At 64.1% G+C, this 48,021-nt stretch carries 42 protein-coding genes, 1 tRNA gene and 1 pseudogene (1 of these 44 only partly in view); 17 read left to right on the top strand and 27 right to left on the bottom strand.

All coding sequences use genetic code 11. From position 1 onward, the window contains the following. The 5 genes from C7I55_RS15295 to C7I55_RS15315 form a co-directional block, all read right to left on the bottom strand. On the bottom strand, positions 1 to 190 hold the 5' end (the start) of the coding sequence (locus C7I55_RS15295; protein WP_199192835.1) for a DUF6975 family protein. It extends 482 nt beyond the left edge of the window; only the first 190 of its 672 coding nucleotides appear in the window; it begins with the start codon at positions 188 to 190; its stop codon lies beyond the left edge, outside the window. A 243-nt stretch (positions 191 to 433) separates the two neighbouring features. Further along, positions 434 to 2,470 (bottom strand): RNA polymerase sigma factor RpoD, encoded by a 2,037-nt coding sequence (gene rpoD / locus C7I55_RS15300; protein WP_106513811.1) that lies wholly within the window; start codon positions 2,468 to 2,470, stop codon positions 434 to 436. 20 nt (positions 2,471 to 2,490) lie between these two features. Next, a complete protein-coding gene (dnaG, locus tag C7I55_RS15305) occupies positions 2,491 to 4,386 on the bottom strand; it encodes a DNA primase (protein ID WP_106513813.1) in 1,896 nt (631 codons plus the stop codon). After that, positions 4,383 to 4,799: an endonuclease domain-containing protein gene (locus C7I55_RS15310; RefSeq protein ID WP_106513927.1), complete on the bottom strand. Its 417-nt coding sequence runs from the start codon at positions 4,797 to 4,799 to the stop codon at positions 4,383 to 4,385. The genes dnaG and C7I55_RS15310 overlap by 4 nt, the downstream gene beginning before the upstream one ends. A 50-nt stretch (positions 4,800 to 4,849) precedes the next feature. Further along, entirely contained in the window at positions 4,850 to 5,308 is a 459-nt protein-coding gene (locus C7I55_RS15315) for a GatB/YqeY domain-containing protein (RefSeq protein ID WP_106513814.1), read from the bottom strand. Between the two features lie 143 nt (positions 5,309 to 5,451). Here C7I55_RS15315 and carA point away from each other — a divergent pair, with 143 nt between their 5' ends. The 4 genes from carA (at position 5,452) to C7I55_RS15335 (ending at position 11,232) form a co-directional block, all read left to right on the top strand. Continuing rightward, positions 5,452 to 6,618, top strand: a complete 1,167-nt coding sequence (gene carA / locus C7I55_RS15320) for a glutamine-hydrolyzing carbamoyl-phosphate synthase small subunit (RefSeq protein WP_106513816.1) — start codon at positions 5,452 to 5,454, stop codon at positions 6,616 to 6,618. Between the two features lie 77 nt (positions 6,619 to 6,695). Next, a complete protein-coding gene (gene carB / locus C7I55_RS15325) occupies positions 6,696 to 10,034 on the top strand; it encodes a carbamoyl-phosphate synthase large subunit (protein ID WP_106513817.1) in 3,339 nt (1,112 codons plus the stop codon). Between the two features lie 79 nt (positions 10,035 to 10,113). After that, entirely contained in the window at positions 10,114 to 10,593 is a 480-nt protein-coding gene (gene greA / locus C7I55_RS15330) for a transcription elongation factor GreA (RefSeq protein ID WP_106513819.1), read from the top strand. Positions 10,594 to 10,596: 3 nt separating this feature from the next. Next, on the top strand, positions 10,597 to 11,232 hold the full coding sequence (locus tag C7I55_RS15335) for a rhomboid family intramembrane serine protease (RefSeq protein ID WP_106513820.1): 636 nt from the start codon (positions 10,597 to 10,599) through the stop codon (positions 11,230 to 11,232). Between the two features lie 164 nt (positions 11,233 to 11,396). On the opposite strand, the gene C7I55_RS15340 is transcribed toward C7I55_RS15335, so the two are convergent. The 5 genes from C7I55_RS15340 to C7I55_RS29250 are packed head-to-tail and all read right to left on the bottom strand — an operon-like array spanning position 11,397 to position 13,652. Further along, complete coding sequence (locus C7I55_RS15340; protein WP_106513822.1) at positions 11,397 to 11,615, bottom strand: DUF4170 domain-containing protein; 219 nt, start codon at positions 11,613 to 11,615, stop codon at positions 11,397 to 11,399. A gap of 57 nt (positions 11,616 to 11,672) precedes the next feature. Beyond that, complete coding sequence (locus C7I55_RS15345; RefSeq protein ID WP_106513823.1) at positions 11,673 to 12,206, bottom strand: hypothetical protein; 534 nt, start codon at positions 12,204 to 12,206, stop codon at positions 11,673 to 11,675. Continuing rightward, entirely contained in the window at positions 12,203 to 12,586 is a 384-nt protein-coding gene (locus C7I55_RS15350) for a DUF3618 domain-containing protein (protein ID WP_106513825.1), read from the bottom strand. The genes C7I55_RS15345 and C7I55_RS15350 overlap by 4 nt, the downstream gene beginning before the upstream one ends. Beyond that, positions 12,583 to 12,966, bottom strand: coding sequence for a phage holin family protein (locus C7I55_RS15355; RefSeq protein ID WP_106513827.1), 384 nt, complete (start codon positions 12,964 to 12,966; stop codon positions 12,583 to 12,585). Before C7I55_RS15355 ends, C7I55_RS15350 begins: the two co-directional genes overlap by 4 nt. Positions 12,967 to 12,968: 2 nt before the next feature. Next, positions 12,969 to 13,652, bottom strand: coding sequence for a hypothetical protein (locus C7I55_RS29250; RefSeq protein WP_106513828.1), 684 nt, complete (start codon positions 13,650 to 13,652; stop codon positions 12,969 to 12,971). A gap of 155 nt (positions 13,653 to 13,807) precedes the next feature. Here C7I55_RS29250 and eno point away from each other — a divergent pair, with 155 nt between their 5' ends. From eno to C7I55_RS15390, 6 genes are all read left to right on the top strand, one after another. Further along, positions 13,808 to 15,094: a phosphopyruvate hydratase gene (gene eno / locus C7I55_RS15365; RefSeq protein WP_106513830.1), complete on the top strand. Its 1,287-nt coding sequence runs from the start codon at positions 13,808 to 13,810 to the stop codon at positions 15,092 to 15,094. Between the two features lie 141 nt (positions 15,095 to 15,235). After that, positions 15,236 to 15,553, top strand: coding sequence for an FtsB family cell division protein (locus C7I55_RS15370; protein ID WP_106513831.1), 318 nt, complete (start codon positions 15,236 to 15,238; stop codon positions 15,551 to 15,553). Positions 15,554 to 15,719: 166 nt separating this feature from the next. After that, complete coding sequence (pdhA, locus tag C7I55_RS15375) at positions 15,720 to 16,781, top strand: pyruvate dehydrogenase (acetyl-transferring) E1 component subunit alpha (RefSeq protein ID WP_106513832.1); 1,062 nt, start codon at positions 15,720 to 15,722, stop codon at positions 16,779 to 16,781. Continuing rightward, positions 16,781 to 18,187, top strand: coding sequence for a pyruvate dehydrogenase complex E1 component subunit beta (locus C7I55_RS15380; RefSeq protein ID WP_106513833.1), 1,407 nt, complete (start codon positions 16,781 to 16,783; stop codon positions 18,185 to 18,187). Before pdhA ends, C7I55_RS15380 begins: the two co-directional genes overlap by 1 nt. Positions 18,188 to 18,236: 49 nt before the next feature. Continuing rightward, complete coding sequence (locus C7I55_RS15385; protein WP_106513834.1) at positions 18,237 to 18,896, top strand: squalene/phytoene synthase family protein; 660 nt, start codon at positions 18,237 to 18,239, stop codon at positions 18,894 to 18,896. 75 nt (positions 18,897 to 18,971) lie between these two features. Continuing rightward, positions 18,972 to 19,433 carry an EF-hand domain-containing protein gene (locus C7I55_RS15390; RefSeq protein ID WP_106513835.1) on the top strand — a complete coding sequence of 154 codons (462 nt, stop codon included), beginning with the start codon at positions 18,972 to 18,974 and terminating at the stop codon, positions 19,431 to 19,433. A 19-nt stretch (positions 19,434 to 19,452) separates the two neighbouring features. Here the strand turns inward: C7I55_RS15390 and C7I55_RS15395 are convergent, their stop codons facing one another. Next, complete coding sequence (locus tag C7I55_RS15395) at positions 19,453 to 19,896, bottom strand: GFA family protein (protein WP_106513836.1); 444 nt, start codon at positions 19,894 to 19,896, stop codon at positions 19,453 to 19,455. A 142-nt stretch (positions 19,897 to 20,038) separates the two neighbouring features. Here C7I55_RS15395 and secA point away from each other — a divergent pair, with 142 nt between their 5' ends. Further along, positions 20,039 to 22,768: a preprotein translocase subunit SecA gene (gene secA / locus C7I55_RS15400; protein WP_106513837.1), complete on the top strand. Its 2,730-nt coding sequence runs from the start codon at positions 20,039 to 20,041 to the stop codon at positions 22,766 to 22,768. Between the two features lie 84 nt (positions 22,769 to 22,852). Here secA and C7I55_RS15405 read toward each other — a convergent pair whose 3' ends face one another. The 3 genes from C7I55_RS15405 to C7I55_RS15415 form a co-directional block, all read right to left on the bottom strand. Continuing rightward, positions 22,853 to 23,485, bottom strand: a complete 633-nt coding sequence (locus C7I55_RS15405; protein ID WP_106513838.1) for a hemerythrin domain-containing protein — start codon at positions 23,483 to 23,485, stop codon at positions 22,853 to 22,855. Between the two features lie 207 nt (positions 23,486 to 23,692). Further along, positions 23,693 to 23,767: transfer RNA gene (locus C7I55_RS15410), tRNA-Asn, on the bottom strand. A gap of 76 nt (positions 23,768 to 23,843) precedes the next feature. Further along, positions 23,844 to 24,626 (bottom strand): NAD kinase, encoded by a 783-nt coding sequence (locus C7I55_RS15415; RefSeq protein ID WP_106513839.1) that lies wholly within the window; start codon positions 24,624 to 24,626, stop codon positions 23,844 to 23,846. Between the two features lie 189 nt (positions 24,627 to 24,815). Between C7I55_RS15415 and C7I55_RS15420 the strand changes: the two genes are divergently transcribed. Beyond that, the gene (locus C7I55_RS15420) at positions 24,816 to 26,849 is read left to right on the top strand and encodes a putative bifunctional diguanylate cyclase/phosphodiesterase (protein ID WP_199192836.1); all 2,034 of its coding nucleotides are present in this window, start codon (positions 24,816 to 24,818) and stop codon (positions 26,847 to 26,849) included. Then, positions 26,849 to 27,247: a hypothetical protein gene (locus C7I55_RS15425; RefSeq protein WP_106513840.1), complete on the top strand. Its 399-nt coding sequence runs from the start codon at positions 26,849 to 26,851 to the stop codon at positions 27,245 to 27,247. Before C7I55_RS15420 ends, C7I55_RS15425 begins: the two co-directional genes overlap by 1 nt. Before the next feature lie 564 nt (positions 27,248 to 27,811). Here C7I55_RS15425 and mfd read toward each other — a convergent pair. Continuing rightward, positions 27,812 to 31,267, bottom strand: a complete 3,456-nt coding sequence (mfd, locus tag C7I55_RS15430) for a transcription-repair coupling factor (protein ID WP_106513841.1) — start codon at positions 31,265 to 31,267, stop codon at positions 27,812 to 27,814. Further along, a complete protein-coding gene (locus C7I55_RS15435) occupies positions 31,268 to 31,534 on the bottom strand; it encodes an FAD assembly factor SdhE (RefSeq protein ID WP_106513842.1) in 267 nt (88 codons plus the stop codon). 71 nt (positions 31,535 to 31,605) lie between these two features. On the opposite strand from C7I55_RS15435, the gene recG reads away from it, so the two are divergent. After that, the gene (gene recG / locus C7I55_RS15440; RefSeq protein ID WP_106513843.1) at positions 31,606 to 33,666 is read left to right on the top strand and encodes an ATP-dependent DNA helicase RecG; all 2,061 of its coding nucleotides are present in this window, start codon (positions 31,606 to 31,608) and stop codon (positions 33,664 to 33,666) included. A 44-nt stretch (positions 33,667 to 33,710) separates the two neighbouring features. Here recG and tyrS read toward each other — a convergent pair whose 3' ends face one another. Further along, the gene (gene tyrS, locus C7I55_RS15445) at positions 33,711 to 34,925 is read right to left on the bottom strand and encodes a tyrosine--tRNA ligase (protein ID WP_106513929.1); all 1,215 of its coding nucleotides are present in this window, start codon (positions 34,923 to 34,925) and stop codon (positions 33,711 to 33,713) included. A gap of 155 nt (positions 34,926 to 35,080) precedes the next feature. Here tyrS and C7I55_RS15450 point away from each other — a divergent pair, with 155 nt between their 5' ends. Beyond that, positions 35,081 to 35,611: a DOMON-like domain-containing protein gene (locus C7I55_RS15450; RefSeq protein WP_146151036.1), complete on the top strand. Its 531-nt coding sequence runs from the start codon at positions 35,081 to 35,083 to the stop codon at positions 35,609 to 35,611. Further along, positions 35,608 to 36,810, top strand: coding sequence for an exo-beta-N-acetylmuramidase NamZ family protein (locus C7I55_RS15455; protein ID WP_106513845.1), 1,203 nt, complete (start codon positions 35,608 to 35,610; stop codon positions 36,808 to 36,810). Before C7I55_RS15450 ends, C7I55_RS15455 begins: the two co-directional genes overlap by 4 nt. A gap of 8 nt (positions 36,811 to 36,818) precedes the next feature. Here C7I55_RS15455 and C7I55_RS15460 read toward each other — a convergent pair whose 3' ends face one another. Then, on the bottom strand, positions 36,819 to 37,997 hold the full coding sequence (locus tag C7I55_RS15460; RefSeq protein ID WP_106513846.1) for a vWA domain-containing protein: 1,179 nt from the start codon (positions 37,995 to 37,997) through the stop codon (positions 36,819 to 36,821). A 109-nt stretch (positions 37,998 to 38,106) separates the two neighbouring features. On the opposite strand from C7I55_RS15460, the gene C7I55_RS15465 reads away from it, so the two are divergent. Next, positions 38,107 to 39,522, top strand: coding sequence for a methyl-accepting chemotaxis protein (locus C7I55_RS15465; protein WP_106513847.1), 1,416 nt, complete (start codon positions 38,107 to 38,109; stop codon positions 39,520 to 39,522). An 89-nt stretch (positions 39,523 to 39,611) separates the two neighbouring features. On the opposite strand, the gene C7I55_RS15470 is transcribed toward C7I55_RS15465, so the two are convergent. From C7I55_RS15470 to C7I55_RS28505, 9 genes and pseudogenes are all read right to left on the bottom strand, one after another. Beyond that, positions 39,612 to 40,616: an inorganic phosphate transporter gene (locus C7I55_RS15470; RefSeq protein ID WP_106513930.1), complete on the bottom strand. Its 1,005-nt coding sequence runs from the start codon at positions 40,614 to 40,616 to the stop codon at positions 39,612 to 39,614. A gap of 7 nt (positions 40,617 to 40,623) precedes the next feature. Next, positions 40,624 to 41,265 carry a DUF47 domain-containing protein gene (locus tag C7I55_RS28890; RefSeq protein WP_233222227.1) on the bottom strand — a complete coding sequence of 214 codons (642 nt, stop codon included), beginning with the start codon at positions 41,263 to 41,265 and terminating at the stop codon, positions 40,624 to 40,626. A 47-nt stretch (positions 41,266 to 41,312) separates the two neighbouring features. Beyond that, positions 41,313 to 41,723: an NUDIX hydrolase gene (locus C7I55_RS28895; protein ID WP_233222228.1), complete on the bottom strand. Its 411-nt coding sequence runs from the start codon at positions 41,721 to 41,723 to the stop codon at positions 41,313 to 41,315. 93 nt (positions 41,724 to 41,816) lie between these two features. Next, positions 41,817 to 42,941, bottom strand: coding sequence for a CaiB/BaiF CoA transferase family protein (locus C7I55_RS15480; RefSeq protein ID WP_106513848.1), 1,125 nt, complete (start codon positions 42,939 to 42,941; stop codon positions 41,817 to 41,819). Beyond that, positions 42,941 to 44,131 carry an acyl-CoA dehydrogenase gene (locus C7I55_RS15485; RefSeq protein ID WP_106513849.1) on the bottom strand — a complete coding sequence of 397 codons (1,191 nt, stop codon included), beginning with the start codon at positions 44,129 to 44,131 and terminating at the stop codon, positions 42,941 to 42,943. The genes C7I55_RS15480 and C7I55_RS15485 overlap by 1 nt, the downstream gene beginning before the upstream one ends. A 61-nt stretch (positions 44,132 to 44,192) precedes the next feature. After that, a complete protein-coding gene (locus tag C7I55_RS15490) occupies positions 44,193 to 45,710 on the bottom strand; it encodes a hypothetical protein (protein WP_106513850.1) in 1,518 nt (505 codons plus the stop codon). Positions 45,711 to 45,842: 132 nt separating this feature from the next. After that, positions 45,843 to 46,064, bottom strand: a complete 222-nt coding sequence (locus C7I55_RS15495) for a hypothetical protein (protein WP_158266442.1) — start codon at positions 46,062 to 46,064, stop codon at positions 45,843 to 45,845. Positions 46,065 to 46,217: 153 nt separating this feature from the next. After that, positions 46,218 to 47,768 (bottom strand): hypothetical protein, encoded by a 1,551-nt coding sequence (locus C7I55_RS15500; protein ID WP_146151038.1) that lies wholly within the window; start codon positions 47,766 to 47,768, stop codon positions 46,218 to 46,220. A 142-nt stretch (positions 47,769 to 47,910) separates the two neighbouring features. Then, a pseudogene (locus tag C7I55_RS28505) lies at positions 47,911 to 48,021 on the bottom strand (IS630 family transposase); the annotation flags it as partial.

Consider the following 48,021-nt stretch of genomic DNA (forward strand, 5'->3'; position numbering starts at 1 on the left):
CGGGATACCGCCCGTGCAAGGTGCACAGATAGTGGATGAGATCGGACAGGCCGCGCGCGCTGTGCTCGCCGCGCAGCAATTCGCCCGCCTGCGACCAGGGATGCGACGCGCTGCCATTGTCGCGGACGCACGCGAGCAGGAGCTGCCCGGTCTCGGCGACTCGTGCCATGCCGAGCGAAGCTGTTGCCATGTCCCTGTGTCTCCCGAACGTTTCGAAGACCCCTCTACGCCTCTGACCTATATCAATGCCGTAAAAACGAGGTTTATGACGCGTTAGGGATGTTGCTGTGTTTTGGGCCGAGCGCGCCTTCACGCCACCTACGGGCGTTGGCAAGGCGGCGCGGGGATGAGGGCCGTTCGACCGTATGCGTCTCCACAAACAAAAAGCCCCTCCACGAAGGGAGGGGCTTCTCAACAACTTGGTGAAAATTGCTTACTGGTCGAGGAAGCTGCGCATCTTCCGGGAGCGGGAGGGATGCTTGAGCTTGCGAAGCGCCTTCGCCTCGATCTGGCGGATACGCTCTCGGGTGACCGAGAATTGCTGGCCGACTTCCTCGAGCGTGTGATCGGTGTTCATGCCGATGCCGAACCGCATGCGGAGCACGCGCTCCTCGCGCGGCGTCAGCGAGGCGAGAACCCGTGTGACCGTTTCCTTGAGGTTGGCCTGGATCGCCGCGTCGACCGGAATGACCGCATTCTTGTCCTCGATGAAATCGCCGAGATGGGAATCCTCCTCGTCGCCGATGGGCGTTTCGAGGCTGATCGGCTCCTTGGCGATCTTCATCACCTTGCGAACCTTTTCGAGCGGCATCGACAGACGCTCCGCCAGTTCTTCCGGAGTCGGCTCGCGGCCGATTTCGTGGAGGATCTGACGCGAGGTGCGGACCAGCTTGTTGATGGTCTCGATCATGTGGACCGGGATACGAATGGTCCGTGCCTGGTCGGCGATCGAGCGGGTGATCGCCTGCCGGATCCACCAGGTCGCGTAGGTCGAGAATTTGTAGCCTCGGCGATATTCGAACTTATCGACAGCCTTCATCAGGCCGATATTGCCCTCCTGGATGAGATCCAGGAACTGCAGGCCGCGGTTGGTGTACTTCTTCGCGATGGAGATCACGAGGCGCAGATTGGCCTCGACCATTTCCTTCTTGGCGATCCGCGCCTCACGCTCGCCCTTCTGAACCTGATTCACGATCCGGCGGAATTCGGCGAGGCTCATGCCGGTCGCCTGGGCGATCTCGGCGATTTCTGTGCGGATGCGCTCGATCGCGGACGATTCCGTGGAGCAGAAGGCGTTCCACTTCTTGTCGAGGTTGCAGACGCGCTCCGTCCAGCCCTCGTCGAGCTCGTGACCCATATAAGCATCGAGGAAGGCGCGCCGCGGCACCTTGTGACGCTCGGCGAGACGCAGCATCTGGCCGCCGAGCGCGGTCAGGCGCCGGTTGTAGCTGTAGAGCTGATCGACGAGATACTCGATCTTGGCGTTGTGAAACTGGACGCTCTCGACCTCGGCGGTGAGCTGATCGCGCAGATCCTGATATTTGGATTCGTCGCCCGGACCGAACGACTGGCCAGCGCTCATCGAATCCATTCGCGCCGTCTGAAGCTTTGCGAACTTGCGGTAGAGATCGGTGATCTTGGCGAAGCGCTCCAGCGCCTGCGGCTTCAGCGTCTCCTCCATCTGGGCGAGGGAGAGGGTGTTGTCCTCCTCTTCTTCCTCGAAGCGGTTCTCGGCCCGGCGCTGGACGACGTTGCCGTCCTCGTCCTCTTCCTCGGTGACCTCCTCGACGTCTTCTTCCTCCTTAAAGGAAGGACCGGCAGCCGCCTCGCTGATCTCGCCGTCGGCGCCTTCCTCGGCGCCTTCGACCTGCTCGGGAGTGGGGCCCTTGGACAGCATCGCGTCGAGATCGAGGATCTCGCGCAGCTGCATGTGGCCCTCGTTCAGGGCATTGGACCATTCGATGATCGCGTTGAAGGTGATCGGGCTCTCGCAAAGGCCCCAGATCATCGTGTCGCGGCCGGCCTCAATGCGCTTCGCGATCGCGATCTCGCCTTCGCGGGAGAGCAGCTCGACCGCTCCCATCTCGCGCAGGTACATGCGCACCGGATCGTCGGTCCGGTCGACGGTTTCCTTCTTCTTCTCGATGATGAAGCGCTCGCCGTCGCTGCCATCCTGCTCGTCGATACCGCCGTCGGAATCGGGCTCGGACGAGGATTCCTCGTCGTCACTGTCGTCATTCTCGACGATGTTGACGCCCATCTCGCTGAGCGCGGACATCACGTCCTCGACCTGATCGGAGGACATCTGATCCTGCGGGAGGGCCTCGTTGAGCTCGTCATAGGTGATCACGCCGCGCTTCTTGGCGCGCGCAAGCAGCTTCTTGATCGAAGCCTCGTTGAGGTCGATCAGCGGAGCATCGCCCCCGTCCTGCTTGTCTTCCGCATCGACCGCCGTGTTCGTCTTCGCCATTTAAACGCCTTGTTCCTGTCTCAGCCCACATCCCCCTCGACCAGGGAGGCAAGCTGTTTTTCCGCCTCGTCCCGCGCGATCCGGAGCCGCTGTTGCTCCTGGAAAGCGGCCTCGTCCCCTGATTCCTTCAGCCGCTCGGTCGCTGCCGCCAAGGCGGCTTCAAGCCCTGGCTGCGCCGCCAACGTGTCGATGACCAGAACGAGATCGCGTTGAGCGCGTTCCGGATCGGCATCGCGGCGGGTGAAGGAAAAGGCTAGTCCTCTCTCCTGGCGGAGCGCCTCGGCCAGAGGCGCCGCACCTTCGTCGACCAATATGGTATTTAGGCGCTCCTGATCAAGTTCGCCGTGGAACAGGGCTGCCGATAGAAGAGAATCGCGCAAACGTATAGCAGGCGCCTCGATGAAGGGAAGCGCCGCGACGGCCTCAGAATGAGCGGCGATCACCTGCGGATGGCGGACCAGTCCGGCGAGAACCGCCCGCAGCCACCGCGGGTCGAGGCCGCCGGTCGCCACCAGCTTCGCCTGATCCGAGACGGGACGAACGAAGCCGAACCGGTTGCTCTGAAAGCGCCCGCTTTGCTGGCGCCCATTTTGGAAGCGACGGCCGCCGCCTTGGTATTGCTCGCGGCCATAATCGCGCTGCTGTCGCGGGCGTTGCGGACGGGTGAGCTCGTCGAACCGGCGGAGGAACTCGGCGCGATATTGCTCGCGCACGTTGGGATCGGCGATCGCCCCGAAATGATCGAACAGGCGCTGCTTGAGCCCGGCGCGTTCTTCGGGCGTCGTCAGCGGCTCGGCATTCACTTCGTGCCGCCAGAGTCGATCGACCAATGGCTCCGGGGCGGCGAGCAGATCCTCGAGCGCATCGCGGCCCTTGGCGCGGACGAGATCGTCGGGATCCTGGCCGGCGGGCAGGGTGACGAAACCGAGCGAGCGGCCCGGGCCGGCATGGGGCAGGGCCCGAAGCGCGGCGCGGACGGACGCTTTCTGACCCGCCGAATCACCGTCGAAGCAGAGGATGGGGGCAGGGGAAAGCTTCCACAGCCGCTCCAGCTGCCCCTCGGTAAGGGCGGTGCCGAGCGGCGCCACCGCCTCGCCGATGCCGGCCTGATCGAGCGCAATGACGTCCATATAGCCTTCGACGACGATCACCCGCCGGGCGTTGCGGCTCGCCGGTGCAGCTTTGTCGAGATTGTAGAGGGTGCGCCCTTTGTCGAAGAGCGGAGTCTCGGGAGAGTTCAAATATTTCGGCTCGCCGTCGCCGACGATGCGGCCGCCGAACGCAATAACTCGGCCGCGTTGGTCACGGATCGGGATCATCAGCCGGCCACGAAACCGGTCATAGGGCTCGCGATCGTCGTCGGGGGCGATGAGCAGGCCGGTCTCAACCAGCGCATCGCTGCCGAAGCGCTTCAGCGCCTCGCGAAGTCTGGAGCGGCTGTCCGGTGCGAAGCCGAAGCCGAAGTTGGTGATCGTCCAATCGCGAATACCGCGTTTCTGGAGATAGGCGCGCGCATTCGCGCCTTCGATCGACCCCAATTGCTCGACGAACCAACGCTGCGCCGCCTCGACGACGTCGTACAAACCGGCAGCCCGCTCTGCTTTCTGTTGTGCGCGCGGATCCGGCGCCGGCACCTCGAGCCCCGCAGCATCGGCCAATTCCTTGACCGCCTCCATGAACGGCAGCCCCCGCGCATCGGTGAGGAAGCGGATCGCGTCGCCATGGGCGCCGCACCCGAAGCAGTGGTAGAAGCCCTTCTCGTCGTTGATCGTGAAGCTCGGTGTCTTCTCCTGATGAAACGGGCAACAAGCCTTGTACTCGCGCCCGGCCTTTTGCAGCTTCACCGAGCGGCCGATGACGGTCGACAGCGACGTGCGGGCACGGACCTCGTCCAGGAATTGCGGGGAAAGGCTCATTGCTGTGGCATGTCCGGGCCGTCGGGATCTGCTCCCCTCCCGCTTGCCGGAGGGGCTGGGGGTGGGGCCGCGGTGAGAGCTTCGAGGATTACCGAGAGTACGCCATCCGTATTTCCAAGAACGTCGTGGTTCCAAAATCGGATCACTCGATAACCTTCACTGACAAAATAGCGCGTTCTCAATGCATCGGCCGCAGCCTGGGCGTCATGCTGCCCGCCGTCCACCTCGATTACTAGACGGGCTTCGCGGCACATGAAATCGCAGATGAAGGGGCCGATGGGCATCTGCCGGCTGAACTTGAAGCCGCCCAGCCGCCGTTGAGGGAGGCCCGTCCACAGCTTCTGCTCCGCCTCGGTGGCGGTGCGCCTCAGCTGCTGGGCCCTTCGGGTCGGGCGCTTCTTGAAAACGACCATCCCCACCCCCAGTCCCTCCCGCAAGCGGGAGGGGAGTTAGCCTGCGCTCCTCACTGGCTCAGCCGCGCCTTCACCAGCCCGCTCGCCTTGCTCATGTCGAGCTGAGCGGCGTGGCGTTCCTTCAGCACCGCCATCACACGACCCATGTCCTTGACCGAGCTCGCGCCGACTTCGGTGACGATCGCGTCGATCGCGGCTTTCGTTTCGTCCTCGGTCATCTGCTGCGGCAGGAAGCCCTCGATCACCGCGACCTCGGCCTTCTCGGCATCGGCGAGTTCCTGGCGGCCGCCCTGCTCGTAGAGGGTGATCGATTCTCGGCGCTGCTTGATCATCTTCTGCAGCACTTCGACGACGAGCGCATCGTCATCGGTCGACGCCTGGGTGGCGGTGCGCTGCTCGATGTCCCGATTCTTGATCGTCGACTGGATGAGGCGGATGGCTGCCGTCCGCTGCTTGTCACCGCTCTTCATGGCGGTGACGAGCGCAGCCTTGATGTCGTCGCGAATCATATCTCTCTTGGGTCCGCTGTCGGGGAAAGCGCGGGAGGATAGCGGCAGGTTCGGGGTTTTAATAGATTGACGCTGTGCCCCCGGCGGCCTAGCGGACGGGCCTTAGCGACATCGCCAGAAACTACGAAGGAGTGCCCGCCGACATGGCTGACGCCACGCAAACGCCTGCGCCGCAAGGAGCGACCGGCGTATTGGTCTTGGCCGATGGGACCGTCATCTGGGGCAAGGGCTTCGGTGCCGAAGGATCCGCCGTCGGCGAGGTTTGCTTCAACACGGCGATGACCGGCTACCAGGAGGTAATGACCGATCCCTCCTATGCCATGCAGATCATCACTTTCACCTTCCCGCACATCGGCAATGTCGGGGCCAATTACGAGGATTTGGAAGCCGACAATCCGTTCGCGCTCGGCTGCATCGTCCGTCAGGACGTAACCGAGCCGAGCAATTTCCGCAGCGTTCAGGGCTTCGGCGCGTGGATGCGGGCCAACGGTCGGATCGGGCTTGCCGGAGTCGACACTCGTGCCCTCACCCGCAAGATCCGCGAACAGGGCGCGCCCAACGGCGTGATCGCCCACGATGCCAAGGGCGAATTCGATATCGACGCTCTGCTCGCCGAGGCGCGCGCCTGGCCCGGTCTCGAAGGGATGGACCTGGCCAAAGAGGTGTCATGTCATCAGATGTACCGCTGGTCGGGCGGCCGGTGGAAGCTCGGCACCGGATATGGCGAGGCCGAGGAGGACGAGAGCCGTCCGCACGTCGTCGCCATCGACTACGGATCGAAGCGCAACATCTTCCGCAACCTCGCGGATGCGGGTGCGCGCGTCACCGTGCTCCCGGCCACCTCGACCTTCGAGGACGTGATGGCGCACGAGCCCGACGGCATCTTCCTGTCCAACGGCCCCGGCGATCCGGCGGCGACCGGCACCTATGCGGTCCCGGTCATCCGGCAATTGCTCGAAACCAGGAAGCCGCTGTTCGGGATCTGCCTCGGCCATCAATTGCTTGGCCTCGCGGTCGGCGCCAGCACCACCAAGATGCACCAGGGGCATCGCGGCGCCAATCATCCGGTGAAGCGACTTGAGGATGGCCGGGTCGAGATCACCAGCATGAACCATGGCTTCGCGGTCGAGACCGAGACGCTTCCGGACAATGCGCGCCCGACCCACGTCTCGTTGTTCGACGGCAGCCTTGCCGGCCTCGAACTGACCGACCGGCCCGCTTTCTCGGTGCAATATCACCCCGAAGCAAGCCCGGGGCCGCAGGACAGCGTCTACCTGTTCCAGAAGTTCGTCGATCAATTGCAGAAATAGGGGCCTCACGCCCCCGAACGTCCCAACTCCCGACCCTCGATCCCCGCTTGGGGCGAGGGATTAGAAGGTCAGAAGCTATGCCGCGCCGCACCGACATCTCCTCGATCCTGATCATCGGCGCCGGGCCGATCGTCATCGGCCAGGCGTCCGAATTCGATTATTCGGGCACTCAGGCGGTCAAGGCGTTGCGGGAGGAGGGCTATCGCATCATCCTCGTGAACTCGAACCCGGCGACGATCATGACCGATCCGGAGCTCGCCGACGCGACTTATGTCGAGCCGATCACGCCCGAATTCGTCGCCAAGATCATCGAGAAGGAGCGGCCGGACGCAGTCCTGCCGACGATGGGCGGGCAGACCGCGCTCAACACCGCGCTGGCCTTGTTCAAAGACGGCACACTCGAGAAGTACGGCGTCAAGATGATCGGTGCGGATGCCGAGGCGATCGAGAAAGCCGAGGACCGGCTGAAGTTTCGCGAGGCGATGGACAAGATCGGCCTCGAAAGTCCACGCTCCGAGATCGCGCACACGCTCGACGAGGCGGTCAGGGCGCTCGATGTCGTCGGGCTTCCTGCGATCATCCGGCCGAGCTTCACCCTCGGCGGAACCGGCGGCGGCATTGCCTATAATCGCGACGAATTCGTCCAGATCGTCACCGGCGGCCTCGAGGCATCGCCGACCAGCGAAGTGCTGATCGAGGAATCGGTGCTCGGCTGGAAGGAATATGAGATGGAGGTCGTGCGCGACCGCAACGACAATGCCATCATCATCTGCTCGATCGAGAATGTGGATCCGATGGGCATCCACACAGGCGACTCGATCACTGTTGCGCCGGCGCTGACGCTCACCGACAAGGAATATCAGATCATGCGCAACGCGAGCATCGCGTGCCTGCGCGAGATCGGCGTCGAGACCGGCGGATCGAACGTCCAGTTCGCAGTCAATCCGGCCGATGGTCGCCTGGTGGTGATCGAGATGAACCCGCGGGTTTCGCGCTCGTCGGCCTTGGCCTCCAAGGCGACGGGCTTTCCGATCGCCAAGGTCGCCGCAAAGCTCGCGGTCGGCTACACGCTCGACGAGATTCAGAACGACATCACCGGGTCGACGCCGGCAAGCTTCGAACCGACGATCGACTATGTCGTCACCAAGATCCCGCGTTTCACATTCGAGAAGTTCAAGGGCTCCGAGCCGCTTCTGTCCACCGCGATGAAATCGGTCGGCGAAGCGATGGCGATCGGCCGCTCGATCCACGAGAGCATGCAGAAGGCACTGCGCAGCATGGAAACCGGCCTGACGGGGTTCGATGGCGTCAAAGCCCTTTATGGCGCGCCTCGGGCCGAGATCGAGGCCGCACTGGCGCGGCCGACGCCGGAGCGGCTACTGACGGCCGCCCAGGCGCTGCGCGAGGGCTTCACCGTCGCCGAGATCAACGCCATCACCCATTTCGATCCCTGGTTCCTCGAGCGACTGCGTGAGATCGTCGACGCGGAGGAGGAGGTCAGCCGCGACGGCCTGCCGCAGGATGCGGCGGGGATGCGCCGGCTGAAGGCGATGGGCTTCTCCGACAAGCGGCTGGCCGAGCTTGCAGTTCGCTCCGCCAACCTTCGCGGGGGAGCGATGGGAAAGATTGCCGCGCGCTCGCACGGCCTGATCCACGATGCGGTGAAGGCGATGACCGGTGCGACCAGCGAAGACGAGGTTCGCGCGCTTCGTCACCGGCTTGGTGTGCGGCCGGTATTCAAGCGCATCGACAGCGTCGCCGCCGAGTTCGAGGCGCGCACCGCCTATATGTATTCGACCTACGAAGCACCGACCTTCGGGGAACCGCAGGACGAGAGCGAGCCCACCGACAAGCGCAAGGTCGTGATCCTCGGCGGCGGTCCGAACCGGATCGGGCAGGGGATCGAATTCGACTATTGCTGCTGCCACGCCTGCTATGCGCTCGGCGAGGCCGGCTTCGAGACGATCATGATCAACTGCAACCCCGAGACGGTGTCGACCGACTACGACACATCGGACCGGCTCTATTTCGAGCCGCTGACCGTCGAGGACGTGCTCGAAATCCTCGACGTCGAGCGCTCCAGGGGCGAATTGGTCGGCGTCATCGTCCAGTTCGGCGGCCAGACTCCGCTCAAGCTCGCTGCGGCGCTCGAGAAGGCGGGAATCCCAATTCTCGGCACCTCGCCCGATGCGATCGACCTGGCCGAGGACCGCGAACGCTTTGCCGCCCTGGTGAACAAGCTCGGCCTGCGCCAGCCGGAAAACGGCATTGCCCGCAGCCGAGAGGAGGCGATCGCCGTCGCCGACCGCATCGGCTATCCCGTCCTCACCCGGCCGAGCTACGTTCTGGGTGGCCGCGCGATGGAGATCGTGGACGGCCCGGCGCAGCTTGAAGACTATATCGTCACCGCCGTGCAGGTGTCCGGCGACAGCCCGGTTCTGATCGATCAATATTTGCGCGATGCGATCGAGGTCGACGTCGACGCGATCTCCGACGGCAAGGATGTCTGCATCGCCGGCGTGATGCAGCATATCGAGGAAGCCGGCGTCCATTCGGGCGACAGCGCCTGCTCGCTGCCGCCTTACAGCCTAGAGCCGGCGATCGTCGAAGAAATCGAGCGGCAGGCGCGGGCCCTCGCGCTTGCGCTTGGCGTCAAAGGTCTGATGAACGCCCAGTTCGCGGTAAAGGACGGCAAGGTCTTTCTGATCGAGGTCAATCCGCGCGCCAGCCGGACCGTTCCGTTCGTCGCCAAGGCGATCGGCACGCCTATCGCCAAGATCGCGGCGCGCGTCATGGCCGGGGAGCCCCTGATGTCGTTCCTGCCGATCCACCGGGACGTTCCACATATCGCGGTGAAGGAGGCCGTGTTCCCGTTCGCACGCTTCCCGGGCGTCGATCCGGTGCTCTCACCGGAGATGAAGTCGACTGGCGAGGTCATCGGAATAGATATGGATTTCGCCACGGCCTTCCTCAAATCGCAGCTCGGGGCAGGAGTCATCCTGCCGACCGACGGAACGTTATTCGTCTCGGTGAAGGACAGCGACAAGGCGCTGGTTGCACCGGCGGTTCGGGCGATGACCGAAATGGGCTTCAAGGTGATCGCCACCACCGGCACCGCCGATTACCTTCGCGAGCAAGGGATCCCCGCCGCCGAAGTGAACAAGGTGGCGCAGGGACGGCCGCACATCGTGGACAAGATCAAGGACGGCGACGTCGCGATCATCTTCAACACCACGGAAGGCTGGCAAAGCCACAAGGACAGCGCATCGATCCGGGGGTCGGCGCTGATGGGCAAGGTGCCCTATTTCACCACTGCCGCCTCCAGCGTCGCAGTGGTCCGGGCGATCGGGGTGCTGCGAGAGCGTAGCCTTGATGTTCGATCGTTGCAGTCCTATTATCAATCCTCCCGAGCGTGATCCTTCACACAATCGAAACAAGATCGGCCGTCTTCGCGAATGGGACGGCCCGAAGCGGATTTGGACGAAAGGCTGTTTTATGGCGACGGTAGACAAGATGCCGATGCTGGCTGAGGGCTATGAGAAGCTCCAGAAAGAGGTCCGGCACCTGAAAACCGTCGAACGCCCGTCGATCATCGATGCGATCGAGGAAGCGCGCGGCCACGGCGATCTTTCGGAAAATGCCGAATATCATGCCGCGAAGGAGCGTCAGGGCCAGGTCGAGGCGCAGATTGCCGACATCGAGGATCGGCTGAGCCGTGCGATGGTGATCGATCCGACCACCCTCTCAGGCGACAAGGCCGTGTTCGGTGCGACCGTCCACTTGCTCGACGAGAACGACAAGCCGGTTACCTATCAGATCGTCGGCCAGACCGAGGCGGATGCGCGCGTCGGACGGATTTCGTACAATTCGCCGCTCGGCCGTGCGCTGATCGGACGCAATGTCGGCGACGAGGTTGAAGTCTCGACACCGTCCGGCGACAAATATTACTCGATCGAAAAAATCGAGTTCATCTAAGACGTGCGACCACCCGCCGATTGGAAGAAGGCCCGCTTCACCCTGGCCGTTGCCGGGGCGACCGCAGCGGCCTGGTTGGTCGTCTCGGCCGGCAACCTCACCGACGCGGCGGCGGTCTGGGGCGGGTTCATCCCCGCCCGCGCATCCGGGATGGTGCAGGAGAGCGGGCTGGCGCCGGTGTTCCTGACCCCGATTACGGCATCGCTGATCCACGCGAACTTCGTCCACGTCGCCTTCAACCTGCTGATGCTGCTGTTCTGTGGCCGTGCGGTGGAGCCGATCATCGGCAGCACGGCGGTCGCGATCCTCTATGTCGTCGGCGCTTATGCCGCCGCCGGCGCGCAATGGCTTGCAGATCCTTCAGGCATGGCGCCGATGGTGGGAGCCAGCGGCGCGATCTCGGCCCTGCTCGGCGGCTATGCGATGTTCTTCGGCCGGCACCGGGTGAAGATCGCCAACAACACGCTGGCGATGCTGGTCAACGCGCTCTGGCTCGCCGCGGCCTGGATTGCACTGCAGTTGCTGATCGGACTGACCGCGCAGGGTGCGGCGATCGCCGTTGCCGCCCATATTGGCGGATTTCTCGCCGGCTTGATCCTGGCACGTCCGTTGCTGATTCTGCGCTGGCGCAAGGCCTGAACGGCGAGCGCGTTTCCAGTCAACGATCTACGACAATGAAACCACCGTTCGGGCCGGGCCGGTCTAAGGCCACTTCTTCCTGTGCCGAACCGGGGAACAGGGTGGGCTTCGACAGGCTCAGCCCGAACGGCTGATGATGTTGTGGGGAGGGGGTAGGGCCGCGCTCAAGCAGTGCCGAGTTGCGGCTCCAGCAGGCGGTGGAGATGGACCACCACATACTTCATTTCCGCATCGTCGACGGTACGCTGCGCGTTGGCGCGCCAGGCGTCCAGCGCCGACGCATAATCGGGGAAAATGCCGACGACATCGACCGTCGACATATCGAAGTCTAGGCCCTGCGGGTCCTTGACCCGGCCTCCGAAAACCAGATGCATTTTGCTCATGGGCTGTCCGCTTAGCGAACGCGCCCCGGAAAACAAGCGCTTCCGGGGCGAATTGACTCATTCGTTGCTGCCGCCGGTGACGGTCCCCGCAGCCGCGCCGGCCGAGGTCTTCACCGCGCCCACAGCCTTGTCGGTGAACTCGCCGATTCGGCGCTGGACCGAATCGCGGGTGAGCCCGAGCTCGCCGATTTGTTCGCGTCCGGCGTCCTTGGCGGCAAGCACCGCCTGGCGGGCGGTGTCGTGGACCTTGCGTCCGGCGGGGCCGAGCAATGCTTGCTCACGCTTGGACTTGGGAAGCACTGCGCCGGCAACGAGGCCAAGCGCGAGGCCGCCGACCACCGCAACCATCGGATTGGCCTCGATGCCGCTGCCGGTCCGCTCGCCCGCCGTACGGGCAGTTTCCCGAACGCTCTGAAGTGCCGAGCCTGCACGCTCGCGCGCGGACTCGTAGGCGGCGCTGGTCCGCTCGCGGGTACTCTGATAAGCATCGGACGCGCTCTGCCGGACACCGGCGAGCCGGCCTCCGTCATTCGCATCGTTCGCGGCGCCAGTAGAAGTGGTGGTCGTGCTGCTTTCGCGGGTGTCGCTCATGCGGTTACTCCTTCATTCTGATTTCTGGCGACGACCGGCGTCGTCAGGTCATATTGGGGGCTCGACGTGTCGAGCGTTGTGGTGACGAGGTGCTCGGGTGGTTTCTTCGAGAAGAGCCATGAAATCGCGGACTTGATGGGCTGACGGGCAAGGAAGAGGGTGACGGCGCCGAGCGCTGCCGACACCGCCACCGGCCGCGCCTTAACCGCCTCGACCGCGTCATCGGCCATTCCGGTCGAGCGCTCCTTCACTTCCTCCCAGGCGTTGCTGGCGATCGTGCTCGGGCTCAGCCGTTCCTGAAGGATGGCAACGCCGCCCATCAGTTTGCGTCGCGCGATCTCGGCCTCGCGCCGGGCGCGGGTGATGTCGGCTGCGCTCACGACAAATGCTCCCCGGCGGAAAGCGCTGCTTTCTCTTCTGCATCCCCGGCCAACGCCGACAGCTTGCCCGCGCCGTAGCGCACCAGCACGAAGGCGATGATGCCGACGACGAGGAAGACGGCCAGGCCGCTGAGCAGTGGTCCGATCAGCGCCGCCAACGCCATGACGATCGCTACGAACAAGGCAATCAGTGCGGCATTCAGCAGGAAGATCGCCGCGACCAGCGCGATGGCGCCGTTCCGCGCCTTCGCAATCCGGTGCGCGGCGATCGTCCGGTAGAGCCCGATCTCGGCCCTGGCATAGGCTTTGGCGTCTTCGGCCACCCGGCCGAAGAGGTCACCGATCGAGCTTTCGCTCATCCCGCCTGGCCGCGCGTCCAAGCTCAGGCTCCCGTGCCGGAGCCACCGGCGGAACCGCTCTTGCCCGCATTGTTGGTGCGGTTGCTGTCGCCGCCGGTTTCGAATCCGGCCTTGACGACGCGGGCCAGGGCGAAGCCGACCACGGCCGCGACGCCAATCGCGACGCCCGGGCTCTTGCGGACCGCGTCGGTGACGGTCTCGTAGATCTCGTCGACTTCCTTGTTGCGGATCGTGTCCGCAAAGCCCGAAACCGCGTCCGACGCGCGGCGGGCATATTCGCCATAGTCGCCGCCCAGGCGCTCATCGATCGTGTCGGCGGTATCGGCGAACACGCGCGAAAGCTCCTCGAGGGCGTCGGTCGCGCGGCTCTTGCCGGTGTCGGCGAACTCGCGGACGCGGCCGCCGGCCTGGTCGCGGAGCGCATACGCCTGACTCTTCAATTGGTCGACGACGTTGCCGCCGGTGTCGTCACCGCCCGATTCGCTGCCGCCACCGCCGGTGTTGCCACCGCCGCCTGTGTTGCCGGCACCGGCGACGAACCCACCGCCGGGCTGCGCGCTCGCGGCGGTGCCGCTTCCGATCGTGCCGCCGCCAGTTTCGTTGTCATCGTCGTTGCCGAACCCGCGGCCGCCGTCGCCGTTGGTCTCCATGGCGCCATTGATGATGTGGTCGGTCCCTTCCGGGAGCTCGTTTTCGCGAGGAGGCATGATCCGTTTCTCCAGCTGTTTCTCGTGATCCGTTACGGGGCCAAACCGGCAAGACCACCCGGTCGTTCCGGATGAGTGCAACGAAAGTTGCGTCAGCGGCTCTGCGCCGATAAGCGGCCAACACATTCCATATAGTTCATGACGAGGCCGTAACAATGACCGCCATCCTCGACGTCCACGCCCGCCAGATCCTCGACAGCCGCGGTAATCCGACGGTCGAGGTGGAGGTGATTCTCGAGGATGGCAGCAGCGGCCGTGCCGCGGTTCCGTCCGGCGCCTCGACGGGCGCGCACGAAGCAGTCGAGAAGCGCGATGGCGACAAGTCAAAATATTTCGGAAAGGGCGTCACCCAGGCTGTCGAATCGGTCCGTGGTGAGATCGCCACGGCGATGAACGGCCTCGAAGCCGAGGATCAGAGCGAGATCGACGCGCTGCTGATCGAGCTCGATGGGACCGAGAACAAATCGCGGCTCGGGGCCAACGCGATCTTGGGCGTCAGCCTGGCCGTCGCCAAGGCCGCTGCGGATGCGCGGGGCCTGCCGCTCTACCGCTATGTCGGGGGCGTCTCCGCGCAGGTGCTGCCGGTGCCGATGATGAACATCGTCAATGGCGGTGCCCATGCCGACAATCCGATCGACTTCCAGGAGTTCATGGTGATGCCGGTCGGCGCGCCGACACTGGGGGAAGCAGTGCGCTGCGGTGCCGAGATCTTTCATACGCTGAAGAAGCGCTTGCACGCCGCCGGCCTCGCCACCGCGGTCGGCGATGAAGGCGGCTTCGCGCCGAACCTTGCCTCCGCCCGCGCCGCGCTGGACTTCATCATGGAGTCGGTCGAGGAGGCCGGGTACAAGACGGGCGATGACGTCGTGCTTGCGCTCGATTGCGCCGCGACCGAATATTTCCGCGACGGCGCTTATCATCTGGACGGTGAGGGCAGCGTCCTCTCGCCCGCCGAGATGGTCGATTATCTTGCCGCGCTCGCCCGTGATTATCCGATCCTCTCGATCGAGGACGGCATGGGCGAAGACGATTTGGAGGGCTGGAAACTGCTGACGGATCGTCTCGGCAGTTCGGTCCAACTGGTCGGAGACGACCTGTTCGTCACCAATCCCAAGCGTCTGACAATGGGCATCGAGCGGGGCCTGGCCAACTCGCTGCTGGTCAAGGTCAACCAGATCGGTACCTTGTCCGAGACGCTCGAGGCCGTCTCGACCGCGCAGCGGGCGCGGTACACCGCGGTAATGTCGCACCGTTCGGGCGAGACCGAAGACACGACCATCGCCGACCTCGCGGTCGCCACCAATTGCGGTCAAATCAAGACCGGCAGCCTCGCCCGCTCGGACCGGCTCGCCAAGTACAATCAGCTCATCCGGATCGAGGAAGAGCTGGGTGGGATCGCGCATTATGCGGGGCGTGAAATCTTCGCCTCGCTGCGCCGCTGAGGCCACATTCGGCGGGGGCTGCCGTGCGGATCGCGGCGGCAGTCCCCAACTCGGCGCAAGCGCGGGGCCAAAGGTCGGTATTTTCCCGTAAAGCTGCGCAAAAGACTTGATTCGCAGAGCTTTTCCTGATTCTGTGAGTTCATGAAGTCAGTCGGAAGAAATACGGTCGAAACGATCCGCCGCGCGGCATTGCCGGCGCTTGCGATTTTGATCATCGCCAATTTTCTCGGCTACGCGGTGATCGGCGCCAACGGCATCTTGAGCTGGGGCGATTACCGCCGTCTGAAGCAGGAACGGCAGGTCGAGCTTGCCCAGCTGGAGGTCGAGCGCACCCGCCTCACCCAGCGGACCGCGTTGCTCGATCCCAAGAATGTGGATCCGGATCTCGCCGACGAGATGATCCGACGGGAGCTCGGCCTCGTTCGGCCCGACGAAGTCATCATCCCCATCAAGGACTGAGATCGGTCCACATCGTTTCCGCGTGTCGCGGGCTCGCCTGAGCCCGCTTTTCCGCGCCTTCCGGCCGTGCCGTAGCGACCGGCGCCAGCACACGTTGCGCACCGGCACGTTTGCCGCCATAGAGCCCGCACCCCAGACGGACCCCTAAGGACAGGATAGCTCCACAGTGGCCAAGGCAGCAACGCGCGCCAGCGACGACACCGGTTCACCTCCCCCGCCAACCCACAATCGTGAAAGGCCTCCCGAGCCGCAGCGCCACCAGGCGAGCCGCGAGGAACTGCTCGAATATTATCGGCAGATGCTGCTCATCCGCCGCTTCGAGGAGCGGGCGGGGCAACTGTACGGCCTCGGGCTGATAGGCGGTTTCTGCCACCTCTACATCGGCCAGGAGGCGGTCGCGGTCGGCCTGCAGTCGGCGATGGAGCCCGGCAAGGATTCGGTGATCACCGGCTATCGCGATCATGGTCACATGCTCGCCTACGGCATCGATCCGAAGGTGATCATGGCGGAGCTCACCGGACGCGCTGCGGGCATTTCCCGCGGCAAGGGCGGGTCGATGCACATGTTCAGCGTCGAGCATAAATTCTACGGCGGCCACGGGATCGTCGGCGCCCAGGTCAGCCTCGGCACCGGCCTTGCCTTCCAGCACAAATATTCCGGCGACGGCGGCGTCTGTCTTGCCTATTTCGGCGACGGTGCGGCCAACCAGGGCCAGGTCTATGAGAGCTTCAACATGGCCGAGCTTTGGAAGCTTCCGATCATCTACGTGATCGAGAACAACCAATATGCCATGGGCACCAGCGTCAATCGCGCGTCCGCCGAGGACCAGCTCTATCGACGCGGCGAAAGCTTCCGGATCCCTGGCCTTCAGGTCGACGGCATGGACGTGCTTGCCGTCCGCGGCGCCGCCACAACCGCGCTCGATTGGGTGCGCTCCGGCAAGGGCCCGATCCTGCTCGAACTCAAGACCTATCGCTATCGCGGCCACTCGATGTCCGATCCGGCCAAGTACAGGTCGCGCGAGGAAGTCCAGTCGGTCCGTGACAAGTCCGATCCGATCGAGGCGGTGAAGCGCGAGCTCGCCGCGGCCGGTGTCAGCGAGGAGGAGCTCAAAAAGCTCGACTCCGACATCAAGAAGATCGTCACGGAAGCTGCCGATTTCGCCGAGCAGAGCCCCGAGCCGGAAGCTGCCGAACTCTACACCGATGTACTGGTAGAGACCTACTGATGCCGATCGAACTGAAGATGCCCGCTCTCTCCCCGACGATGGAGGAGGGAACCCTTGCCAAGTGGCTGGTGAAGGAGGGCGATAGCGTCACCTCCGGCACCATCCTGGCCGAGATCGAGACCGACAAGGCCACGATGGAGTTCGAGGCGATCGACGAAGGCGTCGTTGCCAAGATCCTCGTCGCCGAAGGCGCCGACGAAGTGAAGGTCGGCACGGTCATCGCCATCCTCGCGGCCGAGGGCGAAGATGCCGTCAATGTCGCCGGGGCTGCCCATGAGGGCGCGAGCGGCGGCCAGGCGGCCGACATCGCAGCGTCGCCGGCCGAGGAGGCGCAGGCCCAGCAGGCGACGGTGAGCACGCGTCCGAAGAAGGGCGAAGCGCCGGCCAGCCTGCAGGTGGAACCGGAGGTGCCGGAAGGCACGGAGATGGTCCGCCAGACCGTCCGGGAAGCGCTTCGGGACGCGATGGCCGAGGAAATGCGCTCCGACGATCGCGTGTTTGTGATGGGCGAGGAAGTCGCCGAATATCAGGGCGCCTACAAGGTTACCCAGGGTCTGCTCGAAGAGTTCGGCGATCGACGGGTGATCGACACGCCGATCACCGAATATGGCTTTGCCGGCGTCGGCACCGGTGCGGCGATGGGCGGACTCAAGCCGATCATCGAGTTCATGACGTTCAACTTCGCCATGCAGGCGATCGATCACATCATCAACTCGGCCGCCAAGACCAATTACATGTCCGGTGGCCAGATGCGCTGCCCGATCGTGTTCCGCGGCCCGAACGGCGCCGCTGCGCGCGTCGGCGCCCAGCACAGCCAGAATTACGGTCCGTGGTATGCAAGCGTGCCTGGCCTGATAGTCATCGCGCCCTATTCGGCGGCCGACGCGAAGGGGCTGCTCAAGGCGGCAATCCGCTCCGAGGATCCGGTGGTCTTCCTCGAGAACGAATTGCTTTACGGCCAAAGCTTCGAGGTTCCCAAGCTCGACGATTATGTCCTTCCGATCGGCAAGGCGCGGGTTGCGCGCGAGGGCAAGGACGTCACCCTCGTCAGCTATTCGATCGGCGTCGGAGTGGCGCTCGACGCTGCGACCAAGCTTGCCGAGGACGGGATCGAAGCCGAGGTGATCGACCTTCGCACCCTGCGCCCGCTCGACAAGGAAACCGTGCTTCGCTCGCTCGCCAAGACCAACCGCATGGTCTGCGTCGAGGAAGGCTGGCCGGTCTGCTCGATCTCTGCCGAGTTGATGGCGACCGCGATGGAAGAGGGGTTCGACGATCTCGATGCGCCGGTTCTCCGCGTCACCAATGAGGACGTGCCGCTGCCTTATGCCGCCAATCTCGAGAAGATGGCGCTGATCGACATCGATCGCGTCGTCGCGGCCGCGAAAAAGGTCTGCTACCGCTGATCCGCAGGAGGGGGCGGCGACGCCCCCTCTGCAATGCCAGGAGCGCGCGATGGCAGAACTCGACCGCGACCGCGTCCTGGCGCTCAGCTACATTCCTGCCGCCCGACGGAGCGCCGTCGAGGCGCTTTGGCAGCTGGATCTGGCCCTCGGCAATGCACTCTCCGGCGGCCGGGAGCCGCTGATCAGCCAGATCAAGCTCGCCTGGTGGCGCGAATCGCTCGAGAAGCTCGATCGCCAGCGTGCCCCCGCCGAACCCGGTCTGCAATCTGCCGAGACCTTTCTCTTGCCGAACGGCATCAGCGGCGCCGAGCTCTCCGCGATGGAGGAGGGGTGGTCGGTGCTGCTGACCCCTGACGTGCTCAGCGAGGAAAATCTCGCCCTCTACGCCGCGGCGCGCGGCGGCCGGCTGTTCCGCTATACGGCCCGATTGCTGGGCGAAAGCGCTGATGCCCGGATGGAGAGCGCCGGCGAAGCCTGGGCGCTGATCGATCTCGCGCGGCACAGCGCTAATCAGCCCGATGCCGATGCGGCCGTCGCCGGCGCACGGGAACGGCTCCGGCGGCTTAGCTGGCCCTCGCGCCTGCGGCCGCTCGGCATGCTGGCTTCGCTCGCCGCGCGCGATGCGGAGATCGATCGGCCGCGCTGGGAAGAGCAAGGGGCACCACGACGCATGCTTCGGATGCTACGTCATCGTCTCACTGGTATTTGACCCCGTTTTGTTCTAGACTCGGTCGTGTCGTCCGATGCGGGCGGGTGTGAAGCGTGCTCCAGCGGGAGAAGAGCGATGCTTCGTTATGCGACCGGGACTGCCTCTGTCTTGCTTTTCCTCATTGCCGGCTTCTTCCTGTGGAAGAGCCAGGGCTCGGCGGAAAATCCGATCCCCAAGGCGCCCAAGGCTCTAGCGGCGCTCTCCGCCGCCGACCAGACGGAAGACGCACGCGGCGACGAACCGGCCGCAACGCCACCGGCCGCAACCGAGACGAGCAAGGAAGAGAAGCGGTTCGCGCGCGCCGACAAGGACAAGGACGGCAAGATCACGCTCGAAGAACTGTACCTGCCGCGTCGCAAGGCGTTCGCCCGTCTCGACACCAACAGCGACGGTCGTCTGGCATTCGAGGAATGGTCCGCTTCAACCAACGAGAAATTCGGCGAAGCTGACAAGGACAGGTCGGCCTCGCTCAGCCCTGCCGAATTCGCAACCACGAAGCCCAAGACCAAGGCGAAACCGAAGGTCTGCGCCTGCTGACAAGGCCTTCGCCACTCGTTCAGGTTGGCGGGTCGGTGCCTTCAAGACCGCGCGTGTCGGGGCGGAACTTGGCGTGTCGTGGCAGTGTGTCGGCGGGGTCGAACCAGCCAATCCGACTTGCCCAGAAGATGTGGAAGCCCGGCACAACCGCGTTGGGATCATCGAGCGTCGCGACGCTGAAATCGACCGTCTCGGGCTGGTGATCGACCTCCATCGTGAACGGGGTCCCGCAGTCTCCGCAGAACCGGCGGAAGCCGAAGCTGGACGATTTGAAGGTCTTCACCCGGTCGGCTCCCTTGGTGAAGACGAGGTCGTCGGCGGGTACCGACGAGAAGACCATGGCCGGCGCGCCGGAGTTCAGCTGGCAGGTACGGCAGTGGCAATAGCCGGTATCGAAAGGTTCGCTCTCCAGCCGGTAGCGGACCGCTCCGCAAGCACAGCCGCCGGTCAGAAGGTCGTTCATGGCCAAGGGGTAAGCGGGCGCAGCAAGCGCGTCAATTGACTTGCCATAGGGCCAACCCTACATCGCCAGCAACGATTGCAAGGGGGGCGGCGCACTGCCGCGTCTTGCGCGTGGCCCGCATTCAAGAAGATTAGGATCGCCCATGTTTGGCGGATTTGCCAAAGCCATTTTCGGATCGTCCAACGATCGCTACGTGCGCTCGTTGCGCAAGATTGTCGACCGTATCAACGGGTTCGAGCCGACCATCTCCGCAATGACCGACGACGAGCTTCGCGGCCAGACGGTCATCTTCCGGCAGCGTCTCGCTGACGGGCAGGATCTCGACGACATTCTTCCCGAAGCCTTCGCCACCGTCCGGGAGGCCGGCAAGCGGGTGCTCGGCCAGCGCCATTACGACGTCCAGATGATTGGCGGCATCGTTCTGCATCGGGGCGAGATCGCCGAGATGCGGACCGGTGAAGGCAAGACTCTGGTCGCGACGCTCGCCACCTATCTGAACGCGCTTGAAGGCAAGGGCGTACACGTCGTCACGGTCAACGATTATCTTGCCCGCCGCGACGCCGACTGGATGGGCCAGGTTTATCGCTTCCTGGGTCTCACGGTGGGTGTGATCGTTCCAAACCTGTCCGATCACCAGCGTCGCCAGGCTTATGCGTCCGACATCACGTACGGCACGAATAACGAGTTCGGCTTCGACTATCTGCGCGACAACATGAAATATGATCGCGCGTCGCTGGTGCAGCGACCGTTTAACTACGCGATCGTCGACGAGGTGGATTCGATCCTGATCGACGAGGCGCGCACGCCGCTGATCATCTCCGGCCCGACCGACGACAAGTCGGAACTCTACAAGTCGGTCGATGCGGTCGTGAAGACGCTCGATCCGATCGATTACGAGGTCGACGAGAAGCAGCGCTCTGTCGTGCTCACCGAGGATGGTACCGAAAAGATCGAGCGGCTGCTCGAGGATGCCGGGCTGCTTTTCGGCTCCAACCTCTACGACTTCGAGAACACCGTCGTCGTCCACCACCTGAACCAGGCGCTGCGCGCGAACGTCATGTTCAAGCGCGACATCGATTACATCGTCAAAAACGACAAGATCATCATCATCGACGAGTTCACCGGCCGCATGATGGAGGGCCGACGCTGGTCCGAGGGCCTGCACCAGGCCGTCGAGGCGAAGGAGGGCGTCAATATCGAGCCCGAGAACCAGACGCTCGCCTCGATCACATTCCAGAATTATTTCCGGCTCTACCCCAAGCTTGGCGGCATGACCGGCACTGCGGCGACCGAGGCGGCTGAATTCTACGACATCTACAAGATCAACGTCGTCACCATTCCGACCCACGTCTCGGTGAAGCGGATCGACGAGGACGACGAATTCTACAAGAACCAGAACGACAAGTTCGCCGCGATTGCCAAGGCGATCAAGGAGAAGCAGGAGATCGGCCAGCCGGTACTGGTCGGCACGGTCTCGATCGAGAAATCGGAACTGCTCGCTGAATTCCTGCAGCGCGAAGGCGTGCGCCACGAAGTGTTGAACGCCCGCTATCACGAGCAGGAAGCCCATATCGTCGCCCAGGCTGGCCGCCTCGGCGCCGTGACGATCGCGACCAACATGGCAGGCCGCGGCACCGACATCCAGCTCGGCGGCAACGTCGAGTTCCGGGTCAACGACGAGCTGTCGGACATGGAGGAGGGGCCCGATCGCCACGCAGCGGTCGAGCGGATCAAGCAGGAAGTTCAGGAGGAGAAAGCGCGCGTGCTCGCCGCCGGCGGTCTGTTCGTCCTCGGCACCGAGCGGCACGAAAGCCGCCGCATCGACAACCAGCTGCGCGGCCGTTCGGGCCGCCAGGGCGATCCGGGGCTCAGCCGCTTCTACCTCTCGCTCGATGACGATCTGCTGCGCATCTTCGGCCCACAGACGATGTTCGCGCGCCTGATGAACAAGAATCTTGAGGATGGCGAGGCGATCGTCAGCCCCTGGATCTCCAAGGCAATCGAGACCGCGCAGAAGAAGGTCGAGGCACGCAACTACGACATCCGCAAGCAGGTCGTCGAATATGACGACGTGATGAACGATCAGCGCAAGGTGATCTACGAGCAGCGCTCCGACATCATGGACGCGGACACGATCGGTGACGTCGTCGAGGACATGCGCGCGGAGACGGTGAACGCGATCGTTGGGGAGGCCTGCCCGCCCAACACCTATCCCGAACAATGGGATATCGCCCACCTGAAGACGCGCATGCTCGAAGTGTTCGGCCTGGAGCCGCCGGTCGAGGAGTGGATGCAGGAAGAGGCGATCGATCCGGAGATCTTCGTCGAGCGCATCCAGGCGATGGCCGCTGCGCAAATCGAGGAGAAGAAGGCGACGATTCCGACCGAGAGCTTCATCCAGGTCGAGAAATCGATCCTGCTCCAGTCGCTAGACCATCACTGGAAGGAGCATCTGGCGATGCTCGACGCGCTTCGCCAAGTCATCCATCTGCGCGCTTACGCGCAGAAGAAGCCGATCGACGAATATAAGCGGGAAGCCTTCCAGCAGTTCGAGCGCATGCTGATTGCGATCCGCGAGGACGTGACCCGCACCCTCGCGCTGGCGACCATCACCATGCCGGAGCCGGAGCCCGAATATTCGGACCTGCCGGACTTCATCACCCACCATATCGATCCGCTGACCGGCGACGATGACACGGCAGATATCGACGGGTCGACCGGCAACGTGTTGTCGCGCCTGCCGCCGCTTCAGATCGAGCGGCCGGAACTGCCCGCGGGGCTGGACCTTGCCGAAGCTCCGGTCAGCAGGAACGCGCCGTGCCCATGCGGTTCGGGTCAGAAATACAAGCATTGCCACGGCCAGCTCGCCTGAGCTGACGCCCCGGACAAGAGAAAGGGCCGGTGCGGGAAATCCCGCGCCGGCCCTTTTCCGTTTCAGTGCCTCGTCGGTAGCGGATCAGGCGACCTTGAAGCCTTCCTTGTTCATCAGCGCGGTCAGCCGCGAATTTTGATCGTCGGACATCAGCTTGCGGAAGGCGGGAAACACCTCATTCTCCTCCATCCGGATATGCTCTTCGATCATCGCGCGGAAGTCGCGCACCCGCGCCAGCCATTCCGGGCTGTTTTTCGGCATGGTCTCAAGCTCGTAGAGATAGGTTTTCACATAACCGTGCTCGGCCGTGAGCGCATCGGCATCATGGGTGCTGTTGGCCTGGCGGAGCGCCGGATAGATGACATTCTCTTCCTCGATAGCATGCTTGGTCAGCGCATATTTGAGCTTCATCAGCAGGTGCGAACGCATCATGGTCTGATTGTCGTCGGTGGCCTCGATCTTGTCGAAGATCGCCAGCGTCAGCGCATGTTCGGTCTTCAGGGCGTCGAACCAGTCACCGGTGGCGCCGCTCGTGAATTGCACGAACAGTTTCCGGCCGACATTGGCGGCGATGCCGACAGCGGCGCCGGCCATAGCTGCGCCGACGAGCACACCGGTATTGCCGCTGCCGAAGCCGAACGCGCCCTGATTCTCGCCATTGCTTTTGCCGCTCGTGCGCGACTTGCCGCTTCCCTTGGTTTCGCTCTTGGTTGCCATATGGCCCTCCTCGTAAATGTTGGCGCTGGAACCCGCAGGAGAGCGACAATGTTCCGGCTAGGGGAGGGCAAAGGATGACGCCGGAATGGATCAAGGAAACGAAGGCGGCGGCAAGCGGCGAGCCCAGAATCCAGGACTAGATCTCGCCCGGTCATGAAAAAGCCCCGGAAAACCGGGGCTTCTCTGTTCAACACCCTGAGTGCCTGGTGGCTCCGGCGGTAGGATTCGAACCTACGACCAAGAGATTAACAGTCTCCTGCGCTACCACTGCGCTACGCCGGAATGACCAGACCCTCAGGGTGTGGCGGGCCTATGCCGCAACTTTCCGGAGCGCGCAAGCCTGTGTTGTGCGGTTTTTTCAGACTGCGAATTGCTCCATCGTGATCCGTTCATCGAGGGCGTGATCGGGGTCGAACAGCAAGGTGAGTTCCTGGGTGCGGTCGACGCAGACCGTCACACGTTCGATCTCGCGGACCTCGCGCTGGTCTGCCACCGCCGATACCGGACGTTTAGACGGGTCGATGGCACGGAAGACGATGCTGAATTCATCGGGGATCAGCGCCCCGTGCCAGCGACGGGGCCGGAAGGGGCTGATCGGCGTCAGGGCGACCAGGTTCGAACCGAGCGGCAGGATTGGGCCTTGTGCGGACAGATTGTAGGCGGTGGAACCGGCAGGGGTCGCGACCAGCACGCCGTCACAGACCAATTGCGGCAGCACCACCCGGCCATTGACCGAAATCTCGATCCACGCCGTCTGGCGGGTTTCGCGCAGCAGCGAGACTTCGTTGATCGCGGGATGATCCACCCGGTCGCCGCGGATCGTTACCGCCTCCATGCGCAGTGGTGCGACCTTGAAGGCTTTGGCCACGTTCACGCGTTCGCGCAGCCCGTCAATCTGCCACTCGTTCATCAGAAAGCCGACCGTGCCGAGATTCATCCCGAACACCGGCAGGATACGCCCGCTGCGCAGCATCTCGTGAAGCGCGTGAAGCATGAAGCCGTCGCCACCCAGAGCGATGATCTGTTCCGCCTCCTTGAGCGGGACGAATGCGTAATGGCGCCGAAGCTCGGCCTCTGCTTCCTGTGCAGCCTCGGTGTCCGAGGCGAGAAGGGCGGTGGGTCTGTCCGCGGCGGCCGTCATCCTCGGCTTGGTAGGCCGTGCCGCCGCCTGCGGCAAGCAAAGCCTGCGAGATGGCGTCCTACCTGGCTACGAGCGTGGGGGTCTGGACTGTGCCAATACGAATCACAGTATCTAAACCGATTGTTGAGGCTCCCAGCCGAGAGTAGACCGGGCGCGGTGGATCAGATGCGGGCTAAGGAGGAGTTGAAAATGCGGCCTGCGGGCGGATCGGCGCCGCTGTTCATCCTTTCGTTCCGCCATCGCGACGAACTCACGGCTGCTGCGGAGCGGGCGGGCTGGCACCCGATCGCCGCACGGCGAGCCGACAATGCCGAGAGCCGCTTCATCGCGTCCGGTGCCCTCGTGGCGATCGTCGATGCCCGGGGTGCGCTGCGCGAGGGCCGAGAGGCGGTGCGCGCGCTTGCCGATTGCGCGGAGACCAATAGCGCCGCCTTGCTGGTTCTGCTGTCGCGCACCGACGAAGCCGCCCTCGACGATCTTTACGCGTCCGGTGCCACCCACTTCCTGGTCAGCCCGTTCACCGAGCCGCAATTGCTGCAAGCGGTGCAATTCGCCGGGCGTTTCGCGGAGAGGGTAGGCGGTGGCCGCGCCAGGCGAAGGACCGATGAACCCGGGACGACGCGTCAGCCGAATTCATGGCGCTGGCAGCCGGGTTCCGGAACGGTCGAGCTCAGCCCCGCGCTCGCGCGCCGCGCTGGGCTCGGTGAGGAACAGGGGCGGCGCATCAGCCTTCTCGACCTGTTTCGCAAGCTCGATGCGGACGGACGAAAAGCGGCCAGAGGCGCCGTCGATCGGCTGCTCGCCACCGGGGAATCCACCGGCTTCGCCCACGCCGATGTTAGCGGCGGCGGTGTCCGTCTCGCGCATCGCTTGCGGGTCGAAGCGGATGGGGTGGTCGGGCAGACCGAGGCGATCGCGCCCGTCTCCCCGGGAGGCTTGGGCACACCGTCCCGCGACGCGATGACCGGCCTTCGTGATGCGCGGTCGGCGCGTGCCTGGATGGATTCGCAGCTGATCCGCGGCGAGGGGGATCCGGCGCTGGTCGTGCTGCTACTCGCGGTCAGCCGCTTCGATGCGATCAATGCCGCCTTTGGACGTGAGACCGGAGACGCCGTCCTCCAGGCCGCCGGTCGTCGCATCGAGCGTTTCGTTGATCCTGACGGTCGCCGGCGCCTCGTCGCCCGGATCGCAGGGGCGGAATTCGCGATACTGCTCGCCGCGCCGGCCAGCCTCGCGGAAGCCCGTTTTCTTGCCGGACAGCTGGTCGAGGCGATCGGCCGACCGTTCATGTCCGGCGACCACGTCGTCACCCTCGGCAGCCGCGTCGGCGTGGTCGCCGCCGAGGCGGGCGACGACGCTATGCGCCTCCTCCGCCGCGCCAGTGCCGCACTCGCCGAAGCGAAGGCGGCGGAAGCCGGGCCGGTCTGCGTGCTCGATGCCGATGCCGCCAGCGACAGCGCGCTCGGTGACCGGCTCGAGATCGATCTTCGCCGTGCGCTCGATCAGGACGAGATCGAGATCCTGTTCCAGCCGCAAGTCTCGATTGCAACGCGCCGCATTGTCGGTGCCGAGGCGCTGGCGCGCTGGCGGCATCCGCAATTCGGGGAGCTGGGAGCAATCACCCTGTTCAACGTTGCCGAGCGTTCCGACTATCTCGTCCAGCTCTCGGACCACGTGCAGCGCAAGGCGATTGCCGCAGCCGCGGCGTGGCCCGCCTCGCTCGGAGATCTTAGGCTTTCGGTGAACATCACGGCGGCCGACATCGTCCGGCCGAATTTTGCCGCTCAATTCGTCGAGATGGTCGATGAGACCGGCTTTCCCGCCGATCGTCTCACCGTGGAAGTGACGGAAAGCGGGCTGATCGAGGATCTGGCCAAGGCGGGCAATCTCCTTGCCCAGCTCCGCCAGAGTGGGCTCAGGATGGCGATCGACGATTTCGGAACCGGCTATTCGAGCCTTGCCTATCTCAAGGCCCTGCCGCTCGACTACCTCAAGATCGACAAGCGGCTGGTCGAGGACATCAGCGGCAGTGCCCGCGATCAGGTGGTGGTGCGCAGCGTCATCGACATGTCACGCTCGCTCGGCCTTGAAGTGATCGCCGAGGGTGTCGAAACCGAGGAGCAACTCGCGCTTCTCGCACAGGAAGGCTGCACGCTGTACCAGGGCTTCCTGTGCTCGCCGCCGGTCGATGCCGAAAGGCTGGCGATACTGGTCGAGGGCTGATGGCGACCAAATCGCTCAACATCGGCGGCCTCTGGATGGGAAGCTTCTCCTATCCGGCGCGCCGCGGCGTCACCACGCCGTTCCTCGCCCGGATCGAGGATGAGGGTGGCGCGCTGTCGGGCACGATCATCGAGCCGAATACCATGGGCCCGTCCAGCGACAGCCTGGAAGCCATCCTGTCCGGCAGCCGCCAGGGCCGCCAGGTCGACTTCACCAAGACCTACGATGGCGCCAGCGATGCCGCGCACGCGGTCGACTATGTCGGCCGACTCTCCGGTGACGGCAACACCATCAGCGGGGTCTGGAGCCTTGCCGATCTCGACGGCACGTTCGAGATGTACCGCGAGGCTGTGTGGGAAGAAAGGGTCGGACAGGAAGCGGAGGTGGTGAAGCTCTGACGCTCTGCTTGCGCTCAGTTGTTACGATGTAACATCATTGTATGGCGTTTATCGCAAAAGCCGGAGGCCTGATGTGCTCCTTTGCGGGCACCGCAATCCAGCTTTCCATATTGGTCGCCTCGTGGCCCTCGATAAGCCACTGCATGTGTTGGCTCTCGGATCCAGCCATGCCCGTCACCGTCCGCTGGAATCCGATGATCGACGCAGCAGAACATGGAGATGGGAGACCCGAGCAACAGCGCCTCTGCTCAAGAACTTCCATTCCGCTCCGGAACGTCACCCTGCAGTTCGCACCGCTTCCGCCCGGCTATGATCCATACGCTGTCCAAGACGACCCTCTGTTCGCCTGCGTGCACTTGGGCGGTTCAGAACGGCCACTCCAAGCGCGACTACTTGGCACTACCGGAAGTCCGGAAATGGATGGACGACTCATTGAAGCGGTCCGGCGTACCTGGCGCTTTGGTGGCGGTGAGGGAGAGCACGGATGGACCCGAGTTCGCGTCAGCGCAGGATATCATCGAGTGCCTTCAGTAATGCGCAGCGACTGAGTCGAATCATTTCGCCTCAGCCGACGATGCGTGCAAGTCCCTTTGACAGCTGCAGGGCGCCATTGATGCGCGAGGCCGGATCCGGCCAGTTGCGCGAGATCACGAGCTTGCTGTCGGGCCGCAGCTTGGCCGTGCCCTTAAGCCGTTGTACATAGGCGATCAGTCCTTCCAGATCGGGGAAGCGATCATTGTGGAAGTGGACGAGCGCACCCTTGGCGCCGACGTCCAGCTTGATCACCGAGGCGCGGCGGCAATTGAGCTTGATCTCGATGACCTTGAGCAGGTTGTCGGTCTCCTCCGGCAGCTTTCCGAACCGGTCGATCAACTCGGCGGCGAACGGCTCGAGTTCCGCGGCCGCCTCGAACTCGTTCATGCGTCTGTAAAGGCCCATCCGCAGATCGAGATCCGGGACGTAGGCCTCGGGTATGAGGATCGGCGCATCGACGGTAATCTGCGGCGAAAAATCGTCGCTGGGCTTCAGCTTGCCGCCGGATTTCGCCTCCAGGATCGCATCTTCCAGCATCGACTGGTAGAGCTCGAAACCGACTTCCTTGATGTGCCCCGATTGCTCGTCGCCGAGCAGATTTCCGGCGCCGCGAATATCGAGATCGTGGCTGGCGAGCTGGAAGCCTGCTCCGAGCGTGTCGAGATTGGCGAGCACCTTCAGCCTCTTGTCGGCCGCTTCGGTAACCGTCCGGGTCTCGCGGGTGGTGAAATAGGCGTACGCGCGGGTCTTCGAGCGTCCGACGCGGCCGCGCAGCTGGTAGAGCTGGGCAAGTCCGAAGCGGTCGGCGCGGTGAACGATCAGGGTGTTGGCCGAAGGAATGTCGAGGCCGCTCTCGACGATCGTGGTCGACAGCAGCACGTCATATTTCCGATCGTAAAAGGCGCTCATTCGCTCCTCGACCTCGGTCGGCGCCATCTGGCCGTGGGCGGCGATGAACTTTACCTCCGGCACCTCGTCCCGCAGGAACTGTTCGATGTCGGGCAGATCCGCCACCCGGGGCGCGACAAAATAGGCCTGCCCGCCGCGATAATGCTCGCGCAACAGCGCTTCGCGCAGCACCACCGGATCCCAAGGCATTACATAGGTGCGCACAGCCAGCCGGTCGACGGGAGGAGTCTGGATCACGGAAAGTTCGCGGAGCCCAGACATCGCCATCTGCAGAGTGCGCGGGATCGGCGTCGCAGTGAGAGTCAGGACGTGAACGTCCGCCTTCATCGCCTTCAGCCGTTCCTTGTGGGTGACGCCGAACCGCTGTTCCTCGTCGACGATGACCAGGCCGAGGTTGCGGAACTCGATCGATTTGGCGAGGATCGCGTGGGTGCCAATGACGATGTCGATCGTGCCGGCGGCAATCCGGTCCTTGGTCTCCTTCGCCTCCTTGGCCGTGACCAGACGCGACAGGCGCCCGATCTCGATCGGAAAGCCCTGAAAGCGCTCGACGAAATTGTTGTAATGCTGACGGGCGAGCAGGGTGGTCGGGCAGACCACCGCCACCTGCATTCCCGCCATTGCGGCGACGAAGGCGGCGCGTAACGCAACCTCGGTCTTGCCAAAGCCGACGTCGCCGCAGACGAGACGGTCCATCGGGCGGCCGGCTGCGAGATCGTCCACGACGTCGCCGATTGCACGTTCCTGGTCCTCGGTCTCCTCGTATGGGAAGCGGTCGACGAAGGCGGCGAAGCCGGTATCCGGTTCGGCCGTCGGGGCAGGGCGGAGAGCGCGTTCGGCGGCGGTTCGAATGAGCTCGCCGGCGATTTCCCGGATCCGCTCCTTCATCCGCGCCTTGCGGCGCTGCCAGGCTTCGCCGCCGAGGCGATCCAGGGTCACGCCATCGCTCTCGTTGCCGTAGCGCGAGAGGATGTCGATATTCTCGACCGGAACGTAGAGCTTGTCGCCGCCGGCATATTCGAGCGCGACGCAATCATGCGGCGACTTGCCGACCGGAATCTGGGTCAAGCCCTCGTAGCGGCCGATGCCGTGATCGGCATGGACGACGAGGTCGCCGGGCGACAGCGTGGCGAGTTCGCTGAGGAAGGCATCGGCCGACTTCTTGCGCTTGCGGCGCCGCACGAGGCGATCGCCGAGCATGTCCTGCTCCGTCAGCAGCGCGAGATCGGTGGTGGTGAAGCCGTGATCGAGCGGCAGCACGGCGAGCGCGACCGAGCCTTGTGCCGCCGCACCCTGCGCTTCCTGCCAATTGTCGACTTCGACCGCCTTCTTGAGGCCATGGTCGGCCAGCAGGCCTTTCAGTCGCTCGCGCGCGCCCACCGAGTAACTGGCGAGGACGACCTTCTTCTTGCCGCGGCGCAGCGAGGCGACATGCTCGACCACCGCTTCGTAGACGTTCAGGTTCTGCGATCGCTCCGGCGCGAAATCGCGGGCGCCGTCCACCTCGAAATCGAGCACGAGCGCGCTTTCGGGCTCATGGAAGGGTGTTGCGAGATGAAGCGGCCGATCGTCGATGATCGACTGCCATTCGCTCCGATCGAGATACAAGGTCTGCGGCTCGAGAGGACGATAGCTTCCCGGATCGGACGATTGGGCGCGGGTACGGTTCTGGTAATAATCGGCGATCGCCTCGAAGCGCGCATCCACCGCCCCGGCATCATGGGCGTCGCGGACGACGAGATCGTCGGCCGAGAGATGGTCGAACAAAGTCGCAAGCCGCTCCTCGAACAGCGGAAGCCAGTGATCGAGACCGGCTTGCCGGCGTCCGTCCGACACCGCCTGATAGAGCGGATCACCGGTTGCGGTCGCGCCGAACTTCTCGCGATAGCGGGAGCGGAAACGCTTGATGCTATCCTCGTCCAGCAACGCTTCGGAGGCGGGGAGCAGGGTGAAGCCGTCGACGCTGCCGCTGGTGCGCTGGGTGGCGGGATCGAAGCGTCGCACGCTCTCGATCTCGTCGCCGAAGAAGTCGAGCCGCAGGCCCTCGGTCTCGCCCGCCGGATACAGATCGACGAGGCCGCCGCGGATCGCATATTCGCCGGCATCCTGCACCGTGTCGGTGCGGTGATAGCCGTTGGCGGTCAGCAGGCCGGTCAGCTTCTTGAGATCGATGCGCTCTCCGGGCGCAAGCCGGGCAACGAGCTGGCGAATGCGAAAGGGGGTCAGCGTCCGCTGGGTCGCCGCGTTGACGGTGGTGACGAGCAGCTGCGGTTTGTCGCTCTTGTGCTGAAGCGCGTGCAGTGTTGCCAGTCGTTCCGACGAGGAACGGAGGGAAGGCGAGCTGCGATCGTAAGGCAGGCAATCCCAGGCCGGGAAGGTCAGCACGTCGAGCTCGGGCGCAAAATAGGCGGCGGCGTCGGCGATATGGCGCATCGCCGCTTCGTCCGGCGCAATGAAGACGGCGCGGCCTTTTGCGGCGCGTGCGAGATCGGCGGCGAGCCAGGGCAGGAATCCGGCCGGAGCGCCGGCCAGCGTGATCGGCCTGTCGGCCGAGAGAATGCGCTTCAGATCAGTCACTTATTCCGGGTGCTTTATATAGTTTATGATCCGCAGGCGGCGCATCATTTCGCCGTCGAACGCAGCTGGGGGCGGCGCGGTGCCGATCGCCCAGGCCATGATGTCGACGTCCTGCTCCTCAAGGAGAGTCTCGAACCAATCGATCTCGTGATCGTCCCAACTCTCGCCATAGGCGTCGAAGAAGCCGCCGATCAGCATGTCGGCTTCCTTGGTACCGCGATGCCAGGCGCGGAAGCGGAGACGTTTGAGGCGGGGTTCGCGATCCATGGGGTTCCATAGGAGAAAGTCCGCGCGGGCTTTCGGATCCCGATCGGCGTTGGTACGACGCCCATCTAGTTATGCGCCCCGATATTCTCAATCCGCTGTTCGCCGAAGTGGAGGCGCTGAAAGGCGTCGGCCCCGGTCTTGCCAAGCCGCTGAAGCGGCTGGGCCTCGATCGCGTCGTCGACATCCTCTTCCATCTTCCGGTCAACTGGATCGACCGCAAGAAAGTCGACACAATCGAGATGGCGGATGCAGGACGTGTGGTGACGGTCGAAGTGACACCGGTGGATTACCGCGCCAGCGGGGGTAGGGGGCCGTTCCGCGTGATCGCCCAGGACCGCGCCGGCAACGTGCTGACCCTCACCTACTTCAACAATCCGGGTTGGGCACGAAAGCAGCTGCCGCTCGGCGAGCCGCGGATCGTCTCGGGGCGGATGGACAGCTGGGGCACGGAGCTGCAGATGGTCCACCCGGATTATGCGCTTCCGCCCGAGGAGGCGACCGCTTTGCCCGAGCGCGAACCAGTCTACAGCCTGTCCGAAGGCCTGACAAACCGCCGCCTCGCCGACTTTGCCGGTCAGGCGCTCGCCCGCCTGCCGGAGCTCGAGGAATGGATCGAGCCGAGCGTGCTCTCGACCCGGGGCTGGCCCCGGTGGCAGGACGCGCTTTGCCAGGCCCATGCGGCTCCCGGTGCGGGTGGCGCGCGGGAGCGGCTCGCTTACGACGAGATCTTCGCCAATCAGCTCGCCCTGATGCTGGTGCGCGCCTCCTCGCGAAAGCGGCGCGGACAGCCGCTGAAGGGCGACGATCGGCTCCGCGGCGCGCTGAAGCTGCCTTATGCGCCGACCGGCGCACAGAGCCGCGCGATCACCGAGATCGAAGGGGACCTTCAGCAGGTCCAGCCGATGTTGCGCCTGCTCCAGGGCGATGTCGGGTCGGGCAAGACGCTGGTCGCCTTGATGTCGATGCTGATCGCGGTCGAGGCGGGTGCGCAGGCGGCGCTGCTGGCACCGACCGAGATCCTCGCGCGCCAGCATTTCGAGACGCTCGGCCGGCAGCTCGCCGGGCTGCCGGTCAACCTCGCCATTCTCACCGGTCGCGAGAAGGGGCGCGCCCGCGAGTCGACGCTGATGGGGCTCGCCGACGGATCGATCGACATCCTCGTCGGCACCCACGCAATCTTCCAGCAGGCGGTACAATATCGCCGTCTCGGCCTCGCCGTCGTCGACGAACAGCATCGCTTCGGAGTCGCCCAACGGATGATGCTGGCGAGCAAGTCGGAACGGCCGCCGCATCTGCTGGTGATGACGGCGACTCCGATCCCGCGCACCCTGACGCTCACCCAATATGGCGAGATGGACGTCAGCCGCCTCGACGAGATGCCGCCTGGGCGGCAGCCGATCGAAACCCGGGTGATGAGCTGCGATCGGCTGCCGGAGATCGTCGAGGCGCTCGGACGCCACATTCACGGCGGCGGTCAGGCCTACTGGGTCTGCCCCCTTGTCGAGGAGAGCGAGAATTCGGACCAAGCCGCGGCGGAGGATCGCGCCGAGACGCTGCGGATGCAATTCGGTGCCGGCCGGATCGGCCTCGTTCACGGCCGGATGAAGGGTCCCGAAAAGGATGCCGTCATGGCGGCGTTCCAGCGCGCGGAGATTTCCGTTCTGGTCGCGACGACCGTGATCGAGGTCGGCGTCGATGTCCCAAATGCGACCTTGATGATCGTCGAAGGCGCCGAGCGGTTCGGCCTTGCCCAGCTTCACCAGCTCCGCGGGCGTGTCGGGCGGGGCGAGGGGCGCTCGGTCTGTCTGCTGGTGCGCGGCAATGCGCTGAGCGAAACCGGCCGCGCACGGCTCGCGCTGATGCGCGAGACCAATGACGGTTTCCGCATCGCCGAAGAGGATCTCCGGCTCCGCGGCGCGGGCGAGATCCTCGGCACCCGTCAATCCGGCGAGGCCGTGTTCCGACTCGCCGGGCCCGAGCAGATCCAGGAACTCGCGCAGATGGCGAGCGACGATGCGCGGCTGCTCGTCGACCGCGACGGCGGCTTGGATGCGCCACGCGGCCAGTCGGCGCGGGTGCTGCTCTACCTGATGGAGCGGGACGCCGCGGTAGAGCTGCTGCGGAGCGGATGAGCCACGTCGATGAGGTCTTTTCCCCCCAGAACGGGAAGATCTGACTACCGCGTCAGGATGCCGTGCTTCTTCTTGCCGGCGGAAATGCGCACGTCCCGGACGACGGAAACCGGCCCGTCCTCGTCCACTTTCTCACCGTTCACTTTGGCGCCGCCCTGGGTGATCAGCCGCCGTGCTTCGTTCTTGGATCCGACGAGGCCGAGTCCGATCAGCGCGTCGACCAGCATGATCTCGCCCTCGACCTTGAGAGACGGCAGCGCCTCGCCGGCACTGCCTTCCTCGAAGGTCTTTCGTGCGGTCTCGGCGGCTTCCCGGGCCGCGCCCTCGCCATGCGCCATCGCGGTAGTGGCATCGGCGAGGATCTTCTTCGCCTCGTTGATCTCGCTGCCTTCGAGCCGCTCCAGCCGTGCGATTTCGTCCAGCGGCAGATCGGTGAACAGGCGCAGAAACTTGCCGACGTCGGCATCCTGGCTGTTCCGCCAGAACTGCCAGTAATCGTAGGGGCCGAGCTGATCGGCATTGAGCCATACGGCGCCGTTCACTGTCTTGCCCATCTTGCCGCCGTCGGCGGTGGTGATCAGCGGTGTGGTCAGGCCGTAGACCTGGGTGCCGTCTACGCGCCGGGCGAGTTCGATGCCGTTGACGATATTGCCCCACTGATCCGAACCGCCGAGCTGCAGGCGACAAGCCGCGCGGCGCGAGAGCTCGAGGAAATCGTAGCCCTGCAGGATCATGTAGTTGAATTCCAGGAAGCTCAGCGACTGCTCGCGGTCGAGGCGGAGCTTGACGCTATCGAAGCTCAGCATCCGGTTGACCGAGAAATGCTGGCCGATCTCGCGAAGGAACGGGATATATTCGAGCTTGTCGAGCCATTCGGCATTGTCGAGCATGATCGCGTCGCTCGGGCCATCACCGAAGGTCAGGAAGCGTTCGAACACGCGTTTGATGGAGGCGATGTTGGCGTCGATCGCCTCGCCCGTCAGCAGCTTGCGCGCCTCGTCCTTGAAGCTCGGATCGCCAATCTTCGACGTTCCGCCGCCCATCAGCACGATCGGCTTGTGGCCGGCCTGCTGCATGCGCCGCAGCATCATGATCTGAACGAGCGAGCCGACGTGGAGCGACGGCGCGGTCGCGTCGAAGCCGATATAGCCGGGCACGATCTCCTTCGCCGCGAGGGCATCGAGGCCTTCGGGGTCGGTCAGCTGGTGGATGTAACCGCGCTCGTCGAGCAGGCGAAGGAGATCGGAACGGTAGGTCATGGCCGCGCCGGTTAGCATGCGCTCCCGGCAACACAAAGGGGCAGCGAGGAGCGCGACGCACCTTGGCGCTTGTCCGAGCTAGCGCCATTTTCTACGCCGCGGCCATGACCCTTCGTCTCCCTCTTCTCCCGCACCCGGACACGCCCTGCGCCGCGGTGCGGACGATCGAGGTTGAACTGACACAGCTCGGCGCGCGCCGTTTTGCGCTTCGTTATGTGGTCAGCGGCAACATCGAAGCGATTGAGATGCCGCGCCACACCGCAGGCGCTTCCCGAGCCGATGAACTCTGGCGACACACCTGCTTCGAGGCCTTCCTTCGGGTTGGGGAGCGCAGATCCTACCATGAGTTCAACTTCGCGCCCTCCGGCGAGTGGAATGCGTACCGGCTTGCAGATTACCGGCAGGGCATGGTCCGCGAGCCTTGTGCAGAGGCTCCAGACATCACCACCATATCGGGGGGAGCAGTGCGGCCCGAAGAGCCGCCATTGTTGGTCCTCACCGCCACAATCGACCTGGAGCGGACGCTGCTGCCCACCGACTCGCCTTGGCACATCGGGTTATCGGCAATCATCGAGGAGCGGAACGGCACCCGTTCCTACTGGGCCTTGAAGCACCCGCCCGGCGAGCCGGATTTCCACCATCCGGATTGCTTTCACCTCGAACTTCCCGCAGCGAGGCCAGTATGAAATTTGGTATCGATCGCCTGCTCGCCGACCCGGAATTGCGCGCACCGTTGGAGGGAAAGCGGGTCGCGCTTCTCGCCCATCCCGCCTCGGTGACCGAGGACCTGCGGCACAGCCTCGACGCGCTCGCCGCGTGTCCAGGCATCAGGCTCAGCGCGGCCTTCGGGCCGCAACATGGGCTGCGCGGCGACAAGCAGGACAATATGGTGGAATCACCGGATTACAGCGATCCGGTTCTTAACATCCCGATCTTCAGCCTCTACGGCGAGGTGCGGCGTCCCACCGGGCAGTCGATGGGCACGTTCGATACGATTCTGATCGATCTCCAGGATCTCGGCTGCCGGATATACACCTTCATCACCACCCTGCTTTACGTGCTCGAAGCGGCGGCGGAGCACGGCAAGTCCGTGTGGGTGCTCGATCGGCCCAATCCCGCCGGTCGCCCGATCGAGGGGCTGACCTTGCGTCCGGGCTGGGAGAGTTTCGTTGGCGCCGGGCCGATCCCGATGCGCCATGGCCTGACCCTCGGCGAGCTCGGGCGATGGTTCATCGACACCAACAAGCTCGACGTCGATTATCGGGTGATCGAGATGGACGGATATCGTCCGGACGACGCCCCCGGTTTCGGGTGGCCGCTCGACGAGCGGATCTGGATCAATCCGAGCCCGAATGCGCCCAACCTGTCGATGGCGCGGTCCTACGCCGGCACTGTCATGCTCGAGGGCGCGACCCTTTCCGAAGGCCGCGGGACGACCCGCCCGCTCGAGATCTTCGGTGCCCCGGACATCGACGCACGTGCCGTCATCGCCGAAATGCAGCGTCTCGCCCCGCACTGGCTTCAAGGCTGCGCATTGCGGGAAATCTGGTTCGAGCCGACCTTCCACAAGCATGTCGGAACATTGTGTCACGGCGTCCACATCCATCCCGAAGGCCGCTTCTACGATCACCACGCCTTCCGCCCGTGGCGACTGCAGGCGCTGGCCTTCAAGGCCATTCGCCGGCTCCAGCCCGATTACGATCTGTGGCGCGATTTCCCCTACGAATATGAATTCGGCAAGCTTGCGATCGACGTGATCAACGGCGGACCGGCACTGCGCGAATGGGTCGACGACGCTGCAGCGGTTGCAGACGATCTCGATGCAATCACGACCCGGGACGAGCAGGCCTGGGCCGAGGCTCGCCGCCCGTATCTGCTGTACTGACGCCTGGTTCAGCTCTTTCGGCTGAGCGTCCGCGTCGCGTCGTCGAGACCGTCCAGGGTCAGCGGGTACATGCGGTCCTGCATCAGCGCACTGATCATCTGGGTGGACTGGGAATAGCCCCAATAGCGCTCGGGCGTCGGATTGAGCCACACCGCCGAGGGGTAGGTGGTGACCATCCGCTGCATCCAGACCGCGCCCGCTTCCTGGTTGTAATGTTCGACAGAGCCGCCGGGATGGCTGATCTCATAGGGGCTCATCGACGCATCGCCGACGAAGACGAGTTTGTAGTCGTGGCCGAACTTGTGAAGCACGTCCCAGGTCGGCGTGCGCTCGGCGAAGCGGCGGCGATTGTCCTTCCACACGCTCTCGTAAGGGCAATTGTGGAAATAGAAGAATTCGAGGTTCTTGAACTCCGAGGTGGCGGCAGAGAACAGCTCCTCGCAGACCCGGATATGCGGATCCATCGAGCCTCCGACATCGAGGAAGAGCAGCAGCTTGACCGCATTGTGCCGCTCAGGTCGCATGCGGATGTCGAGCCAGCCCCTGCGCGCCGTGCCATCGATCGTTCCGTCGAGATCGAGCTCGTCGGCAGCCCCTTCGCGCGCGAAGCGGCGCAGGCGGCGCAGCGCGACCTTGATGTTGCGGGTGCCGAGCTCAGTGGCGCTGTCCAGATTCCTGAACTCGCGCTTGTCCCACACCTTGAGCGCGCGGCCATGCTTGCCTTCGCCACCGATCCGGACTCCCTCGGGATTGTACCCTCCATGCCCGAAGGGCGAGGTGCCGCCGGTGCCGATCCACTTATTACCGCCCTGATGGCGTTCCTTCTGCTCCTTGAGGCGCTTCTTGAGCGTCTCCATGATCTCTTCCCACGACCCAAGCGACTGGACCTCTGCCATCTGCTCGGGCGTCAGGTAATGTTCGGCGATCTTGCGCAGCCAATCCTCGGGAATCGGCTGGGCGTCGGGCCCGTAATCGGCCTCCAGCCCCTTGAACACCTTTCCGAACACCTGATCGAACCGGTCGAGCAGGCTCTCGTCCTTCACGAAGGTGGCGCGGGCGAGATAGTAGAACTCCTCCGGCCGGGCGGCGATGACCTCGGCCTGCAGTGCTTCGAGCAGCGTGAGATGCTCCTTCAGGGAAGCGGCAATACCCGCCGCGCGGAGCTCGTCGACGAAGGAGAAGAACATGGCCTCGTTTCTAGGCGCTGCGATCCCAGCATGCCAGCTGTTCGCTGGTTAACGGCCTTTCAACATCTTCGAACTAAGCTGACGCCGAACCGGAGAAGTAGGGGGACCTGTGGCAAGTTCAGCGATCGAGGCGCCGGACGGGGATGCGATCAACATCGTGGCCCGCAATTGCGGCTCGCTGGCGATCGAATGCAGCGACGTTTCCGGCTATGTCGCCGGGGTCTCGGAGCGGATTTCGTCGAACCTGCGCACCCTCGATACGCTGGAGGAGGTCACCAGCCGGCTGTTGCTCGATCAGGCGCGAGTCGCCGAGTCGACCGATGAAGCCCGTATCCTCGCCGAGCAGGCGCGCGACAAATTGGGGCAGGGACGGGCGGCGATCGAGGATACGATCAACATCTTCAGTGGTCTCACCGAGCTCGTCGTCCAGCTCGGCGAGCGCATGGCCGGCTTCGCCGAAGCGATGAGCCGGGTCCAGAAGGTCTCGAGCAGCATCGAGGGCATCGCCTACAAGACCAACATGCTGGCGCTCAACGCCACCATCGAGGCGGCGAGGGCCGGAGAGGCCGGGCGCAGCTTCGCGGTGGTGGCTGCCGAGGTGAAGAAGCTCGCGCACGACACCCGCGCGGCAACCAGCGAGATCGCGGCGACCGTGGCTTCACTCACCCACGAGGCGGAGGCCGTCACCAGCGAGATCGAGACCGGGGTGGAGCGCAGCCGCGAGGCGCAGAGCGGGTTCGCCGCGATCACGACCACGGTCCGCGACGTCGCCGACATCGTTGCCATGGTCGATCGCCAGACCGATGGAATCGCCCAGTCTACCAGCCTGATCCAGCAGAGCGTCGACAGGGTGAAATCGGGCCTGTCCAACTTTGCGGCCGATGCGCGGGAAAATGGCGGGCAGCTTCACTCCGCACATGAGCGGCTGAGTCAGCTCGAGCGGTTGTCCGGAGACATGCTCGACCGGCTCGCCAGCTGCGGTGTTCGCATCGACGACACGCGCTACATCGAGCGGGCCCAGCAGGTGAACCGCGAAGTCGCGGCCCTTATCGAGGCTGCGTTGAAGCGGGCCGAACTCGCTACGGACGATATCTTCGATTTCGCCTATGTGCCGGTGCCGGGAAGCGACCCGGCGCAGTTTACCACCCGATTCAACGATTGGGCGGACGCCCACATCCGGCCGATCCTCGATCGCGTCAGCGCCGAGGACCCGCGCTACATCGGCTGCGTGATGAGCGACATCAACGGCTATCTGCCGACCCACGTCACCGATCGCTCGCACCCGCAGGGGGCAGACGTCGCCTGGAACACCAAGAACAGCCGCAACCGCCGGAACATGATGGACGATGCCACACGGCGTGCCGTTGCCAGCGACAAGGAAGCGATGTTGGTCACGTACCGCATCAATCTTGGCGAGGGCCGCTACCTCCCGGTGAAGAATGTGTTCGTTCCGCTGTACGTGAACGGTCGCCGCTACGGCAATTTCGAGCTCGCCTATCGCGACGAAGCGATGCGCCTCGAGTAGCGATTGATCCGCGCGTCGTCGATGCTGCCACACACCTTTGTTCCTACAACTTCGTGCCGCACGGGAGGTACCTGGGTGCGTGATCGCTGTCAGGCGAAGAGGCGCGTCGTTCCGTAGGTCAAGGCTGCGATGATCCCGGCAGCGGGCAGGGTCAGGAACCAGGCGACGACGATGTTGCCGGCAACGCCCCAGCGCACCGCGGATGCACGCCGGGCCGCCCCGACGCCCATAATGGCACCCGTGATGGTATGCGTAGTCGAGACGGGCACACCCAGCGATGTCGCCGAGAACAGCATGATCGCGCCGCCGGTCTCCGCGCAGAAGCCCTGGTGCGGGGTGAGCCTCGTAATCTTGGACCCCATCGTGTGCACAATCCGCCAGCCGCCCATCAAAGTGCCCAGGCCCATGGCTGCTTGCGCGGACAGCACGACCCAGAGCGGGACGTGGAATTCGCCGCTGAGATAGCCTTGGGAGTAGAGCAGGACCGTGATGATGCCCATGGTCTTTTGCGCATCATTGGCGCCGTGGCCGAGCGAGTATGCCGCGGCCGAGAGCAGTTGCAGGCGCCGAAAGGCGCGATCGGCAGTCTTGGCGGGCACCGGGCGCGCGATCCATGAGGTCAGCGCGACGAGCAGGATGGCGACCACCATCCCGAGCATAGGCGACAGGAAGATCGCGACCGTGGTCTTGATTACGCCGGACGACACCACAACGGCAGTGCCGGCCTTGGTTATGCCGGCGCCGAGCAGCCCGCCGATCAAGGCGTGGCTGGACGAGGATGGGATGCCGAGCGCCCAGGTGATCACGTTCCATGCGATCGCGCCGGTCAAAGCCGCGAAGATCACGGCCGGATCGATGATGCTGGCATCGACGATGCCTTTGCCGATCGTCTCGGCGACGTGGAGGCCAAAGAACAGAAACGCGATGAAGTTGAAGAAGGCGGCCCACATCACGGCCAGCTGGGGCGACAGTACGCGTGTCGAAACCACCGTGGCGATCGAATTGGCGGCGTCGTGGAGCCCATTGATGAAATCGAACGCAAGCGCGATCGCAATAAGGGCGACGAGCAGCGGAAAGGCGAGAGTGGCGGTCATCATCCGCTCAGGCGTGGTCGATCACGATGCCTTGAATCTCGTCGGCGACGTCCTCCAGCCGATCGAGCACGCGCTCCAGATGGCTGTAGACCTCGCGCCCGACGAAGAAGACCATCGGCGCCGTTGCATTCGCTCGATACAGCGCCTTCAAACCCTGCTCATGAAGGTCGTCGGCCCGTCCTTCGAGGTGGACGATCTGCTCCGTGAGTTCGTGAAGCTGCTGGGCATTCTTGCCGATGTTGCGAAGCAACGGCACCGCTTGCGCGACCAGCCGCGCGGCATCTGCGGCAAGCGCCGAGATTTCGCGCATCTCGGGCTCGAAGCTGGATACCTCGTAGAGCGTGATCGCCTTGGCGGTTTGCCACATTTCGTCGACGGAATCGTCCATGGAGGAAATGAGGCCGGTGATCGCGCTGCGATCGAAGGGCGTGATGAACGACCGGCGCACGGCGACAATGACGTCGCGGGTGACATCGTCGGCCCGGTTCTCGTGCGCGCCGATTGCTTTGCATGAGTCGGCAACCGGAGTCTCGCCGGTGAACATCCTTACCATCGCGTCGGCACCGGCGACGATCGTCTCCGCATGCTGTGCGAAGAGATCGAAGAAACGTTCCTCCTTGGGCATCAGCCGCTGGAATGCCTTGAGCATGCATTATCCCCGTTGAATGAGCGGGCGCCTAGCAGAGGCGCAGGGGCTTAGCAAAATGCCGCGTCCAGGCGGCGGAGGAGTGCCTGCAGATCGGGTTCCTGGACGGCATCGGCTGCCTCGTCGAGCGCGAACCAGCGGCGCTCGCGCTCCTGCGCCTCCGGCCAGGATTCGAGCTCCTCCTCGACGACCATGCGGAACAATTGAACGTCCGTGAGAACGCCGGCGCCATTCTTGCGCTTCTTGGTATAACGATAGCTGCCGAGCGGATCCGCTGCCACCACGCCGCGCACGCCCGCTTCTTCGAACGCTTCCTGAGCGGCCGAGGCGGACGGAGACAGGCCGCCGATCGGGTTGCCGCGCGGAACTACCCACCGGCGAGTCTCGCGCGAGGTAATCAGGAGCACGCGCAGCGTTCCCTGTTCCACCCGCAGCGGCACGACTCCGTATTGGGTCGGCACCGAATCCTCTCCGTCCATTTTGTTCTTATGCAACAAAATGAACTGCGGAACGATCCGCACGCGTGCGAAACCATCTCCGGCCCCCTTCGGGGCCTATCGGACACCGCCGTTGTCACGCGAATCGAGCGCCGGGCTGGGAAGGTCAGCAACCTGGCGCCTGCCGTCGATGACGATCGGGGAGGCCACCGATGGAACGCCCCCCAGATCGAGGCGGAGGCCGCGAGCAATGACCTGAGGATCGGCGAACACGTCGGCCACCGAGTTGATCGGACCGGCAGGAACGCCCGATGCGGCGAGCGCCGTCAGCAGTTCGTCCTTGCCGCGCTGAAGCAAGGCTGGGGCGAGAGCGGCGGTGAGCGCGTCGCGGTGGCCGACCCGATCGGCGTTGGTGGCGAAGCGCAAATCCTCGGCGATTGCGCCGAGGCCGAGAAGAATGCAGAGCCTACGGAATTGCCCGTCATTGCCGACCGCTACAATCACCCAGCCGTCGCGAACCTGAAAGGTTTGATAGGGCGCAATGTTGGGATGGCTATTGCCGAGGCGCCGCGGCGTCTCGCCCGAGACCAGATAATTCATTGCCTGATTGGCGAGCACGGCCACCTGGGTGTCGAGCAGCGCCATATCGATATGACAGCCGCGGCCGGTCGCCGCGCGTCCATGAAGCGCTGCGAGGATCGCGTTCGAGGCATAGACGCCGGTGAAGATGTCGGCAAAGGCAACGCCGATCTTTTGCGGCTCGCCTGTCGGATCGCCGGTCAGGTCCATGATTCCGCCCATTCCCTGAATCATGAAATCATAGCCGGCGCGCGGCGCGTATGGCCCGTCCTGGCCGAAGCCGGTAATCGAGCAGTAGATGATCCGCGGGTTCAGGGCCGCCACCGATGAGTAGTCGAGACCGAACTTGGCAAGGCCGCCAACCTTGAAATTCTCGATCAAGATGTCGGCCTCCGCGGCGAGCGCACGTACCTGTTCGCGACCCTCCTCGCTCTCGAAGTCGATGGCATATGAGCGTTTGCCGCGGTTGCAGCTGTGGAAATAGGCGGCGCTACCGTCGCTCTCCACGAAGGGTGGTCCCCATCCGCGGGTATCGTCACCGCTCCCCGGACGCTCGACTTTGACGACTTCGGCGCCGAGATCCGCGAGCAGCTGCCCGGCCCAGGGGCCCGCAAGGATGCGGGCGAGCTCGAGCACGCGCAAGCCGGAGAGCGGCTTGTCCATCAGAAGGCGGAAATGCCGGTAATTGCGCGTCCCAGGATAAGCCCGTGAACGTCGTGGGTGCCTTCGTAGGTGTTGACCGTTTCCAGATTGGCCGCGTGCCGCATGATCTGAAACTCGGCTGAGATGCCATTGCCGCCGTGCATGTCGCGGGCGACACGAGCGATGTCTAGCGCCTTGCCGACATTGTTGCGCTTGATCAGGCTGATCGTGTCCGGAATCAGCTCACCGTCGTCCATGCGCCGGCCGACCCGGAGGGCGGCTTGGAGCCCCAGGGTGATCTCGGTGATCATGTTGGCGAGCTTCAGCTGCACCAACTGGGTGGCGGCGAGCGGACGGCCGAACTGCTTGCGGTCCAGCGTGTAGGTGCGGGCGGCATGGAAACACGCCTCGGCGGCGCCCATCGCGCCCCAGGCAATGCCATAGCGCGCCCGATTCAGGCAGCCGAACGGACCTTTGAGCCCGCTGACGTTGGGAAGCAGATTCTCCTCCGGCACCTCGACACCGTCCATCACGATCTCGCCGGTGATCGACGCACGCAGGGACAGTTTCTGGCCGATCTTGGGCGCCGACAAGCCTGCCATGCCCTTTTCGAGGATGAAGCCGCGGATCGCGCCATCATGCGCATCCGATTTGGCCCAGACGACGAACACGTCGGCGATGGGAGAATTGGTGATCCACATCTTGGCACCGCTGAGCCGATAGCCGCCGTCCACTTGCTCAGCCCGGGTGCGCATCGAACCGGGATCCGATCCGGCGTCGGGCTCGGTCAGCCCAAAGCAGCCGATCCATTCGCCGCTGGCGAGCCTAGGCAGATATTTCCGTTTCTGCGCGTCCGATCCGTAGGCGTTGATCGGGTGCATGACGAGAGAGGATTGTACCGACATCGCCGAGCGATAACCGCTGTCGACGCGCTCTACGGCGCGGGCGACAAGGCCGTAGCTGACGTAGTTGAGACCGGCGCCGCCATAATCGGTGGGAACCGTCGCGCCGAGCAGCCCGAGCTCGCCCATCTCCGACATGATGTCGCGATCGAATCGCTCCTCGAGATAGGCCTCGGTCACGCGCGGTTGCAGCCGCTCCTGCGCGTAGCCCTCGGCAGTGTCGCGGACGAGCCGCTCCTCATCGGAAAGCTGCGCATCGAGCGCGAACGGATCGGCCCAGTCGAAGCGGCCAATGGCGGGATCGGACATTCGGGTTCCTTGAAGGAAAGGATTGATTGCTCCACCCCTTCGCGTTTCGGTGAGCCGATGTCTACTGCGAAGCCGTTTCCACGGCCGGTTCATCGTTGTCCGGCAGCGGCGTCTTGCTTCTACCTCGTGCCTGGCGGAGCATCGCGCTTGCGGCCTTCGCCAGGCCTTCATTGTGGGGAGAGGAGGCGAGGGGAAGGAGCAGCGCTTCCGCATCCTCGAAGCGCCCGCGCATGATCAACAGGCTCGCTGCGTTGACCGAGAGCTCGTCTACCTGTGGCGCCAGTTCCTGCGCAAGCAGCACGATCTCGGCCGTATTGTCGCTGTCGAAGCGGCGATCCGTGCGCAGGCTCTCGGCATAGCGGGCGAGGGTGGGGAAATGATATTCGTCGGCCTTGTGGGCGCGAACGAACCATGTTCGGGCGGCCTTGTAGTGGGGTGCAGGATCCTGGTCTTCGGCGCGCGCGTCGAGGACGTGTTTCATGCCGCGCAGATAGAGCAATTCCACGTCGGATGCTGCCGTCTTCAGCAGTCCGTCGAGCAGCGCTGCGCCCTTGTTGCGATCACCGTACAGCGTTTCGGCTTCGGCGAGGACTCGCTGCGCGTAAGGATCGGACGGGAACTTGGCGGCCTCGGCGCGAACCCGGGCCAGGAGCTGCGGTGCGTCCTGGTCGCGAATACCCACATGCATCGCCGCTTCTCTAAGCAGCAGGTCCTCGGCTGCCGCGGGCAGCGTCGTGATTGCAACCTTCGGCTGCACTGCGGCGCTCGCCCGTGTCCGAGTCGTGTAGGTCATGCCTTTGCGGGCATAGGTCTCGAGTGCGCGCCCGAACGCCTTCACCTCGCCGAACTGGGCCATGAAGGCTGCCTTTGGCTCCTCGCCCTTGACCAGCGCATTGATGTAGGCCTTGAATTTGGCGGCTCGGCCGGCATCGCGGAGCATATAGTGGGCGATGAGCCAGCTCTGCGCATAGAAGGACGCGGCTTCGGGGCCTTTGCGGGGCGGACGTGCGAACAGGATCCGCTCCGTCGGCAGCCAAGTTGTACGCCCGAGCCACGCCGCACGGCCTTCGCTCGGCCAGCCATATTCGATGGTCTTCGGCTTGAACCGGGCGGTCATTACATATTCCGCGAACCCTTCCACGTACCAGGCCGGGTACGCGGTCGGCCGGTACTGCATCATGAAATGATGGGCGATTTCGTGGAAGAGGATGTGGTTGTCTTCATCGGCCCAGCTTCCGGCCCGCTCATCGACAAAGGCGGCAATGCCGGAGGACGACGCCGTGTAGAAGCCGCCAACGTTCGGACCCATGTCGCGAACTGTCTTGAGTTCGCCGGCGCCCCGAACAAGGTAGACAGGCAGCTTGTTCGGGGAGGCAGGATCATTGACCCCGGTCAATGCGCGCAGGAAGCTTTGATAATCTTCCAGCAGGCTGATCTGCTCCCGAAGCTTGCCTTCATTGGCTTGTCCGTAGAGAATGAAGTTCTCGCTCTCGGCTTTCTTCCACGTTGCGGGAGCCTGCTCCGCGGCAAGGATGGCGAGCAGCAGCGCAGCAAGCCCGCGCCACGTCTTGTTCTTCATTATCGGCCCCTCCCCAATAACTTAGGGGAGGCTAATGTCACCCGGTGCGCCGCGCAAGAGCAATGGCGATTAATCTGGCTCCGACATTTCGGCACGCCTAACTGGCGTGTCGGGCGCCCTCGCGCACGACGGTCAAGGCACAGGCGCGCCCTTGTTGGCCAGGGCATCGGCGATCGCTCCCTTGAGTTGCGATACCGTCAGCCGCCCCTCGAGGTGCGCCTGGATCTCTCCCGCACCGTACCGCTCGCTTCTGAGCTGCGATTTCAAATCCTGAACGCTCCTGCAGCGGCCCGAACGGGCCAATTCGAAAGCGCGCACGACGAGGCTTGGACGGTCCACCGAAATCCTCTCCACTCAGCTCCAGGTGAGTGGTAGAGCAGCGCTGAGCGGAATGCCTTAACCTGCATTGGCCGTCCGCTCCGTTCGAAGCTCAACGGTCGCTGAGCGCCGCGAGCTCTGGCGAGTTGGTGCGTTTTCACGCACGCAGGCATGTTGGAGCGGCAGCGGCTAGAGAATCCGCTCGATCGATAGTACCGCGCCGGCAAGGATTGTGTTTGGACTGGACCCCTGGTTGAGTGCCAATTGGCTTCCGTTACCCTTGATCGTTACGTCGAGAAAGAAATTGCGGGTGGCGTTCGCCGGCACGCTGCCCAAGCCCGCGCCGACATATGCGCCGTTGACCGCTGGCGCAAAGCTCTCGATCGTGCCGTCGTCCTTTTCGAAGGCGATCGAGCCGGACGTGATCGTTCCTCCCGTTCCTTCGAACAGCAGCGACATCGCCGGATACGCACCTGCACCTTTGCGCATCTTCCCTCTGAACCTGATGCGATACGTGTTGCCGTTGGTAAGCGTGAATTGCGGTCTCGGCTGGCCGTTGCCGGCTCCGACGACCTGATTGCCGCCGTTCGTGATCGGTAGGTCGATCGGGTAGGTATATTGAACCAGTTCGCCGATGCCACCCGGAAGATACAGTCCCGCAACATGCTTTATGTACGTACCGGTGATCGTGATTGGACCGCCGACTGCGGTAGCTACCAGAGGTGCATTGATGGTGATGCTGCCGCCGATCACCTGAACGCTACCGGAGTAGACTGCGCCGTACGCAGCTGCCGGTGAATTCACCTCGACCTCGTGATTCAGCGCCTTCAGAGAAGCGCCGGCACCGACCGAATAGACCTGTTGGCTGAAACAAACACCTCGTCCCCCCTGGATCACCGCATTGCCTAGATAGATCAGACCGAGGAGGCTTGCACTCGGACCCACGTTGCCGCCAACGACATTGCAATCCTTGAGCATCACTCGGTTGATCGAGGCCGTCGCCGTGATCTTGTTCATGAACAGGATCAATTTCCCGTCCGTATTTACTGCGTCGCAGTCGTCAAACAGGATTTCGTCGATCAGGCCGGCATTGCCTGCGCCGGCGTCGGCGATGACGAGATAGGGGGTCCCCTTGCCCGTGTGGCGGCCATGCCGAAAGGTTATGCGCTTGCTGCCGAACAGGGTGTGCCAAACGGCCTCCACTCCGAGCGGGTTGTCGCCGTCGCCATCGCTGGAATCCATGTTTTCGAACAGGATGTCGGTCGCTTGCGTGGTTTCGAAGTGGACGTTGGCGTTGCGTGATATGATGTTTCGAAAGACGCCGAAGCGCGCGAATTCCTGCGCCCAGAACGCGTATCCGCAGTTCAGCGCTTCGACATTCTCGACAACGAAATTGCGGGCACCGCGCATCCACACGCCCTGAACCTTGTCGTTTACCTTGGGCGAAACGACCGACAGATCGCTTACGCGGACCCCATCGGCATTATCTACCGAGCGTATCAGAGCCTTGTCGAAATAATCCGCACCCGCAACGTTGTTGGTTCGAACGAGGCGGGTCACGCCACGCCCCGAACCGCGCACGAACTTGCCGGTAGGCACGACCACGGCATGATCCACGCGGATGTCTCCGCCCGGCAGGATCACCCCGAATACCTCGGGATCCGCAAGCGCTGCGTTGATCGCAATCGAGTTGTCTGCTGCAGGATCATTGGGCACGAAACGTCCAAACGGTTCTGGCACTGGACTAGCCTCCCTCTGATGCGCCGAGCCGGCCTGTGGTCCGGCGCTTGATCGTGACCCCGGCGAGGTGTCGACGGACGTCCGACCAACAGTGAACACAGTTCAGCGGGCGTGCCAATCGCGACTTTAGAGCATGATCATCTTAGACTGAAGCATATCCGCTGTTTGCGAGGTAGTTTGCGCATTCGACGGGGTCGAAGCAGTCGAGGAGGGTTCCGATGCGCTTCCAGCAGGCTTCGACGGTGCGCTCCTC

Source organism: Allosphingosinicella deserti (assembly GCF_003012735.1).
In the GTDB taxonomy this organism is placed as follows: Bacteria; Pseudomonadota; Alphaproteobacteria; order Sphingomonadales; family Sphingomonadaceae; genus Allosphingosinicella; species Allosphingosinicella deserti.

What these genes read in the sequence shown, in the direction of transcription:
- rpoD (WP_106513811.1), bottom strand. Translation starts at nt 2,470, where the DNA reads ATGGCGAAGACGAACACGGCGGTCGATGCGGAAGACAAGCAGGACGGG.
- dnaG (WP_106513813.1), bottom strand. Translation starts at nt 4,386, where the DNA reads ATGAGCCTTTCCCCGCAATTCCTGGACGAGGTCCGTGCCCGCACGTCG.
- C7I55_RS15310 (WP_106513927.1), bottom strand. Translation starts at nt 4,799, where the DNA reads ATGGTCGTTTTCAAGAAGCGCCCGACCCGAAGGGCCCAGCAGCTGAGG.
- C7I55_RS15315 (WP_106513814.1), bottom strand. Translation starts at nt 5,308, where the DNA reads ATGATTCGCGACGACATCAAGGCTGCGCTCGTCACCGCCATGAAGAGC.
- carA (WP_106513816.1), top strand. Translation starts at nt 5,452, where the DNA reads ATGGCTGACGCCACGCAAACGCCTGCGCCGCAAGGAGCGACCGGCGTA.
- carB (WP_106513817.1), top strand. Translation starts at nt 6,696, where the DNA reads ATGCCGCGCCGCACCGACATCTCCTCGATCCTGATCATCGGCGCCGGG.
- greA (WP_106513819.1), top strand. Translation starts at nt 10,114, where the DNA reads ATGGCGACGGTAGACAAGATGCCGATGCTGGCTGAGGGCTATGAGAAG.
- C7I55_RS15340 (WP_106513822.1), bottom strand. Translation starts at nt 11,615, where the DNA reads ATGAGCAAAATGCATCTGGTTTTCGGAGGCCGGGTCAAGGACCCGCAG.
- C7I55_RS15345 (WP_106513823.1), bottom strand. Translation starts at nt 12,206, where the DNA reads ATGAGCGACACCCGCGAAAGCAGCACGACCACCACTTCTACTGGCGCC.
- C7I55_RS29250 (WP_106513828.1), bottom strand. Translation starts at nt 13,652, where the DNA reads ATGCCTCCTCGCGAAAACGAGCTCCCGGAAGGGACCGACCACATCATC.
- eno (WP_106513830.1), top strand. Translation starts at nt 13,808, where the DNA reads ATGACCGCCATCCTCGACGTCCACGCCCGCCAGATCCTCGACAGCCGC.
- C7I55_RS15370 (WP_106513831.1), top strand. Translation starts at nt 15,236, where the DNA reads ATGAAGTCAGTCGGAAGAAATACGGTCGAAACGATCCGCCGCGCGGCA.
- C7I55_RS15380 (WP_106513833.1), top strand. Translation starts at nt 16,781, where the DNA reads ATGCCGATCGAACTGAAGATGCCCGCTCTCTCCCCGACGATGGAGGAG.
- C7I55_RS15385 (WP_106513834.1), top strand. Translation starts at nt 18,237, where the DNA reads ATGGCAGAACTCGACCGCGACCGCGTCCTGGCGCTCAGCTACATTCCT.
- C7I55_RS15390 (WP_106513835.1), top strand. Translation starts at nt 18,972, where the DNA reads ATGCTTCGTTATGCGACCGGGACTGCCTCTGTCTTGCTTTTCCTCATT.
- C7I55_RS15395 (WP_106513836.1), bottom strand. Translation starts at nt 19,896, where the DNA reads ATGAACGACCTTCTGACCGGCGGCTGTGCTTGCGGAGCGGTCCGCTAC.
- secA (WP_106513837.1), top strand. Translation starts at nt 20,039, where the DNA reads ATGTTTGGCGGATTTGCCAAAGCCATTTTCGGATCGTCCAACGATCGC.
- C7I55_RS15405 (WP_106513838.1), bottom strand. Translation starts at nt 23,485, where the DNA reads ATGGCAACCAAGAGCGAAACCAAGGGAAGCGGCAAGTCGCGCACGAGC.
- C7I55_RS15415 (WP_106513839.1), bottom strand. Translation starts at nt 24,626, where the DNA reads ATGACGGCCGCCGCGGACAGACCCACCGCCCTTCTCGCCTCGGACACC.
- C7I55_RS15420 (WP_199192836.1), top strand. Translation starts at nt 24,816, where the DNA reads ATGCGGCCTGCGGGCGGATCGGCGCCGCTGTTCATCCTTTCGTTCCGC.
- C7I55_RS15425 (WP_106513840.1), top strand. Translation starts at nt 26,849, where the DNA reads ATGGCGACCAAATCGCTCAACATCGGCGGCCTCTGGATGGGAAGCTTC.
- C7I55_RS15435 (WP_106513842.1), bottom strand. Translation starts at nt 31,534, where the DNA reads ATGGATCGCGAACCCCGCCTCAAACGTCTCCGCTTCCGCGCCTGGCAT.
- recG (WP_106513843.1), top strand. Translation starts at nt 31,606, where the DNA reads ATGCGCCCCGATATTCTCAATCCGCTGTTCGCCGAAGTGGAGGCGCTG.
- tyrS (WP_106513929.1), bottom strand. Translation starts at nt 34,925, where the DNA reads ATGACCTACCGTTCCGATCTCCTTCGCCTGCTCGACGAGCGCGGTTAC.
- C7I55_RS15455 (WP_106513845.1), top strand. Translation starts at nt 35,608, where the DNA reads ATGAAATTTGGTATCGATCGCCTGCTCGCCGACCCGGAATTGCGCGCA.
- C7I55_RS15460 (WP_106513846.1), bottom strand. Translation starts at nt 37,997, where the DNA reads ATGTTCTTCTCCTTCGTCGACGAGCTCCGCGCGGCGGGTATTGCCGCT.
- C7I55_RS15470 (WP_106513930.1), bottom strand. Translation starts at nt 40,616, where the DNA reads ATGACCGCCACTCTCGCCTTTCCGCTGCTCGTCGCCCTTATTGCGATC.
- C7I55_RS28890 (WP_233222227.1), bottom strand. Translation starts at nt 41,265, where the DNA reads ATGCTCAAGGCATTCCAGCGGCTGATGCCCAAGGAGGAACGTTTCTTC.
- C7I55_RS15480 (WP_106513848.1), bottom strand. Translation starts at nt 42,941, where the DNA reads ATGGACAAGCCGCTCTCCGGCTTGCGCGTGCTCGAGCTCGCCCGCATC.
- C7I55_RS15485 (WP_106513849.1), bottom strand. Translation starts at nt 44,131, where the DNA reads ATGTCCGATCCCGCCATTGGCCGCTTCGACTGGGCCGATCCGTTCGCG.
- C7I55_RS15490 (WP_106513850.1), bottom strand. Translation starts at nt 45,710, where the DNA reads ATGAAGAACAAGACGTGGCGCGGGCTTGCTGCGCTGCTGCTCGCCATC.